A 56,206-nucleotide genomic window follows, 5' to 3' on the forward strand; every position below is an offset into this window, starting at 1 on the left:
GCCGAGGAAATTCTCTTCGGCGAGTTGTCCGAGCATGGCGGTGTGGTACACATCGACTTCAAGGACGGCGAGATCACGTTCGATTACGAAACCACGGCGGAAATGGCCTGACGTTTCATCGCGATACAGCAGAAAGGCGCCGATTGGCGCCTTTCTGCTTTGGGGTGAACGGCGTTGGTTGGGCAGTGGTTGACTTGAGAACGTTACTTTGAAGCCCTTCGGGCGTATTCGCGAGCAAGCTCGCTCCCACATCGTTTGCAACGTGCCGTAGTCAGAAGGACCGAGTGATCCCCTGTCGGCGCACTGAACGGATGGATCGGGCGAATCCCGCGCCAACAAAAACGCCCGGCATGTGCCGGGCGTTTTTGTTAAGACCTGTTAGCGGGCGCGGTAAGTGATGCGCCCTTTGCTCAAGTCGTAGGGCGTCAGCTCAACGCGGACCTTATCGCCGGTAAGAATACGAATGTAGTTCTTGCGCATCTTGCCGGAGATGTGCGCGGTTACGACGTGCCCATTTTCCAACTCCACACGGAACATGGTGTTGGGCAGGGTGTCGACGACAGTGCCTTCCATTTCGAAGCTGTCTTCTTTCGACATGCAGTAAAGCCCTCGGTATCCAATGAATGGCCCGGTGCAAACGGCAGCCAGGCAAAAGCGGGCTGCATTGTGCCCGAAAAGTGGGGGTCAAGCCAAGGGCTTCAGTAAAGAGTGACCCATCTTTGATTGGTCAGCAGCTCGATCGGTCGATATTGAGTCTTGTAATTCATCTTTTTGCAGTTCTTGATCCAGTAACCCAGATACACGGCGTGCAACTGCAGGCGCGCGGCTTCGGCGATCTGCCAGAGAATCGCGTAACGGCCAAGACTGCGCCGCTCTTCGGACGGCTCGTAAAAGGTGTAAACGGCCGACAGCCCGTTGGGCAGCAGGTCCGTGACCGCGACGGCGAGGAGCCGACCTTCCACGCGGAATTCGTAAAACCGTGAGAACGGCAGGTCGCGCACCAGAAACGTCGAGAACTGGTCACGACTGGGCGGGTACATGTCGCCATCGGCATGGCGTTGCTCGATGTAACGCTGATAGAGGTCGAAGTATTCCTCACTGAAATGAGGCTTGGTGCTGGTGACTTCGATGTCGACGTTGCGCTTGAAAATGCGCTTCTGCTGGCGATCGGGAACGAACAGTCCTACGGGAATGCGCGCAGGCACGCAGGCGCTGCAATTCTGGCAGTGCGGGCGGTAGAGATGATCGCCACTGCGGCGAAACCCCATGTCGGAGAGGTCGGCGTAGACCTGAACATCCATCGGCTGGCTGGGATCGAGAAACAGCGTGGTGGCTTGTTCCTCGGGCAGGTAGCTGCAGGAGTGGGGTTGAGTGGCATAGAACTTAAGCCGCGCCAGCTCGGTCATGATCAACCCTCGAGAAAAACTTTAGATAAGAGTGTATGCCAGGCGAATCAAAATCGCCTAGGTAGCCAGTCGGCGGAATTCTCCGCGTCCAGGTGTCCGTGCAGATATTCGGCGAAGCTCTGGCGCGGGATCGAGCGAGCGCCCAGGCTTTGCAGGTGCTGCGTCGGCATCTGACAATCGATCAGCACGAAGCCCCACTGCCGCAAGTGGTCGACCAGCGTGACGAAACCCACCTTCGAGGCGTTGTCGGCCCGGCTGAACATCGACTCACCGAAAAACAGCTGCCCCATGGCCAGCCCGTATAGCCCGCCGACCAGCCGCTGCTCATCCCAGACTTCAACGCTGTGAGCGAATCCCCGCGCATGCAGTTCGATATAGGCAGCCTGCATGGAGCCTGTGATCCACGTGCCGTCAGCGTAGTCGCGAGGTTCGGCGCAGGCCTGAATCACCCCAGCGAAATCCTGATCGAACGTCACGTGATAGCGCTGCTGGCGCAGAACCTTGTTCAAGCTGCGCGAGACGTGCAATTCCTCGGGAAACAAAACGGTGCGCGGGTCCGGCGACCACCAGAGGATTGGCTGGCCTTGCTGATACCAGGGAAAGCAGCCGTGCCGATAGGCCTGAACGAGCCGGTCGGCTGACAGGTCTCCACCCGCGGCGAGCAAGCCGTTGGGTTCGCGGGTGGCTTTCTCCAGCGCAGGGAAATCAAGATTGTCGCGTTGTAACCAGGTCAGCATGGCGTCGAGACTTTACGAGAGGGGAGGGGAGAGCGCGCGGGTGTGCAACTCCAGGCCATCAGCGCGGTCACAGGCGGTTGACCGTCGCAGCATTGGATGGATGTCGGGGAGATTTGAATGCTTCGCATCAGGCATGGCCGTTGGACAGTAGTGTGGTGTGGGAACAACACGCCATAACCCTTTGTCGGCAAAGAAAATGCGTGCTCAAATCATCTGTTGTCATCCAGGCTTGAAGATCTGCAAGGTCCACGCCAGACTAACGTGGCGTAGGGCGTGCAAATCCGTACAATGCCCGTTGTTGTTTAACCTCTTTTCAAGTCACCTGTCGAGCGCCCGTTCAACCTCACCGTTGTTCCCGACGCCGTTCAGGGATCGGTCAGCACTATTCGTATAGTCAACCATTAGATGTTCGCGCTTGCGCGCAGGAATTGAAGCGTTTTGAAGAAATCCACCGCAGCACCCAGCCCCGTTCCGCTCTGGCGGCAGCATTTGCACTACCGACTCAAGGAAGGTGCGCTGATCGCGTTCGGCGCCTTGTGCCTGTATCTGATGATGGCCTTGTTGACCTACGATCAGGCCGATCCGGGCTGGAGCCATACCAGCAGCTCCGTTCAGGTGCAGAACGCTGCCGGTCGCGCCGGCGCGTTCTCCGCCGACATACTCTTCATGGTGCTGGGCTACTTCGCCTACATCTTTCCGTTGTTGCTGGGTGTGAAAGCGTATCAGGTGTTCCGCCAGCGCCATGACCCGTGGCAGTGGAGCGGCTGGCTGTTTTCCTGGCGCCTCATCGGCCTGGTGTTCCTCGTCCTGGCCGGCGCGGCGCTGGCGCACATCCATTTCCATTCCGCCTCGGGTCTGCCGGGTTCTGCGGGTGGCGTGCTGGGCGAAGTGCTGGGCGATCTGGCCAAGCGCGCGCTGAATGTTCAGGGCAGCACGCTGCTGTTCATCGCACTTTTTCTGTTCGGCCTGACCGTGTTCACTGATCTGTCCTGGTTCAAGGTGATGGACACCACCGGCAAGATCACGCTGGACCTCGTCGAGTTGTTCCAGGGTGCGATCAATCGCTGGTGGACGGCGCGCAATGAACGCAAGCAGATGGTCGCCCAATTGCGCGAAGTCGACATGCGTGTCGACGAGGTGGTGGCGCCCGTCGCACCGGACCGACGCGAGCAGGCGAAGGCCAAAGAGCGTCTGATCGAACGCGAACAGGCACTGAGTGAACACATGACCGCCCGTGAAAAGCACGTGCCTGCGGTCATTGCTCCCGCGCCGGTCCGCCCGCCCGAGCCGAGCAAGCGCGTGCAGAAAGAGAAGCAGGTGCCGTTGTTCGTCGACAGCGCCGTAGAAGGCACCTTGCCCCCGATCTCGATCCTCGATCCGGCGGAAAAGAAACAGCTCAACTATTCGCCCGAGTCGCTGGCAGCCGTCGGCCATTTGCTGGAAATCAAGCTCAAGGAATTCGGCGTCGAGGTCTCGGTGGACTCGATTCACCCCGGCCCTGTGATCACCCGCTACGAGATTCAGCCCGCGGCCGGCGTCAAGGTCAGCCGCATTGCCAACCTGGCGAAGGATCTGGCGCGTTCGCTGGCAGTGACCAGCGTGCGGGTGGTCGAGGTGATTCCGGGCAAGACCACGGTCGGCATCGAAATACCTAACGAAGACCGCCAGATCGTGCGGTTTTCCGAGGTGCTGTCGACGCCGGAGTACGACAATTTCAAATCGCCGGTCACGTTGGCGCTGGGCCACGACATCGGCGGCAAGCCGATCATCACCGACCTGGCCAAGATGCCGCACTTGCTGGTGGCCGGTACGACCGGTTCCGGTAAGTCGGTGGGCGTGAACGCGATGATTCTGTCGATTCTGTTCAAGTCAGGCCCCGAAGACGCCAAGCTGATCATGATCGACCCGAAAATGCTCGAGCTGTCGATCTATGAAGGCATTCCGCATCTGCTGTGTCCGGTGGTCACCGACATGAAAGACGCCGCCAACGCCCTGCGCTGGTCGGTGGCGGAAATGGAACGTCGCTACAAACTGATGGCCAAGATGGGCGTGCGTAACCTGTCGGGCTTCAACCACAAGATCAAGGAAGCGGAAGAGGCGGGCACTCCGATTGCCGATCCGCTGTACCACCGCGAAAGCATTCACGACGAAGCGCCGCTGCTGACCAAGCTGCCGACCATCGTCGTGGTGGTCGACGAATTCGCCGACATGATGATGATCGTCGGCAAGAAGGTCGAAGAGCTGATCGCCCGGATCGCCCAGAAGGCCCGTGCCGCCGGTATTCACCTGATTCTGGCGACCCAGCGTCCTTCCGTTGACGTGATCACGGGTCTGATCAAGGCCAACATTCCAACGCGCATGGCGTTCCAGGTGTCGAGCAAGATCGACTCGCGCACGATCATTGACCAGGGCGGCGCCGAGCAGTTGCTGGGTCACGGTGACATGCTCTACATGCCTCCGGGCACCAGCCTGCCGATCCGGGTTCATGGCGCCTTCGTTTCCGACGATGAAGTGCATCGTGTGGTCGAGGCGTGGAAACTGCGCGGCACCCCGCAATACAACGACGACATCCTCAACGGTGTCGAAGAGGCGGGCAGTGGGTTTGAAGGTGGCGGCGGCGGTGGCGACGGTGATGACAGCGAAAGCGATGCGCTGTACGACGAGGCGGTCAAGTTCGTGCTGGAAAGTCGCCGCGCATCGATCTCCGCAGTTCAGCGCAAATTGAAAATCGGCTACAACCGCGCCGCGCGCATGATCGAAACCATGGAGATGGCCGGCGTCGTGACAGCGATGAACACCAACGGCTCGCGGGAAGTGATTGCACCAGCCCCCATGCGTGACTGACACTTTACGTCACGAGTGACTGGACGGCGCCACCATGGCGCCGTCCGGCTTTAACTGAACTCAAAGAGGAATCCCATGCGTCTTATCCGCATGCTGTTGGCATCTGCACTGGCTTTTTCCGCTATTCCGGCCCACGCCGACGCCAAGGACGTGGCGCGCCTGACCCAGTTGCTGGAAAACTCTAAAACCCTCTCCGGCAACTTTTCTCAGTTGACCCTCGACGGCGGCGGTACACAGTTGCAGGAAACCACCGGCGATATGGTCTTGCAGCGTCCGGGCCTGTTCTATTGGCACACCAATGCGCCGCAGGAACAGACCATGGTGTCCGACGGCAAGAAGGTCACGCTGTGGGACCCGGATCTTGAGCAGGCCACCATCAAGACCCTCGATCAGCGTCTGACCCAGACCCCGGCCCTGCTGCTGTCCGGCGACGTCTCGAAAATCAGCGATAGCTTCGATATCACGGCCAAGGAAGCGGGCGGCGTGATCGACTTCGTGCTCAAGCCCAAATCCAAAGACACGCTGTTCGACAACCTGCGCCTGTCATTTCGCAACGGCATGATCAATGACATGCAGCTGATCGACAGCGTGGGCCAGCGCACCAATATCCTGTTCACTGGCGTCAAGGCGAACGAGTCTGTCGCGGCGAGCAAATTCCAGTTCCAGATCCCGAAAGGCGCTGACGTCATTCAGGAATAAGAGGTTTCAACGGTCGTTCATGGATCTGTTCAGCAGTGAGCCGATAGCCCAGCCTCTGGCCGCGCGTTTGCGTGCGACCAATCTGGATGAGTATGTCGGTCAGCAACATTTGCTCGCCCACGGCAAGCCCTTGCGCGAAGCGCTGGAGCAGGGCGCGCTGCACTCCATGATTTTCTGGGGGCCGCCAGGCGTTGGGAAAACCACGCTGGCGCGCCTGCTGGCCAAGGTATCGGATGCGCATTTCGAAACGGTGTCGGCCGTGCTGGCGGGCGTCAAAGAAATCCGCCAGGCCGTCGAAGTCGCCAAGCAGCAGGCAGGCCAGTACGGTCGCCGCACCATTCTGTTCGTCGACGAAGTGCACCGGTTCAACAAGTCGCAGCAGGACGCTTTTCTGCCATACGTGGAAGACGGCACGTTGATCTTCATCGGTGCCACCACAGAGAACCCTTCGTTCGAGCTTAACAACGCGTTGCTGTCCCGCGCCCGCGTGTATGTGCTCAAAAGCCTCGACGAAGCGGCGCTGCGTCAATTGGTCAATCGCGCATTGACCGAGGAGCGCGGGCTGGGCAATCGTCATCTGACCCTGGGCGATGAAGCTTTCAGCACGTTGCTGGCGGCTGCCGACGGTGATGGCCGACGCATGCTCAACCTGTTGGAGAACGCCTCCGACCTGGCCGAAGACGGCAGCGAAATCGAACCGGAGTTGCTGGCGAGCCTGCTGGGCGACAGCCGTCGTCGTTTCGACAAGGGCGGGGAAGCCTTTTACGATCAGATTTCAGCCCTGCACAAATCCATTCGCGGTTCCAACCCCGACGCGGCGTTGTACTGGTTCGCGCGGATGATCGACGGCGGTTGCGATCCGTTGTACCTGGCGCGCCGCGTGGTGCGCATGGCCAGTGAAGACATCGGCAATGCCGATCCTCGCGCGCTGCCGCTGTGCATGTCGGCCTGGGATGTCCAGGAGCGGCTTGGCAGTCCCGAAGGTGAACTGGCCGTCGCGCAGGCCATCGTCTACCTGGCGTGCGCGCCGAAAAGCAATGCGGTGTACATGGGCTTCAAAATGGCCATGCGCGAGGCCACCGAGCACGGTTCGCTGGAGGTGCCGCTGCACCTGCGTAACGCGCCGACCAAGCTGATGAAGCAGCTGGGTTACGGCGAAGAGTACCGCTACGCCCATGACGAGCCTGATGCCTACGCGGCGGGGGAAGACTACTTCCCGCAGGAACTCGAGCCACGTCAGTATTATCAGCCGGTGCCCCGTGGTCTGGAGCTCAAAATCGGCGAAAAGCTCAAGCATCTGGCTGCGCTCGATCGCGCCAGTCCCCGCCAGCGGAGAAAATAGTGATTCAGACGATTCTTGCGGTGTCGATTGCCGGCATCGCTGGTACATTACTGCGTTTCGCGGCAGGCACTTGGGTGTCTGCCAACTGGCCTCGGCACTTCTACACCGCGACGCTGGCCGTCAACCTGGTGGGATGCCTGATCATCGGCCTGTTGTATGGATGGTTTTTACTGCGCCCGGAAGTGCCGATCGAGGTCCGTGCCGGCCTGATCGTCGGTTTCGTCGGCGGCCTGACGACATTTTCGTCTTTTTCTCTGGATACGCTGCGCTTGCTGGAAAGCGGGCAGGCGCCACTGGCCATCGGCTATGCGGCAGTCAGCGTGTTCGGCGGGCTGCTTGCCACCTGGGCCGGCCTGTCCCTGACCCGAATTTAATAAACCCGATTCAATAACGAGGCAACGATATGCTCGACTCCAAACTGTTACGTACCCAGCTTCAGGACGTAGCGGATCGCCTGGCTTCCCGGGGCTTCACACTGGACGTGGCCCGCATCGAAGCGCTGGAAAACCAGCGCAAGACCGTGCAGACCCGCACTGAGCAGCTTCAGGCCGAGCGTAATGCCCGTTCCAAATCCATCGGCCAGGCCAAACAGCGTGGCGAAGACATCGCGCCGTTGATGGCCGATATCGACCGCATGGCCGAAGAGCTGAGTACCGGCAAGAAAGAGCTGGACGGCATTCAGTCCGAACTCGACGCCATTTTGCTGAACATGCCGAACCTGCCTCATGAATCCGTGCCGGTCGGTGCTGATGAAGAAGAAAACGTCGAAGTGCGCAAATGGGGCACGCCTGCTGCGTTCGATTTCGAGGTCAAGGATCACGTGGCGTTGGGCGAAAAGTTCGGCTGGCTGGATTTCGAAACCGCCGCCAAGCTTTCTGGCGCACGCTTTGCCCTGTTGCGCGGCCCGATCGCTCGACTGCACCGTGCGCTGGCGCAGTTCATGATCACTCTGCACATCAACGAGCACGGCTACGAAGAGGCTTACACCCCTTATCTGGTTCAGGCGCCTGCGCTGCAAGGCACCGGTCAATTGCCGAAGTTCGAAGAGGATCTGTTCAAGATCGCCCGCGAAGGCGAAGCCGATCTTTACCTGATCCCGACCGCCGAAGTCTCGCTGACCAATATCGTCTCCGGCGAAATCCTCGACGCCAGACAGCTGCCGTTGAAGTTCGTCGCTCACACGCCGTGCTTCCGCAGTGAGGCGGGCGCATCGGGCCGCGACACGCGCGGGATGATCCGTCAGCACCAGTTCGACAAGGTCGAGATGGTGCAGATCGTCGAGCCCGAGAAATCCATGGAAGCGCTGGAAAGCCTGACCGGCAACGCCGAACGCGTGCTGCAGTTGCTGGAATTGCCTTACCGCGTGCTGGCGCTGTGCACCGGCGACATGGGCTTCAGTGCAGTGAAAACCTACGACCTGGAAGTGTGGATTCCGAGCCAGGACAAGTACCGCGAAATCTCGTCGTGCTCCAATTGCGGCGATTTTCAGGCCCGTCGCATGCAGGCGCGCTGGCGCAACCCGGAAACCGGCAAGCCGGAGCTGGTTCACACCCTGAACGGTTCCGGGCTGGCGGTCGGTCGTACGCTGGTGGCGGTGCTGGAAAACTATCAGCAGGCCGACGGTTCGATCCGTGTGCCTGACGTGCTGAAACCCTGGATGGGTGGCATCGAGGTCATCGGCTAAATGGAATTTCTGCCACTGTTCCATAACCTGCGGGGCGCCCGGGTTCTGGTCGTGGGCGGCGGCGAGATTGCCTTGCGCAAATCTCGGCTGCTGGCTGACGCCGGAGCGGTGCTGCGCGTGGTTGCACCCCAGATTGGCGCAGAGTTGCACGAGCTGATCGACAGCAGCGGTGGCGAGGAATTGTTGCGCGGCTACAGCGAAGCCGACCTGGACGGTTGCGTGCTGATCATTGCCGCGACCGATGACGAGCCGCTCAACGCGCAGGTTTCCGCCGATGCGCGTCAGCGAGGCGTGCCGGTCAATGTGGTGGATGCGCCTGCGCTGTGCAGTGTCATCTTCCCGGCGATTGTCGACCGCTCGCCCTTGGTCATCGCCGTCTCCAGTGGCGGCGACGCACCCGTCCTGGCGCGGCTGATTCGCGCCAAGATGGAGAGCTGGCTTCCGCCCACCTACGGACACCTCGCTGGACTGGCCGCGCGTTTTCGGCATCAGGTGAAGAACCTGTTTCCCAACGTGCAGCAGCGCCGGGCGTTCTGGGAAGAGGTGTTCCAGGGACCCATCGCTGATCGGCAGCTCGCAGGGCAGGGTGCGGAAGCGGAGCGTCTGCTGCAGGCCAAAATCGATGGCCAGGCGCCTGCGGCCACCGGTGAGGTGTATCTGGTCGGCGCCGGGCCGGGTGATCCCGACCTGCTGACCTTCAAGGCGTTGCGCCTGATGCAGCAAGCTGATGTCGTCCTCTACGACCGTCTGGTTGCACCGGCGATTCTCGAACTGTGCCGTCGCGATGCGGACCGGATCTATGTCGGCAAGCAGCGCGCCGATCACGCGGTGCCTCAGGATCAGATCAACCAGCAACTGGTTGCGCTGGCCAGGCAGGGCAAGCGCGTGGTGCGGCTCAAGGGCGGCGATCCGTTCATCTTTGGCCGTGGCGGCGAGGAAATCGAAGAGTTGGCGGCCCACGGCATTCCGTTTCAGGTGGTGCCGGGCATTACTGCGGCCAGCGGATGCGCCGCCTACGCCGGTATTCCGCTGACCCACCGCGATTACGCCCAGTCCGTGCGTTTCGTCACCGGTCATCTGAAGAACAACACCACCGACCTGCCGTGGAAGGATCTTGTGTCACCCGCTCAGACGCTGGTGTTCTACATGGGGCTGATCGGCCTGCCGATCATCTGCAGCGAATTGATCCGACATGGTCGCGCCGCAGACACACCGGCTGCTCTCATTCAGCAAGGCACCACGTCCAACCAGCGTGTATTCACCGGCACGCTCGCCAACCTGCCGCAGCTGGTGGCAGAGCACGAAGTGCATGCACCGACGCTGGTGATCGTGGGGGAAGTCGTCACGCTGCGTGACAAGCTGAAGTGGTTCGAAGGGGCGCAAGCTAGCATCTGATCAGCGCCGCTGGCGGATGCCAGGCGCGCCGCTGACCTGTTTCGATCAGGCCAGCCGCGCCCCTGTGCTTTGCAGCAGAAGCAGGTGGATCAGGCGTGTTGCAGGATGCCTTTACCGCTCAAACGCGCACGGTCGTGTTCGCCACTGAAGTCCTGCGCCGGGCCTTTCGGCACCACGCCCGTCGGGTTGATGGTGACGTGGCTGGCGTAGTAGTGATGCTTGATGTGTTGGAAATCGACGGTGTCGGCGACGCCCGGCAATTGATATATCTCGCGAACCCAGTTGCTCAGGTTCGGATAATCCGCGATCCGCCGCAGGTTGCACTTGAAGTGGCCGTGATAGACGGCGTCGAAGCGAATCAACGTGGTGAACAGGCGAACATCGGCTTCGGTCAGGTACTCGCCCGCCAGATAACGCTTGCTGTCCAGCAACGTCTCCAGCTTGTCGAGTTCGCCGAACACGTCATCGAACGCCTCTTCGTACGCACCCTGAGACGTCGCGAAACCGGCGCGATAAACGCCGTTGTTCACCGCAGGGTAGATCTCGTCGTTCAAACGGTTGATTTCCGGGCGCAGCGCTTCGGGGTACAGATCCAGCGTGTTGCCGGTCAGACCGTCGAACGCTGAGTTGAACATGCGGATGATTTCCGACGACTCGTTACTGACGATGCGCTGAAGCTTTTTGTCCCACAGCACTGGAACCGTCACACGGCCCGTGTAATCGGGCGTGTCGGCGAGGTAGCGCTGGTACATGAACGTGTGGCCATCGAGCGGATCGCCCGTCGAGCCTTTCTGCTGGTCGAAGGTCCAGCCGTTTTCGCGCATCAGCCAGCTTACAACCGACACGTCGATCAGCTCCTCAAGGCCTTTGAGTTTGCGCACGATCAGCGTCCGATGGGCCCAGGGGCAGGCGAGCGAAACGTACAGGTGGTAACGGCCGGCTTCAGCCTTGAAGCCGCCTTCGCCGGAAGGGCCAGGGCGGCCGTCTGCGGTCACCCAGTTACGGCGCTTGGCCTGTTCACGCTGAAACGCGCCGTCTTTGCTGCTTTCATACCACTGGTCTTGCCAGCGTCCTTCAACGAGAAGGCCCATGTCTGACTCCAAATAGATGTGTACAGATGTACGTTGGAGATCAGTCTAAAGAGAATCGTTCGAACAAATAGCGCAAAGAATGGGCGGTAATAATCGATTAAATCGATTTATTCCGGTTTGCCCAGAATTGCTCGGCGCGTTCGAACGCTTCGGGCCTTGGCATGCCCAGGCCCCGCAATGCCAGCGCGATCGTGGCGATCAGTGCCAGCTGCGGATAGCTGTCCTGCGCTTCGCCCTTCCAGATGGCAATCAGTTGCTGCGGGTCGAGGGTCGCGGGTTTGACATGACGACGATCGGACAGCGCCGGCCACTCTTCGTCCCAGGCCTGACCCGCTGTCGTGCCGTAAAGGTGGCTGATGGTGTCCGGGTTGATTTCGATTTCACCGCCGTCGCCCTTGATGACGATGGCGTGATTGCCCAGCAGGCTGCTCGCGTCGCGGTGCACAGCCTGATAGCCCGGATGGAAAATGCTTTGCAAGCCACAGCGGGCCCCGAGCGGATTGAGGATGCGCGCCAGAGAGTGGATCGGCGAGCGCAGCCCCAGCGTGTTGCGCAGGTCGATCATGCGCTGCAACTGCGGCGCCCAGTCGCGCAGCGGGATGAACGCGATGTTCTGTTGTTCGAGCGCCTGACCGACCGCTTGCCAGTTGCGGCACAGCGGAATGCCCAGCAGGTCGAGCAGTTGTTCGCTGTAAAGACGGCCCGCAGTATGAGCGCCACCACCATGCATCAGCACCCGCACGCCGTTCTGCGCGAGGCATTTGGCGGCCAGCAGGTACCAGGGCAGATGGCGCTTCTTGCCGGCGTAGGTCGGCCAGTCGATGTCGACCGCCAGCGGCGGCGCGTTCAGTCGTTCGCGCACCGCTGCGGTGAAACCCGCGAGTTCCTCCGCGCTTTCTTCCTTGTGGCGCAGCAGCATGAGGAAGGCGCCAAGCTGGGTGTCCTCGACCTTCTGGTCGAGCACCATGCCCATCGCTTCGCGGGCCTCCTCGCGCGTCATGTTGCGCGCGCCGCGTTTGCCTTTCCCCAGAATGCGCACGAACTGTGCGAACGGGTGCTCGGCGGGCGTTTCGGTAACGAGTGGGGCGAAATCAGTCATAAGCAATTGGTCGGTCTGGGCAGGCCCGCCAGCTTGGCGGCAAGTTTGGCAGGAGTGCCGTTGAACAGACGGTTGAGGTGCAGGCTGTTGCCTTTTTCGGCCCCGAGCTTGAGCGCGGTGTACTTGACCAGCGGCCGTGTGGCGGGTGACAGCTGGAACTCGGCGTAGAAGTCACGCAGCAGCCGCAGGATTTCCCAGTGCTCGGCGGTCAGGACGATGTCTTCCTCCAGCGCCAGGGCCTGGGCAACCTCGTCAGACCAGGCGTGCAGGTCTTCGAGGTAGCCGTCCTTGTCCAGTGCCAGGGTACGTCCTTCGACGATAAGTTGCTTCATAGCCAGGTGTTGACCTTGTCGTATTGCACTGACAATGCGACGAATCGGGGATAGTCGACAGCCGTTGCCCATTCCGGCAGTGGGAGATTTCGCGCTTTGGCGTCCTCGTCCAGCACAAACAACAACAGATTGTCGGCCCGCGCTTCCAGCGCCTGACGCGGTGCCGTCGAAGCACTGAGCGCGTACGTGGCGTCGCCGCAGAGCAGAATCGCATCGGCGCTGCCAAGCAGGCGCAGGCAGCTGTTCAGGCGCGTGTCTGTAAAAGGCGAGTGAGATAACACATGCAAAGTCGACATCAGAGCGTAATCACCTGGTCGTAACGGTCAATGAGCGCGGCGATCTCCTGATCGCGCAGGACCTGCAGCGTCTCGACGTTCAGTTCAGTTGGGCCCATCCCACGCTCGGCCAGGCTGGTGTGGCAGGCAAACAGATCATCGACGCCAAACATCGAAAGCGCCTGCAGGTTGGCGGTGATGTCCTTCTGCTGCAGTTCGCCGGCGGCCTGGGCGGGCAGCAGCTGCAACACGCCGTCGTCCAGAAACAGCATTGCCAGCGGGAGATCGAACGCGCCGCCTGCAAGGGCGATGTCCAGCGCTTCGCGAGCACTTGGCCCGGACCATGGCGCCTGCCGACTGATGATCAACAATGACTTCGCCATGTCATGGCCCTCCAAAGCAGATCAGGCGATCGGCCGATTGCACCGCATCGTGCAACTGGCCCAGACCGGACAATTCCCAAGGCGCCGCGAGATTGACGGCCGGGCGCGAATAACGCCGGGCTTCGTCCGCGTCGAGAACGCCACGGCGCAGGGCAGCGGCGATGCAGACGACGCCGTCCAGTTGATTGCCTGTCACAAAGTCCCGCCACTGCGCCGCAACGTCCTGTTCATCCTGCGGCGTCACAATGTTGGACGACGCGCTGTGCACGCCATCCTGGTAGAAAAACAGCCGCACGATTTCATGGCCGCCTGCCAGGACCGCCTGCGCGAACAGCAAGGCGCGGCGCGACGAGGGCGCGTGAGCAGGGGAGTAGAGGGCAATCGCGAACTTCATGGGCGGCTCGGCAGCAAAACGGTGTGGTCAATGCAGGCAATGATAAAGAATTCATGAACGCGAGACAGCAAAAAGCCCGCCGAAGCGGGCTTTTTGTTGAATGACGCGTCGAATCAGTCGTCGCGGCCCATGATGCCGAAGATCTGCAACAGGCTGATGAACAGGTTGTAGATCGAAACATACAGGCTGATCGTTGCCATGATGTAGTTGCGCTCGCCACCGTGGATGATGGCGCTGGTCTGGAACAGGATGCAGACCGACGAGAACAGGACGAAGCCTGCGCTGATAGCCAGTTGCAGCCCGCTGATCTGGAAGAACATGCTCGCCAGCACAGCGGCCAGCAAGACAAAGAAGCCAGCGGTGATGAAACCACCGAGGAAGCTCATGTCCTTGCGGGTGATCAGCACGTAGGCCGACAGACCACCGAACACCAGCGCGGTCATGGCGAACGCCGAGGAAACGATCTCAGCGCCGCCCTGCATGCCCAGGTAGCGGTTGAGGATCGGGCCGAGGATGAAACCCATGAAGCCGGTCAGCGCGAACGCCGATACCAGGCCCCACGCCGAGTCGCGCAGTTTGTTGGTCAGGAAGAACAGACCGTAGAAACCGATCAGCACGACGAAAACATTCGGGTAGCGGACGTTCATCTGCTGCGCGACGAACGCCATGATGCCGCTGAATGCGAGAGTGAGGGCCAGAAGGCCGTAAGTGTTGCGCAGGACGCGGCTAACCTCTAGCTGCTCGACCTGCACGCGGTTGTTGACTGCGTAATCCTGTTCGCGCATGGCGCTACTCCTGATGTGAAATGAGCGGTTTGAAATCTCAAGTTGCAAAGATCATAACAGAGCTGAAGCCCCGCGCCAGGCAGAGAGTTTGACAGCTTGTTTCATTCCGGTATTATGGCGCCCGCAACGCAATTGGAGGTGTGGCCGAGTGGTTTAAGGCAGCAGTCTTGAAAACTGCCGACTGTAACAGGTCCCTGAGTTCGAATCTCTGCGCCTCCGCCATATTCTGTACCGTCAAAGCCCCGTTTTTCGGGGCTTTGTCGTTTCTGGCGTTTGGTTCCATCACCCTTTCTGACCGAGCGGCGTTCCGAAATTTTTGTGGGCGTTCCGAAACTCGCACGCACCGCAGGCTTATTTGGTAGGGGGCACGATCTCGCCTACGCGGCGATAGACGATCTCGGCAATGCGCTTGTCGGAATGGCCGAGTAGCTTGCTCGCGACGGCCAGGTCTTCGATTTCGCTCGCCGCTTTGGGACGAATATTTCGGAACTGGAACGCTTTGATGTCGGCTCCCAGCTTCTGGTCGAACGCCTCCACGGCCACCGCTGCGGCTCGTCGGCTGGCTTCATCAAAACGCATTAAAGGCGGCTGAGTACGGGACGGTCTTTATCCCAATTGGCCCAACGATAGCAATGCGAATTGGCATGCTCAGTCATAAGACTATGTCGATTGAGCAGTATGCAGAATTATTGAAGGGGGGGCGCGAAATGGACAAAGTGCCCTAGATGGGGGATGAATAGATCGGCATGTTGGTCTATCAGGCATGACGGTGATGGATCTCATTGTGCCGCACTGCATGTTCGGCGTTCTTATGGGGTAAATCCACATCGTCGCTAACCCTGGGCCGGTTACCAGTGACGCCGGGCTCACCGTTGTCCCAAGCGCCACATTTGAGACCTGCCCGCGCGACCTGACAGTGGTTTTCGCTCCAGGTGGGACGGGACGGAACGCTGCAAGCTGTCTCCGATCAAGCGACTCTGGACTTGGTACCTGATCGGGGCGCGCGGGCCAAATACATAACCAGCGTCTGTTCCGGATCGTTGATCCTTGGGGCTGCTGGGCTCCTGAAAGGCCACAGCGTTTCCCTATACTGGTCGGGTCGGAAAGCACTCGCGGATTTCGGCGCCACCCCTGTCGACAGCAGGGTCGTGAATGTCCGAAACCGAATCAACGGGGCGGGTGTAACGGCAGGGCTGGATTTCGGTTTGGCGATAGTGGCGGAGCTCAGGAATAAGGTATATGCCGAGTGCACTCAACTGATGAGCGAATACGACCACAGCACCCTTCAATGCAGGCTCGATGAAAACTGTACCGATGGAGGCAGAGAAAGCGATGATTGTGCTGGCTGCCAATTTCGCGGAAAAGGCAAATGCGCTTTCGGGGTCAGTTAGGAGGTAATCCCATTGCCGTAAATCAGATCACCGCCTTGAGTGGATTATCTGATTTACTTGAAGTCGGTGAAAGGAATTTGTAGGCGCCTAATAGCAACGTTGTGTTCAAGCGTCCGCAAATACCTCGCAATAGCCGAGGCAAATCTTGGAAATGTGCGGTGAAATCTCTGTGTTTATTTGACGCCACAAATTTGTTGATTTCGCACCTAAATTCCAATGCTGGAAGTCGCCAAATCATGAGAGTTTTTGAGAGTGTTTCGAAATATTTCCGGATGGCGCGGGTGGAAGGCCCAATTTTAAAGGGCTGGCCATACATACAGCAGATGTTTGGATCCAACGCGGCAAATTATTCACTGGTCATCCACATGCCATCACCTTGCAATGACAGATTGACCCCATTATCTTGTAAAAAGATCAGCGAAAAGCACGACGTCTTGTGTTTTCGCGGTCTGCGAAGGATTCAGTCAAAACAGCGGATGCACGTGCCAAGTGTGGTCGCCGAGCACGTACACCCGCCCACCCTGAATCAACGTTTACGATGGCAGGACGCGCGCATTAGAGAGAAATCCGAGTTGGGGTGTCAATCATCCCTCTCGAATTTCCGCTCAGGGGTCGCTCCTGCCTGCTAACCCTAAAGCAGTATAGGAGCGCTTAATCGTGCTTAAAAATACCAAACAAACTTCGTCCTCTGTGGCGAGCCTAGCGTCCCAAATCCTGCGCAGCGACAGCTCCTCAGCGATCCAAAAAGAGCTCGCAGGCTCGGCAATGGCTCAATCCTCTACCGGTAAGCAAACCGGTGCGGATATGGAAACCAAGGCCAGCCATGTTCTTGAAAGCGGCAAATACAACGCTACCACTAAGAAGCTCGCTGCTTCAGTGCTCTCTCAGTCCAACAAAGAGCGGGGTAACTGATATGGCTCAGTATTTGGTTAATCGCAATGCGCAGACTAACGGTGATCATGAGGTGCACACCACCACGTGTCAGTACCTCCCAGCGCTCCACAATCGCTTGGATCTGGGATATCACCTTTCCTGCTACACCGCCGTTCAACAGGCGCGGCTCACCTTCCGGCAGTCTAATGGTTGCCGCTGGTGTTCTCAGCTGTGCCATACGCAGTAACTGCTGACCCCTCCCGAACTCAGCGTCTGAGAACGGGGGATTGAGGCAAAGTCATCCCTTTGGATGGGCCCCAAGGATGGGGCACCCTGAAGTATCGCGTTTCTCTAGACCAGGTTTGCAGTGCGCAAGAACATACTCATCGTTTATTTCTGCTCGCTAGAGCTGGCTGTATCTGAGTCGTCCTGCATATCCGGCGGGAATCGATCTTCAAGGCCGGGATAAGCAGCATTCACATCACTAAGAATTGAGTTCACCAGGTTGATTGCGTCGGCCATGGTAGGTTCCAGCATGCGATGCCTCGGCAGTGGAATTCGGTGAAAGCGGTGTAGAGGATTGAGGCAGTGCGTGAAATTGGTATCCCTCCTCGCACCCCACTGGCCGTGCACGAAACCAGACGCCCAACCGTAGTAACGGTCGTAGTCTTCTTTCGTGCCTAACTCGTCTGCTGATCGACGTAGATCCTTTCCGCACCAGTGGCCAAGATCGATCTCGATGTACTCTTGGAAAAAGTCCTCGTTTGAAAGAGCCTCCAAGGTTTCCTGGTTCACAAACTGAGGTTTCTGGCCGGACATCTCCTCGTGTTTGAGCAGAGCTAACTTGGCCTGACCGGCACCGTAGGAGCGGAATTTCTTCCACATATTATCGGTGCCGCAGCGCACTAGGTAGGCGAGAGAAATTCGACACTCGGTGAGCGAGCGGAGCAACAGCCTTCCTGTGATACCTGAGCTGAGAGGGCCTACGCTCATCTCCGCCAAGCAGGCCAGTGCAAACTCCGAACCCAAACACGCCGTCGTGCTTCGGGTTCAGCCCGGCAGTCTTTAAAGTGGAAACCCAGTGATCAAAAAGCGCTTCTCGAACTTCCTGATGCCCTCGTCCAAACGACTCCGGATCGTGGCTAGCTTTTCCTCTCGGCTTTAAAAGGGCCGGTACGCAGTCGTATTTCAAGCCCGAATGCCCAGAATGATTTTGGCAACGTGGGAATCTTGCAAATGAGTCGAGTATCGCCCACGAAGATGCTTGTCTCCCTTCCATTCTTGAATGTGGGCCTTGAGGCTCTTGATCATCGCTGGATCTGTATCTGAGACTCGCTCGCTCGCTCGCTCGCTCGCTGGCTGGAAACATCAGGTCGGCGGCTCCCTCGATGATGCTGGCTAGGGTCATGCACAGCGCCCAGTTTGAGCCGGATGTCGCCTGAGCAAGCTCTTGGTAATAGTGCGTGAGAGCATTGACCTGAAAGTTCGGCTCGCCGGCTTCATTCCGGGCGTAAACAACCATCGATAGGATGGCATCATAGAGCTCCCAAAAGTGCTGGTGATCTGGCAACGTCGTAGCGGAAAGGATCGAGGAAATCGCGTAATTTGCTACGTGCTCAGGCACTACTCTTAAGGATATTTAGGCGGTGCCGTCGCCCATATTTCTAGCAACCAATCGAGGGTAAACGACTTGACCGAGTAAGATATTGAACGGTTCGCTAATCCAGTTCTCTGCATAGGGTGCACGAAAATCTGCGGAAGCCCCCGCAATACCCAGAGTGTGTTCCCGTCTCTGCGACCAGCCACAGTGGCGGTATTCGGCGACCCTTCCGGAGCCGGATCTTGCCGCCTTCTTGGCGGTGGATGAGGAAGCTCGAGATCACGGTCGTAGATCACTTCCGCTCCGCGATGTTTGGCTACGCCATAACCCGACGCAATGGTCATGATGACCTGTATCACGCCTGATAGCCGCCAGCGCGATACTGTGATTCACCGACCTTCACATCAACCCAGCCACAATTCCAACGTATTCCATCGTAGTCGGTGGCAAAGACCCGTAGCTGTTCTATGGTGCGGTACGGGTTGTTTCTGGCTAATACCAAGGCCTCAAGCGCGCGACCCGGATCAGGGGCTTCAGCGTGCATCACAAAGTGCATGGATGTCCGAGAATCAATGGATATATGCCCAGGCCCTACCAGCAAGGTGGCTCATGGTCGCTTCCCATGACCTCCATCACTAGGCACTCAATCAGCTTAGGTAAACGGAGAAGCTTATAGTCCCAATGGTCAAGCGTTGGCAATGTACTTCCTGTAATCAAAGGCTCAGAGGCTCTTTTAGAGAAAGGCAGTTGTCACAGGGGACATCGGTGCCAGTCCTGTGAGAGCCGATATCGAAACTCCGAGCAGAAAGCTAGTCGTGGTAATACCTCGCGTACTCTGGCAGCGGACCGTCGCCGAATCGCAGCTTCTTCTGGCTGCGCCTCAAAAGCTCTGTAGCATGGCGACGCCTCCTACTTCCCTGGAGCACGGCCACAGGTACTAGCAGCCATGGAAAAGAAAGAACCCACGCCAGTGCCTTCTGTTCTTGGATAGTGTCCTTCACATATCCTTTTTTGTTATCCAGCATGACGTAGCAAATTACTTTTTTATCCCATTCGTCAGGCAATGGAGCTGCAGTTGTATCCAGCAGGCAGTTTCCTGAGTTCAAATTCCAAGCATCTGCTGCATGCAAGGGCTTAGGTAGATACGACGTGAAGGAGAAAGCTTCACTGTCAGTCACCCAAAACCACTGCCCGGTTTTGTTCACCTTTATCAACGCAGCATTGGGTGTGTGGATGGCGAAGAAAAAACCAGCCGCGACCAGCACTGCTAGCAGTATAAATGTCTTCAAAAACTTCGGGGTTGGGATGTTGAAGGTTTGCTCTGTGGGGTTCAGATACGGTCGCGCTTTCTTCAGCTCGTCCAGCCGGATCGCAGAACGCTCTGCCCATGCGATTAACTTGTCCATCGCATAGGGCGTTTTGACGTTTAGCTTGAATTTGAAATTAAAATAATTGAGGTCAAGTTCTTGCTGCTGATGTCTCTTTAATTTTTCGTGATTGAAAGTGTGTTTGCTACTGATTAGGTCAGACAATCGGCTCTTGATTAAAAACAGTGACTCCGTGATTGCGCATAAATACACAATGTACAGTGCAGCCATCGCAGCTACGAAAAATGGTGCGATTTTTTGGAGTTTATCTACGGTAACTGATACGGAATCAAAAAACTGTGGATCCATTGTTTATCCCTCAAATGCGTTGACCGATGGCTATATAATTTTGGAGATAGCCTCTGTTTCGTCCCACGAGGCAGATTCGTGAAGCTCCTGCTGGGTGTACAGCATCTGTAGCATCTCGAGATAAGCCACGATCGATATCGAAGGCTACGTCGACTCCACTGAAATCTTGGTAACGTAGCCGTATTTCTTCCTTGCCACCTTCACCTCTTCTTGCTCGGCCAACAGGGCGCTCAATGTATCCGCTTCATGGATCAGCTCGAACGTCTTACCCTCGAATTGGTTGCCAACCTGCAGTATCACTCTGAGGCGCGGGTGAACGCTTTTGACGATTTCTTCTTCGGTACTGGTTCTACCGGTGGCGAGGACGCGATCTCTGGTAGCGGAGCAGGTGCTGCGAGGTCAGGTGCCTGTGGTGATCGCGCGGTGCTCCCGAAGGGTGCGCGGCGCATCTCTTCTTCTGTCAAATCTGTGGCCATCGGGCGTCTCGCGGGGATGTGTTACTGGCCTAATATTACCATTTCGTCCTGCAGTCAGGATTCTGAGCCTGATGCTGGTTTACACCCGCCTAGTGGACGACCTAGGATCGTTTGAGTGCCCGACACGCGAGAAGTGAAGATTTTCTCGCGAGTTCCCTATTGGCGATCTGCCAATCCTTCAAAAATGGCGTTACCCGATGGCATCTGTCACGCGGGCTAAAATCCCCTTGTAAGGAAAGACTATGAGTATCAAACGCGACAATGACATCGTGCCAACCAGCTCAACGAAAACAACGATGCTTACTGGCAATCACGTGGTTACGACGAGCGCCCAGATCATTGGGGAGATCGTTCCGAAGAGGAAGACTGACATGGCCAATACACCGAAAGCACCTCAAGACGCCCGTTCTGACCAGAAGAATCCCAATCGAGGCACCCCTGGAACAAATGTCATCTGGGACAAGGCGCAAGGTAACCGGGGCAAGCAACTCAATCCGAATCAGGGTGGCCGCAAGGGCTCCTGACTGAAGCTGATTAGAGAGCTACACTGCCAAGTTGCGGTCTCGCTTTCAGGTGGGGCTCATCGGTTTTCCAAGAGCCTCACGAGCAAAGCGATATTCCTGTCGGTAAGCATCCATGATCCCCGTGATGCAGTGTGCGCTGTTGTGCCTGAGACGGGCACTCGGAAAGCTCGCTCCGTGAAGGTGTACAAGAACCCTCGCAACGGTGAAGCCGTTGAGACCAAGGGTGGGAATCACAAGACACTCAAGGCGTGGAAAGCTGAGCACGGGAGCGATGTTGTTGAGTCTTGGCTGGCCTAATAATTAGTCTCGGTCTCACGCGAAAGCCGCATGGCTAAGACAGACGGCTTTTCGTCATTCGGTGAGGGTAAGCCTGTGGTTTGATTGGAGACTGATTGAGCCACGCTGCACTATAGGTTGAGCCAGACGTCATCCTTCGGGGGCTTTCAATGGTTACGCTGAATCGGGTCTGGTGGCAGCATCTAGCGCCCAAGTCGATGCACCGTAGGCTCGGGGAAATTGAGAAGCTCCTGACTCAGTGGTGCACCAGTGAATATGGGCAGCAGTGGCTGAATGTTGCTCGCACACCCCATGGCACGTTTCGTCTATTCCCTGGGCAATTAATACCTGTAGTTCATTTGATCGCGCTCGGGAATCGCGAGATATTCATCGCGCCACAGCAAGTGGTTAGGCAGGGGCACCGATTTGTTGGAAGCAAGGATTTTACCTCCGCACGTCCACTCTCCGACAACGAGATAGCCATAGGCCCATTGATTCGGCTAGACGTGGTTACCGATCAGGCCTTGCTCACTGCTCTACGCACGTTTCCACCGCCTCGGCACGTATCGGGTGTCACATTGCCCAGCATCGTTTTCACCATCCCGGCTCACTATCTGCTCTTACCTCAGCAATGGCCAGATAAGGCTTACGCGCTGTATCAGCACATTTTCGGGGAGGGAGGCTCGTATCCGGACGACGGTTTCTTTTACGTCGGCATCACGAAGCGGCGCTGGCTGAGTCGGTGGGCTGAGCACATGCGGGCGGTGGATAAAGGCAGCCAATTGCGCTTCCATAAAAAGTTTCGAGAGGAGAGGGACGCGGGCAAGATCACCTACATCCATCACAAAGTAATGGCGATCACTGATGATCTCGAAGCGCTCTACAGTACCGAAAAATTTGTGATTGACGGACACTGGAACGATGAAAGACGTCTCAACATGATTCCGGGCGGAAAGGCCGGCCTGCGATACCTTAGAGAGCATTCAATCCTTGCCAAGGGCGAGATCGCATTGCCTGATGATCGCGAGCGGGCTCTCGGCGATTGGTTGGACAGGCACTCAGGCCAAGCGCTACCCAGTATGACTCTGGCCGAAAAGTGGCAGGACGACGTGTGGGCCGCTGCCCAGATCTGCAGCCGTTCCGACCGGCTTTCTCTTGAGCAGGTGGCAGCCATCCACGACCTGTCCTCAGCACATGAGCCCGAGGAAATTTCAGATCGCACCGGGGCAACCATCCTGCAAATCCGGGACATCCTTTCAGGCAAGACCTACACCCGAGTGAAGTGAAGGTAGCCTGGCCATTCCGTGGCCACGGCTACTCATTTTTTGGGGAAGAAGAAGCTCCGTTGTTGCTTGAACGCGATGACATCATCAGTGTGGATTTGGGTAGCCTTGCGCCTGGTTCCACCTGTCGAAGTCTTGATCACGATCTCATTGCTCCCGAGTAGCGCAGAGTTGATGTCGTCGCTGTGAGCTGGCGTGTTGTTGTAGATCCTCTCGTAAAAATCTTTCACCTGCAGCGTTGGTGCTGAGTCGTGAAGGAATTTTGGAATGTCTTCCAACAGCTCCTCATTCGCTTGTTCCCTGGCAGAAGCGTTGAATAGATAAAGCGTCTTTCCTTGGTTTGGGTCGTGGGCAAGCATGTTGAGGCCTGATCGACCGTAGTGGGCTTGGGTTTCGCTGTCTTGGTGGAGGATGTCGTTGTACACCTGGCGAGCCCTGTGGGAGTTGGCGAGATGAATGAGCCAGTAACGCCAGCCATCAGGATTGTTGATGGAGAATGGACTGACGTATCTTGCGCACTTTTTGAAGCTGTTGAACACGATCCGCTCTGCGGCTCCCAGCCATTCACGCTTGGAGGTGTGCTGAACCAGTATTTCAAAGTCGTGGCTGGTCAGTTGAAGGTATGACAGTTGCGCCTTTAGAGCCTCGGGATCGTTCTTCTTTAAAAACGCCAGCAGCGCCTCAATCATGAACGTGTAGAAGATCTCAACAGATTCATTGAGGCCCATCATGTCAACCAGAGACTCCGTCTCCACATGGCTGTGACCGCATTGATCAAGGTTGAAGATAATGCTCTTGTGACGCTCTGTACGAATCAAGCCTTTGATAGCCGGGTAGACGTTTTCGAAAAGCTCACTAAAGTAGTGCGGATTAACTTTAAGGTGAGGATTTGAGCCTGTATGTTCCAGCAGCGCTGGGGCAAGATTGGTCTTGAGAATGTCAATGACATCTGGCTCAGCGTCATTAAGGATAAGACTGCACTCGATTTCAACCAGTGGCATCTTATCCACAGCTCTCTTCACGTTGATGGCCGTGATGGCTCGGCTCAACTCTTCAACGAAGATGATTGGAGACCCTGCCGCTCCGCAGTTGTATCGGCCAGCACCACTGAAGCCATCAACAACGGCCAGGCGGAATTTTCTAACCTGAGGCGATCTACACCGTGTTATCACGTAGTTGTAGAAGTACTCGCGAAGAATCTGGTGCTTTTTCCTTGAGTGCTCGGAGAGTACTGCGCCTTCTCCCCAAGCATAATTCTTTCCTACCATGGATATTCCTTGTCAGGCTACCGTGTTTCTTCTACGCCATGCCCACCAGCTTTACAGGCATTTCGTCCCAGGTCTTGCCACGGTATTCTCTGCCGTTGGCTTTTTTCGAACGTCGGACGTTGTCTTTACCCCACGTCCCCCATTGCTTGAAGAAAAATGCTGTACCACTGTCCAGGCACTGGTTGTAGATCTCATCGATCCACTCCTCCTTAACCGGACGCGCCTTGTTGCCGCTCTCGCCACCTACAATGGCCCAGTCGATCTGCGTGAGATCAATGCTGCCCACTGGCCCTATGAGCGGTTCGAAAGAGATGAACCTGATTTGCGCAGGGGTGTCTTTCAGGAACTGGACTCGTCCAGCGGCATCTTTATCTTCAATGGACGTGCCCAGCCAGACGTTGGGTAGAACCTCAGTGATGACTTCGTTGAGGATCTGTTTCATCCGCTCCGGGCGCTTGGTCAGAATTTGATAGTTGTGATGCGGGGTTTCTCGCATCACCTTCCACACGGCAACGATGAACTCGTCACTGACCTTTTCATGGAAGAGGTCACTCATTGAGTTCACAAAAACCTTGCGGGGTTTCTTCCAGCGATACGGAATCGCCAAAGAGTCATGGTCTTCTACGATAGAGCCGTTCCAGACGATGCGTTTGTTCTTTTTGCGGGTCAAACCCATGTACTTCGGGGTGCCCATGGCTTCAAGCCGACGTGCCATTTCCATGGCATAGCAGTTTTTGCACCCGGCACTAATGATGGAGCAACCTGCTACCGGATTCCAAGTAGAGTCTGTCCATTCAATCTGTGTCTCTGCCATATCCTTTCCTAGCCCCCTCGTTTGCGTTCCTAATCGGCGCATTTCTGACCGAGAGAGCCGAATTCGATGGTCATCATAATGAATTACTTGCCATTAGGGCAGGTATGAGGCGCTGATTGGGGCTCTGTCAGTCAAGTGCTGTATAAATGTACAGTGTACTGTGATTTGCTCGATTTGGCTCCTCAAGGAGATGCTTCCCGCCCAATGGCGCGTAGAGTAGGAATGGTCTTCGCATTAAGATCCGAAGCCAGGGGGGGAGGGCTGTCGACCCTCGTCGACAGCATCAATGTCGTCAGCCTGCTCGCCGAGGAAGACCCCGAGGGCTACGAGCTGCTGTGCTCGATTCCGGTCAGATACCGGTTCGTCGACAAAGGCACCGAACTGGTGACGCATCGGCCGATCATCAACACCGACCGTCAAGGCCGAACCCTGGGCGTGCATTACAGCCCACGGCTCGATGCACTGCCGTTGCTCGACGTCCAGACGCTGCGGCGCTTCCATCGGGCGCGCAAGCGTCTGGGCGAACTGTTTACCGATCCGGGGAACGAAATCCGCTTCAAGCTGGCACCGGGCGAACTGATGCTGTTCGACAACAGCCGCGTGCTGCACGGTCGCACGGCTTATGACCCCAGCGAAGGGCATCGTCATCTTCAGGGCTGTTACATCGATCTGGACGGCCCGCGCGAACGCTACGCCAGCGCCCTCAAAATCCTCGGCCATGTACAGGAGAAGTGAAAGTGGAGCAGGTTGCGTTCATTGAAATGAAGGCAGGCACAGCCGAGGAGTATCACTTCCTCGAGCGCCTGGAGCAGGACTACAACAGCCTCCTGCCGGAGCGGATTCTCGAAGCCCTCGAGGCGTCCGCCCATACGCTCAGCGGCTACAAGGTCAATCGCCTTGAACACGCGTTGCAGGCGGCGGCCCGGGCAGAGGCGGACGGCGCGGACGAAGAGATGATCGTCGGCGCGCTGATTCATGATCTGGGCGACAGTCTGGCGCCCTATAACCACTCGCAGTACGCGGCCTCGATCATCCGGCCCTACGTGCGCAACGAAGTCACCTGGATACTGCACCATCACGGGCTGTTTCAGAATTTCTACTACGCGCATCACTACGGCGGCGACCGTAACGAGCGCGATCGCTACAAAGGGCATCCGTATTATCAAAGCTGCGTGGATTTCTGTGAGCGTTGGGACCAGTCGTCGTTCGACCCGGAGTATCCGACACCTGCACTGAGTCATTTCGCGCCGATGGTACACCGCATCTTCAGTCGCACGGCGTTCGACCCTCAAGTGATCGGGCGCGAATACCCCCTCGACTGACGCAGCGCCCTGAACGCTTCATCAAGCCTGCCCGGACCGGGGCGCGATTGCACAGGAAGGTCCTGCTCAATCGTCCTCGGTTTTTACTCGCCGATCATGCATCGGGGCTCAGCGTCAGGCAGTGGCGCCTACTTCGTCGCCGGGTGCGCGGGGCGGGGCATAGACAGGAGTGGCAAGCCCTTCGAAACGCGCTTTGAGCTGCAACGCCAGGTACAGCGAATAATGCCGTGACTGATGCAGGTTGCCGCCGTGGAACCACAGGTTCGGCTGCCGCGTCGGCTTCCACATGTTGCGCAGTTCGCCCTCGTACGGACCAGGATCTTTCGTGGTGCCCGAGCCCAGACCCCAGCAGGGCCCGACGTTATCGGCGACTTCCTGGGAAATCAGCTTCGCTGCCCAGCCGTTCATCGATCCGTAGCCGGTGGCGTAGACGATCAGGTCTGCGGGCAGGCGACTGCCGTCGTTGAGCACCACCGTGTCCGCTTCAATGCGCTCGACACCCAGGCCCGGCGCGCTTTTCAGTTTGATGGTGCCATCGGCAATCAGCGCCGAGGCGCCCACGTCGATGTAATAACCGGAGCCGCGCCGCACGTATTTCATGAACAGGCCCGACTCGTCGTCGCCAAAATCGAGCATGAAACCTGCCTGGCTCAAACTCTCGTAGAAGTCTCTGTCACGCGCCTTGATGACGTCGAACACCGGCCGATGGAAAGCGGGCATGACTTTGTAGGGAATGGAGGCGAAGAGCATGTCGGCCTTGTCGGTGGTCAGGCCGCTTTCCACGGCATCCTCCGAGTACAGGCCGCCAAACACCAGGTCCATCAGGCTGTCCGAGCGCACGATGTGCGTGCTGGAGCGCTGCACCATCGTGACGTCGGCGCCGTTCTCGACCAGGTCGGCGCAGATGTCGTGGGCCGAATTGTTCGCGCCGATCACCACCGCGCGCTTGCCGCGCCAGGCATCGCCGCCCGGATGCCGGCTGGAATGATGCTGCTGACCCTGGAAGTGTTCGGCGCCGGGGTAGGCAGGTACGTTCGGCACGCCGGACATACCGGTGGCCAGAATCAGCTGGGTCGGCGTCAGTGTCAGCGGCTCGCCGTCACGCTGCACCTGAACCGTCCAGGTGCCCGCTTGCTCGTCGAAGCGCGCACTTACGCATTCGGTGCGCGGCCAGTAATTGAGCTCCATGACCTTGGCATACATCTCCAGCCAGTCGCCGATCTGGTCCTTTGGCGTGAACACCGGCCAGTGATCGGGGAAGGGCAGGTACGGCATGTGGTCGTACCAGACCGGGTCATGCAGGCGCAGCGATTTGTAGCGTCCGCGCCATTGATCACCGGGGCGCTCGGCTTTGTCGACAATCAGGGTCGGCACGCCCATGCGTTTGAGCCGCGCCGCCAGGCCCAGGCCGCCCTGACCTCCGCCAACGATCAGGCAGTAAGGCTGAACGGTGCGGCCCAGCGACGCTTCTTCATCGCGGCGACGCTCCAGCCAGTTGCGCCCGTCGGCGTGGCCGTGACCATGACTGGCGCCCATCGGTCGCCGGCGGCCGGTGGGCTCTTCGAACCCCTTGAGCTCGCGCAGGGTCGTCAACAGGGTCCAGCACAGGCCGTCCTTGAGACGCACGTAGCCTTTGCCGCGACCGGCGTCTGTCTCAAGGCTGATCCAGCCTTCGAGCACACCGTCGTTCAGCGTCGCTTCTCCGTCCAGCTGCCACTGCTCGGGCCGGGTCAGGTCCAGGCGCGCTTCGAGCATGTCCCGGATCGCGGGCTGGCCTTCCAGTGTCACCAGATTCCAGCTGAACAGCAGCAGGTCTCGCCAGTAGCATTCGTCGGCAAAGAGTTCCAGGGCGCCGTCCAGGTCCCGTTGGGCGAGCCGCTGACCCAGATTGTCGACCCAGGCGGCCAGTTCGGTGGTCGGCGTTTGATGAGGTGTTTCTACGGCGATGTTCATGGGGGCTTCTCCCGATCTTGTTGTTTTTGTACCGGACCGGATCAGAGCAAGCGTCGGGCCACCTCGGCCAAACCTGCGTGGCAGACCGGTTTTTGGAAGATTGGCCAGTGTTTTGAGATCGGCGGAGTGTCACGCTGGCGATATGACTCGGTGACACAGTGTCACGCGGCGCGCGGGCGGCCGGGGGCGGTCTCTTGGTCTAAGCTGCGGACTGAGCCGTCGCTTCCCGTCACGGAGAACAACAATAATGACGCCCACCCTGATCAACGCCCACGCGCAGCAGGTGCTGCAAGCGGTGCAGGGCACTCACGCCAGTGCAAGCCCAGGCCCTGACCTTGCCATCACCCGATCGTGGCGCCGCTGTCTGGATCAACATCGACTCGATCCCGCCAGCCGCCGCGCGCCCGATGTCCTCGAGCAGCCGCGCCTGCAGGATCACCGCGCGCCGCTGGAACACATGATCGCCGCCGCGCGCTGGCAGATGAACAGCCTGCACCAGCAGGTCGGGCGTGACGGTCGTGTGGTGCTGCTGACCGACGCTCGCGGGGTTGCGATCGACAGCGTATTCAACGGGGCCGAGCGTTCGGAGTTCCAGCGCTCCGGGCTGTGGCTGGGGTCGGTGTGGAGCGAAGAAAACGAGGGCACCAATGGCGTCGGCACCTGCCTGGTGGAGCGCCGCCACGTGACGATTCGGCGTGATGAGCATTTTCGCGGCAAACACGTCGGGCTTACCTGTTCGGCCAGCCCGGTATTCGATTCCAGCGGCGAATTGCTGGCGGTGCTCAATCTTTCCTCGGTGCGCAAAGAGCAGAGCCTCGCACAGCATTTTCAGGCCATGGCGCTGACCCAGCTGTCCGCCAGACTGATCGAAAGCTGCTTTTTCCTGGGCAATGAACCGCACCGTTATCTGTTGCGCTTTCACCCGGAAGCCGGGTTCGTGGGGCTGCTGGGAGAAGGCCTGCTCGGTTTCGACGATGACGCCCGCGTCTGCTCGGTCAATCAGGCCGCGCTGGATCTGTGGGACATGACCCGGGCGCAACTGGTGGGCCAGCCGCTTGCAGCGTTAGTGCAGACGCCCATCGAACACCTGCTGAGTCAGGCCAGCGCTCAGCCTGGCGTGTGCTGGCCACTGCGCTTGCTCGACGGTCGGCTGTTTTACGCTCAGCTTCGCGCACCGCTGCGTACGCCACCACGGGCGACGCCCTCGCAACCCGGCATCAAGGATGCACGCGTGTGCCTGGAGGATCCGCGCCTGCAACGCGGCTTCGACCGCGCGCTACGGGTACTGGAGCGGGATGTGCCGGTATTTCTGCAAGGCGAAACCGGCACGGGCAAAGAAGCCTTCGCCGCGGCACTGCACCGGGCCAGCAGCAGGGCAGGCCAACCTTTTGTCGCGATCAACTGCGCGGCCATTCCCGAGTCGCTGATCGAAAGCGAGCTGTTTGGTTACCGTGGCGGCAGCTTTACCGGCGCGCGCAAGGACGGCATGGTCGGCAAGCTGGAGCAGGCCCACGGCGGAATCCTCTTTCTCGATGAAATTGCCGACATGCCGTTGGCACTGCAGACGCGTCTGTTGCGGGTGCTGGAGGAACGTCAGGTCGTGCCGCTGGGCGGTGCGTCGGCGCGTCCTCTGGATGTTCGCCTGATCAGTGCCAGCCATCAGGACTTGCAGGCCTGCGTGGCCGACGGCCGTTTTCGCGAGGACCTGTTCTATCGCGTAGGCGGGTTTGCCGTGCAGCTGCCGCCGCTGCGCGAGCGCTCCGACCGAGACGCGCTGCTCGACCTGTTGCTGCGCAACGAGGCCAAGGGCTTGCGGATTCAGCTGGAGCCGGGCGTCAGGGAACGTTTGCTGGCGCACCCCTGGCCGGGCAACGTCCGACAACTGCGCACCTGCCTGCGCACATTGATCGCGCTGGCCCGGGAAGGGCGCGTGACGCTCGACGATGTGGCCGAGCTGTTGCCGGACGCCTCGGCGGTGGCGCTAAACCCCTTGCATCAGTCCGAGCGTCAGACGCTGCTCAGCCTGATCGAAGCCGAGCACTGGCATGTCGCTCGGGTCGCCGCGCGGCTGGGCATCAGTCGCAATACGCTGTATCGCAAGCTGCGGCATCACGGCATCGTTCGTCCCGGCCGGCCCGACCCGCTGCCCTCGTGACTGCCTGTGCGCAGAAGGGGGCGACGCTGCCAGCGCGCGCTTTCCAGAGTCTTGCCCGTGTTGGTCTGAACCTTGCTACTTCCCCTGTACAGGACGCCTCGCCAACCGAAAATTGACGCAAGGTCGCCTGCACCTTCTCGCAGACACGAATCGGCACGCTCCCAGATGAGCTGCCTTGGAGCCAACCTTGAGCACCCTCTCGGAAATTGCAGCAAACCTTTTGAAGCGTGAACACATGACCGAGGCGCCTGGTGCGCAAGGCGCCGCGCCGGCGGGGATGGGCTGGGAGCAGTTGATGGCGCTCTCCCAGGAGAAGGACGTGCTCAAGTGGCAGGCGCAGCTCAGCGACCTGATCAACCGGACACAAGGTCAGCGTCGGGTGACGGTCATGCGCGTGATTCAGGGCGGGCTGTCGTAAAACCTGGATGATTCGCCCGGGTAGCAGACGCAGCGCGGCTTGAAGCAACACCGCGCTGTGGCTCGCTCAGGCCGCTGCATCGACTTCGTCCCACGCTTGAAGTATGTCCGTTACGCGGCATTGGTCGACATATTGGCGTTAGCCTGCACGTTCAGGGCGCGTTAAAGTCGCCACCATGTTCCTGCACATCCGGATGAAAGAGATGACGCGCCCTCGGTTCTTACCTGACAACTTCACCCTGACGCTGGTCGCCGTGGTGATCATCGCAAGCTTTTTGCCCGCCAGTGGGCAGGTCGCCGTCGGCTTTGGCTGGTTGACCAACATCGCCATTGCCCTGCTGTTTTTCCTTCATGGGGCAAAACTCTCGCGTGAGTCGATCATCGCCGGTGCGGGCCACTGGCGCCTGCATTTGCTGGTGTTCGGCCTGACCTTCGTGCTGTTCCCGCTGCTGGGCCTGGCGCTCAAGCCGGTGCTGTCACCGCTGATCGGCAACGATCTTTACATGGGCATCCTTTACCTTTGCGCACTGCCGGCCACGGTGCAGTCGGCAATTGCCTTCACGTCGCTGGCGCGCGGCAATATTCCGGCGGCGATCTGCAGCGCAGCGGCGTCGAGTCTGTTCGGGATTTTCCTGACGCCGCTGTTGGTGACGCTGCTGCTGAATGTTCACGGCGAGGGCGGCTCGACGCTCGATGCGATCATCAAGATCAGCGTGCAGTTGCTGCTGCCGTTCATTGTCGGCCAGATCGCCCGTCGCTGGATCGGTGCCTGGGTAGGGCGCAATAAAAGCTGGCTGAAGTTCGTCGATCAGGGCTCGATTCTGCTGGTGGTCTATGGCGCATTCAGCGAGGCGGTCAACGAAGGCATCTGGCACAAGATTCCGCTCTGGCAACTGGGCGGTCTGGTGGTCGTCTGCTGTGTGGTGCTGGCGCTGGTGCTGACGGCCTCGACCCTGCTGTCCAAGGCCTTCGGCTTCAATCAGGAAGACCGCATCACGATTCTGTTCTGTGGCTCGAAGAAAAGCCTGGCGACCGGCGTCCCGATGGCGCAAGTGCTGTTCGCCGGCAGTACCATCGGTGTGTTGATCCTGCCGCTGATGCTGTTTCATCAGATTCAGTTGATGGTTTGCGCGGTGCTCGCCCAGCGTTACGCCAAGCGCACTGAACCGGTTGCGGAACTGATGGCGCAGGTCGATCCGTAATCGTCTTGGTGTCACGCCGCTGGTATGAAAAAGCCCCGATGATTCGGGGCTTTTTGTGTCTGCAAGCGTTGATCGCGATCAGGCTTCGGCCAGTTGTTCCTCGTATTCCTTGACGTACTCGCCCGCCAGTTTCTCTTTCTGCTTGTCGTCGAGCAGTTTTCCGGCCATCTGGAAGAACTTCTGCTCTTCTTCCTTCAAATGATGGTGGACCTTCTCCGAGAGCTTCTTGGCGGTCGCCAGCCAGGCCGGGCTGGACATCTCGGTCTCATCCAGTTCTTCCATCATCTCGTCCATCTCATGGTGCTCGGAAATGGCATGGCGGCTCAGATCGACGCCATTGTCGAACTGCATCAGCGGGATATAGAAGAAGCGCTCTTCGGCGGTTTCATGAGCCTGGAGTTCGGCCTTGAGCTGCTTGTACGCCTCAACGCGTTCCTTGCTGTCGCCGTGGGTCTGGATCAGTGCATCGGCGTAACCGCGCTGCCGGTCATGGCTTTCTCTCAGGGCTTCGAAAATGTTCACGGTGTGGTTCCTTGGTCAACGGCAGGTGTGCCTATTGCTAGACCGTCGGCGATGATCGGACGTTCCCTGAGGGCAGGGGCATAAGCTTAGATCCATACGTTTCTTTCATATTCATGGGCTATTTTTATAATAAAAAAGAATTTCAACCCGAACGCTCATGCATTTCCATGCTGAGCGTCCGCTTCAGTCGCCTTCAACCCAAGGATCGCCATGTCCCTTCGCACGCTCATCGTCGCCGCCACTCTGCTGCTGGCGACGGTCACTGCCCACGCCGAGCAGGTCATCAATATCGGCTATCAGCGGTCTTCCACGCTGTGGATTCTGCTCAAGAACGACGGTCAGCTCGAGCAGCGCCTCAAACCGCTGGGCTTCACGGTCAACTGGCATGAGTTCAGCAGTGGTCTGTTGAGCGCCATGAATGCCGGCAGCGTCGATCTGCACGCTGACGTGGCGGATGCCTTTGCGCTGTTTACACAGGCCGCCAACACGCCGCTGACCTATTACGCCCGTGAAAACCCGTCGCCGACTGCGCAGGCGATCATCGTCCAGGACAACTCGCCGATCCACAGCCTGGCCGATCTGAAGGGCAAGCGCGTTGCAGTGTCCAAGGGCTCGGGCAGCAACTTTCTGTTGATCTCGGCGCTGAAAAAAGCCGGGCTGACCCTCGCTGATATCCAGCCCGTTTACCTGGAAGCGCCGGACGGCGTGGCGGCGTTCTCCAGCGGCAATGTCGACGCGTGGGCGATCTGGGACCCGTTCCTGGCGACGCAACAGCGAGAGCACCATGTGCGTGTATTGGCCGATGGCAGTGATGGCGTTGCCAACTACAACCGTTTCTATGTCGCCAATACAAGCTTCGCCAAGGCCCACCCGGACGTGCTGCAAGTGGTGTTCGATACCCTTCATGACGCCGGGCAGTGGGTCAAAGGCCATCCGCAGGAAGCGGCGAAAAACCTGGCGCCGCTGTGGGGCAACCTGCCGACGGCAACCGTCGAGCTGGCCAACAGCCGTCGCAGCTACGACATCGTGCCGGTCAAGATCGACCAACTGGCCGAGCAGCAGCGCATCGCCGATTACTACTTCGAAGCCAGGCTGATTCCCAAGCCACTGAAAATTTCCGACATCGCCGTCTGGGTGCCCAAGGCCAACTAAGCAGGAGACTGTCCATGAGTCGTCAAATTCACCTGTCTGCCTTTCTGCTGACCGGCCCGGTCATCCACAGTCACGCGGCCTGGCGCCACCCTGAAACGATCGGCAATTATCTGGACCCTGAGTATTACGCGCGTACGGCGCGGGTGGTGGAAGAAGGGTTGTTCGATTTTCTGTTTTTCGCCGATCGTCTGGCCGTCGGTGACCAGATGGGCGGCTCCCGCGATGTGGCGTTGCGTTACGGCGCCCAGGATGCGACGCGTCTGGATCCGCTGCCGATTCTGTCCTATCTGGTGGGGCAGACCCGCAAGCTGGGGCTGGGCGCCACGCGTTCGACCACTTACTACGAGCCCGCGCACATCGCCCGAGAATTCGCCACGCTGGATCATCTGTCCAAAGGCCGGGCGGCGTGGAACATCGTCACGTCCATGAACGACAGCGAAGGGCGGCTGTTCGGCAAGGACAAGCACCTTGAGCACGATCTGCGGTATGACCGCGCCGATGAGTTCGTCGAAGTGGCGCTCAAGCTATGGCGCAGTTGGGCGCCGGATGCCTTGAAGCTGGATCGCGAAAGCGGTGTGCTGGCCGACCCTTCGAAGATTACCTCCGTGCAGCATCAGGGCGAGTGGTTCAAGGTCGAAGGGCCGCTGAACATACCGCGCACACCGCAGGGTCGTCCGGTGCTGATCCAGGCCGGTTCGTCGGGGCGAGGGCGGCGGTTCGGTGCGCGCTGGGCCGAGGCGATCTTCACCATTCACCCTCACCTGAAAGCGATGCAGGCGTTTCGCGAAGACGTGCGTGGGCAGGTCGTGCAACAAGGGCGCAGCGCCGACAGTTGCAAGGTGTTGACCGCCGTGATGCCGTTCATTGGAGGCAGTGAGGCCGAAGCGCGGGCCAAGCGCGACCGGCACAACGCGCTGGCGCGCCCGGAGTTGGGGCTGGTGACGCTGGCCTCGCAATTGAACGTGGACCTGTCGCCGTTTCCGCTGTCGGCCACGCTGGCCGAAATTGCCCGTGATCCGTCGATCCATCCGGCTGCCGCCGAGAAGCTGCTGATGCAGGGCGCGCAGACCACGCTGGAGGAGCTGGGGCGGATCTTCGCCAGCAGCGTTCGGGTCCCGCAACTGGTGGGAACAGGCGCGCAGATCGCCGATCAATTGGCGGAATTGTTCACCCAGGGTGGCTGTGATGGCTTCGTGATTTCTCCGGCGTATCTGCCCGGCTCGTTCAGCGAGTTCGTTGAAAGCGTGATCCCGCACTTGCAGCGCAAAGGCTTGTTTCGCACGGCTTACGAAGGTTCGACATTGCGCGAGCATCTGGGGCTTGCCGCGCTGGAGGATTGAGGCCGCGAACGCTGACCTTGTCTGAATCGATCCCTGTAAGAGGGCGTCTGCTCGCGAAGAAGCCGGTCCGGCCGACGCTGCTTCAGTGGCTGACCTTGAATCATCGCGAGCCCGCCCGCTCCCGCAGTGAGTGGCATTCGTCCCGGCTTCAGGGGGTGTCCGGACAATCTGCATCCTGTACAGCCTTCTGACAGCCTCCCTTGCTCAATTACGGGCTGACATCCGGAGCATGCTGCGTATGATGGGCCCGACGTTTTTTTGCAAAGGGCCCATGTCGATGATGAAGTTTTTCGCCGCGCTGCTGTGCGTATTCACGGGTTTTGCCCATGCCGAACCCGCTCTGCTGGGCGACCTTGCCTTGCCCTATCTGGCCGCTGCCCCGGCGGACACCCGGAACAAACCCCTGATCATCTTCCTGCACGGCTACGGCAGCGACGAGCGCGATCTGTTCGGCATCAAGGACGAGTTGCCCCAGGATTACACCTACCTGTCAGTGCGCGCGCCGCTGGAGGTCGACGGTGGCGGTTACAAGTGGTTCAGCCAGGACACCGATCAGGCCGAGTACGAAGGCGTTACCCGAGACGTTGACCAAAGCACCGATCAGCTCAGGACGTTCATTCAGCAAGCCACGGAAAAATACGCCACCCAGCCCGACAAGGTGGTGCTGATCGGCTTCAGCCAGGGCGCGATGATGAGCTACCAGATCGGCCTGCAATACCCGGAACTTGTCCACGCCATTGCGCCACTGAGCGGCAAGATCCTGGCCGACCTGAATGCCCGCCTGAAACCTGACGATCGCCTCAAACCGTTGAAAGTCTTCATCGGCCACGGCACGGCCGACACCCGCGTGGCATACGCGGGCGCGACCGATGCGCAGACCGTTCTGGAAAACCTGCTGATCAGCCCGCAGTTTCACGCGTATGCCGGAGCAGGGCACACCATCACGGGAACCGAGGTGACCGATCTGAAGCGCTGGATCGAGACCGTGCTGAAGCCTTGATCCCGCGAACGAGTTCGCTCCCGCACGGCGAACGGCTCCTCCGGTCACAGCCCCTGACTGCCGCGAATCAGTTCGTACGCCCTGCGGGCCAGTGGGTTGACGGTGTTGGGCCGTATCCACAGGTGATAGGTGACATCCGGCAATCGCGGCAGTCCGTCGGCTTCACCGAGTACGCGCATGTCCGGGCCGAGCATTTCCATGCTGCGCGCCGTCACGCCCAGCCCTGCGCGGGTGGCGGCTTTGATGCCGATCAGGTTTGACGCCAGGTAGGCCTGGCGCCAGGCGATATTGGCGCTTTCCAGCGCCTGCATCGCGTAGCGACGGTAGATGCTCGGTTCGTCCACCAGAATCAATGGAATCGGCTCGCCCGGTACGTGGATGTATTGCGCCGAGCAGATCCACCAGACCGGCGAGGTGCGCAGGGCGAACCCTTCGAGCGCCGGATCCTCGCGGGTCGAAATCACCATGTCGACCTTGCCGCGGTGCAGGTCCTCCATCAGAAACGGGCTGCGGCCCACGTCGATTTCCAGGCGCAGCCTGGGCGCCGACCGGGCGATGTGGCTGAGGATGGGCGGCAGGATGGTATCGGCGATGTCATGGGGCGAGCCGATGCGCAGCACGCCGCTGAGGCTGCTTTCGCGCAGGGAATTGAGTGCATCGTCGTTGAGCGACAGCATCTGCCGGGCGTGGCGCAGCAGCTGTCGCCCGGACTCGGTGAGCTGCTTCTGACGACCCTGTTTCTGAAACAGACTGACACCGATCTGCTGTTCGAGGCGCTGCATGTGCTGTGTCACCGATGATTGCGTGCGCGACAGCTGCGCGCCGGCGCCGGCGAAACTGTGATGATCGACAACGGCGACGAAGGTGCGCAGCAGTTCGAGATCGAGTGTCGAGGACATGTTTTCTATCCTGTAACGTCAGTATGTGTAGGCACGAGGCTTGTGCCGCCGATCTGCCGGTTATCGGCAACGAATCGGTCGACAGCGCAGCCTGGCGTGCTGCGCGCTGTGTCGACAACGGATGGCGGGACAAGCCACGCGCCGCGAATTACATCAGCTGCGAAGGCCAATACATTACGGATTTTTATGAATATGAAACACCTTTTCCTTCAGGATATTCACGAAGCCCAATAAACACGGACTTATTCCGTTTTGCGCTAAGCCGTGAAACTAGAAAGTTATAACCATATTTGATATTTGCATTTCCGTTGCTGTTGATTGCTCCCCTAGGATGCGTTCATTACAAGGCGCCGACCCACGAGTCTCAGGCGCCGAGCCGATGATCTTTCGAGGGGAAATCCATGCCGTACACGCGCTCGCCCATTACCCGTCTGTTGCCCTTGTTCGCGGGCGCTCTTGTTGCGCTGGGCGCCAGCTTCGCCGCGCAGGCCGACGCCACGCTGGACAAGATCGAGCAGCGTCATCGTGTGGTGGTCGGCGTGCTGTTGTCCGGTGGGCCGTTCGGCTCCATCGATCCGCTTACCCAGCAACCCAAAGGCCTGAATGTCGATCTGGCGCAGAACATCGCCAGTCAGTTGGGCGCTGAGGCTGAACTGGTGCCGGTGCTTCCGGCCAACCGGGTGCAGTTCCTCCAGCAGGGCAAGGTCGATCTGTTGATCGCCAACATGGAGTGGACCGCCGAGCGCGGTCAGCAACTGGGCTTCGTGCCGACGCCGTTCTATCGCGTCGGCGGCACCGCGGCGGTGCTCAAAGACAGCAAGATCACCCGCTGGGAAGACCTCAAAGGCCAGCCCGTCTGCACCTCGCAAGGCAGCAGTTACGTCAAGCCGCTGACCGAGTTCGGGGCGCAGCTGAAAGCGTTCAAGAGCTCCTCGGAATCGCTGCTCGCCCTGCGCGGCAACAACTGCGTCGCAGCCGTACATGACGCCACGCTGATCAACCCACTGATCGCCGACAGTCCGGAATGGCAGAACTATCGCGCGATCAGCCCCGAGCTCAACCCTGCGCCTTCGGTGATCTGGACACGCCCCGGCGAGACCGACACCCAAGCCAGGCTCGACTCCATCGTCAAGGAACTGCATCGCAGCGGCTGGCTGATCGAGGCCGAAAAGCGCCATCACATCACGCCTGCGTCGCCTGCGCTGGTCGAGCTGCATGACAAGTTTCAGGCCGCCGGCGCCTGAGGCGTTGCATTCATTCGGGCTTCCACCACAAGGCAATCGTTCATGAGCAGTTTTTCCTTTGGCAAGACGCTGTCCACTTGCGGCCTGGCGCTGAGTCTGGCGCTGAGCGCGGCGTCCGCACACGCCGACGCAACGCTGGACAAGATCCAGCAGCGGCACAAGATCAGCATCGGTGTGATCCTCAGCGGCCCGCCGTTCGGCACCATCGATCCCAAGACCGGCGAGCACCTGGGCTACAACGTCGAGCTGGCCAAGGGCATCGCGCAAAAGCTGGGTGTGGAGATCGAGACCGTGTCGGTACTGGCACCCAATCGCGTGCAGTTTCTGCAGCAGGGCAAGGTCGACATCCTGATCGCCAACATGCAGTACACCGATGAGCGGGCGGAGATCCTCGACTATGTGCCCACGCCTTACGAAGAAGTGGGCGGCGCGGCGCTGATCCGCAAAGGCGCAGGCATCAGCACTTGGGAAGACCTCAAGGGCAAGCCGGTGTGCGTGTCGCAGGGCAGCAACTTCATCAAGCCGTTGCAGGAAACCTACGGCGCGCAGATCAAGGCGTTCCGCAGCCAGTCCGAATCGCTGTTGTCGTTGCGCGGTAACGGCTGCGTGGCGGCGGTGCACGTCAGCCCGACCATGCACGCGCTGCTCGATGACCCGGAATGGGCCGACTACGACATTCCGCTGGCCACCGACCTGATCCCGTCCAAATCGGTGATCTGGGTGCGCAAGGGCGAACACGACACGCAAGCGAAACTGGACGCGATCATTCGTGACTGGCATCGCAGTGGCTGGCTGATCGAGGTCGGCCAGCGCACTGGCATGGCGCCTTCCCAGGCTCTTCGCGATCTGCACGAGCAGTTCCGCAATGCCGCGCCGCTGGCGGCGCAGTGATTCCCGGGAGACCAGCCATGAGCGGTGAACTGTTCCAGACCTTGCAGCAATTGCTCGGCACGCCTTACGTCCTGCCGGGTGAGGCGTCACCCGCGCAACTCACCGACAAGCAGGGTACCTATGTCGGCAAAGCGCTGGCGGTGGTGCGCCCGGCCAATACGGAGGAGGTCGCCGCAGTGGTGCGTGCCTGCGTCGCGCACCGGGCGCCGATCGTCGTGCAGGGCGGAAACACCGGCCTGATGGGCGCGGCAACCCCGGACAGCAGCGGGCGGGCGGTGCTGTTGCTGCTCGACCGGCTGAACCGGGTGCGCGAGATTGATACCGATAACGACACCCTGACCGTCGAGGCCGGTTGCATCCTGCAGAACGTTCAGGAGGTTGCCCGTCGCGCGGGGCGGTTGTTTCCACTGAGCCTGGGCGCGGAGGGCAGCTGCACCATTGGCGGTAATCTGGGCACCAACGCAGGAGGCACCGCGGTGCTGCGCTACGGCAACACCCGCGAGCTGACGCTGGGGCTGGAAGTGGTTACCGCCGAAGGTGAAATCTGGAATGGGCTGCGCGGCCTGCGCAAGGACAACACCGGCTACGACCTGCGCGACCTGTACATCGGCAGCGAAGGCACGCTCGGCATCATCACCGCCGCGACGCTGAAGCTGTTCCCGTTGCCCAAGGCGCAGAGTACGGCCTTTCTGGCGTTTGATTCGCTGGCGCACGCGGTCAGTTTCCTGTCTCACGCCCGGGCCGGTTTCGGCGCCAGCCTGACCGCGTTCGAGCTGCTGACGGCCGATTGCCTGGCGCTGCTGCGCGAGCAGTTTCCCGAGGGGCCGCAGCCTTTTCTGCGGGCGCCGCAACCCTGGTTCGCCTTGCTCGAACTGTCCGACAACCACAGCGAAGCGCATGCCCGTCAGGCGTTTGAAGACGTGCTGGGCAACGCCTTCGAAGAAGGTCTGCTGGCCGATGCGCTGATTGCCGAGAGCCTGGCGCAGAGCGAAGCGCTGTGGCTGCTGCGGGAGAACATGAGCGAGGCGCAGAAACGCGCCGGTCGCAACATGAAGCACGATATTTCGATACCGGTCTCGCGCATCGTCGAGTTCGTCGAGCACACCGATGCCTTGCTGCAGGCGCATTTTCCCGGCGTGCGCAATTTCACTTTCGGTCATCTGGGCGACGGCAATCTGCATTACAACGTCGCGCATCCGCTGGACTCCACGGTCGAGGCGCACATGGCTCATTACGCTGAGCTGAGTGAACGGGTGCATGACAGCGCCCACGCGTTCGGCGGCTCGATCAGCGCCGAGCACGGCATCGGTCAGCGCAAGCGGGCGATGCTGACGCGCTACAAGAGCACCGTGGAACTGGACCTCATGCGCCGGGTGAAACAGGCGCTGGACCCTCTCAATCTGCTCAACCCAGGCAAAGTCCTGGCAAGCCCCGAAAGCCGGAGTGACGCCCCATGAGCGTTCGTCTGTCCACGCGCATCCAGCGCGTTTCGCTGTCGGCCAATGCCGCCGCCAAATCCCGGGCCACCGAGTTGCGTGAGGCCGGTCGCGACATCCTCGACCTGACCACCGGCGAGCCGGATTTCGACACACCGGAGCACATCAAGCAGGCCGCCTACCGCGCCATCGACGGTGGCGCCACCAAGTACACGCCGACGCCGGGCGTGAAAAAACTGCGTGAAGCGATCCAGCGCAAGCTGCAGCGGGAAAACCGCCTGGATTACACGCTGTCGTCGATCGTCGTCGCCAACGGCGCCAAGCAAGTGATTTTCAATGCCTTCGCCGCGACGCTGGATGAGGGCGATGAAGTGCTGGTGCCGGTGCCTTACTGGCCGTCGTTTCCGGACATCGTGCGGGTCAACGGCGGTGAGCCGGTGTTCATCGAATGCGGTCTGGAGCAGGGCTGCAAGCTGACCCCGGCGCAGCTCGAACAGCACATCAATGGGCGCACCCGCTGGCTGATTCTCAACGGCCCGGGCAACCCGAGCGGCGCGGTGTACAGCGAGGCGGAACTGCTGGCGCTGGCCGAGGTGTTGCGTCGGCATCCCCACGTGCTGGTGTTGCTGGACGAACTGTACGAGCACATTCGTTTCGACGGACAGCCGGCCGTGAGCCTGCTCAACGTCGCGCCCGACCTTCAGGCCCGGGCTTTGCTGGTCGGCGGGGTGTCGAAAACCTACGCCATGACGGGCTGGCGCATCGGCTTTGGCGCCGGCCCTCAGGTGCTGACCAGCGCCATGGCGGTCATGCAGTCGCAGTCGACGTCCGGCGCGTCCTCGGTGGGACAGGCTGCGGCACTGGCGGCGTTCGAGGGCGGCCTGGCGTTTCTTCCCGATCAGGTGCAAGCCTATCGGCAACGTCGGGATCTGCTGGTGTCGACACTCGGCAACGTGCAAGGCCTGGACGTGCTTACGCCAGAAGGCGGGTTTTTCGTCTTCGTGCGTTGCGCCGGTCTGCTGGGACGCATCCGTCCCGACGGTCAGCGCCTGAACGACGACGGCGATGTCGTCGATTATCTGCTGGAGCAGGGCGTGGCGGGTGTTGCGGGCAGCGCCTACGGCTTGTCGCCCTGGTTTCGTCTGTCCATCGCCACCGCCACCCACAGCGTGATCGAGGCCGGACGGCGCATTGCCGACGCCTGCGCACAACTGCGCAGCGAGGCACTTGCATGAGTCATTGGCTTGCCCTTGATCAATGGCTGGGGGCGTTCGTGCAGTGGACCGCGAAGTTCGGCCTGAACTACGGCTTTCTGCTGGATGCTTACCAGCGGGGTTCGATGGTCAGCGGTGCGCTGACGACGGTGCTGCTGTGCCTGTGCACCATCGTCGGCAGCCTCCTGGCAGGGGTCGCGCTGGCGGCCATGCTTACCAGCGGCAAACCTTATCTGGCCAGGCCTGCGCGGGTGTTCATCGAAGTCACCCGCAACACGCCGACGCTGGTGCAGCTGTACTGCGCGTTCCTTGTCCTGAACATGCTGCTGACCCAGGCGGTGGGCGCCGCCAACCCGCTGACCCCGTTCGCCTGGGTGGTGATCGTGATATCCCTGCACAAGGGCGCCTTTCATGCCGAGGCGTTGCGCGCCGGCATCGAAGCGGTGCCGGCGGTCACCCTGGAAGCGGCAAGTTCGCTGGCGTTCAGCACGCGCCAACTGCTGTGGAACGTGCAGCTGCCGCTGGCCTTGCGCTTCGCGTTGCCCTCACTGATCAACAACCTGATCGACCTGGTGAAGATGACCGCGGTGGCCTCGGCCATTGCCGTGGGCGACATCACTTATGCCTCGATCATGATCTGGACCCAGAGCGACAACGTGCTGGAGCTGATGATTCTGCTGCTGGCGTTCTTCGGTCTGCTCAGCTTCGTCGTCAACTGCGTCGGCCGTGCCCTGGAAGCAAAATTGAGGATGCCCGGCTATGGCCATTGATTCGTCTGTGAACCTGCCGTTTTCGTGGCCGCGTCGGCATCCGGGCAAGCTGCTGCTGGCAGCGGTGTTTGCCGTGCTGGTTATTTATGCGGCGCCGGGCAGTCCGGTGCTGGCGGCGCTGTGGGAATGGTCACCTGCGCTGGCCACAGGCTTCGGCCAGAACATCCTCATCAGCCTGCTGGCGATTGCGATCGGTTCGCTGCTGGGGCTGTTGATCGGCGCACTCGGCGTGTCGCCGCTGTGGATCACCCGCTTGCCTGCGCGCATCTGGGTACAGGTGTTTCGCAACGCGCCGTGGCTGGTACTGATCTACTTCACCACCTATGTGTTCCCGTTCGAGTTGCGCATCGGCAGCGCCTGGATTGCCTTTCCTGATTGGGTGAAAGTCACGATCGGTCTGGCCTTGCCGGCCAGCGCCAATGTCGCGGAGATCTTTCGTGGCGCGATCGGCTCGATCCCCAGCACTCAGTGGGAGGCCTCGCGCTCGCTGGCGTTCACACGGGGGCAGATTTTCCGCTCGATCATCCTGCCGCAGTGCTTCAAACGCATGCTGCCGCCGTGGATGAACCTTTACGCGGTCATCACCATGGGCACCGCGCTGGCCTCGCTGGTGGGGGTGCATGACCTGATCGACACCGCGCAGATCGCCAGCAATACCGTCAACCGGACCGGCTTTACGGTGCTGATCTATTTCAGCGTGCTGGCGCTGTTCTTCGCCTATTGCTACCCGATTTCCCGACTCACTCAGTACCTGGAGCGACGTTATGCCTTCTCCTGAAACGCGCGCCGAGCAACCCCTGATCAGCCTGCGCGACATCCATCTGTCGTTTGGCAGCAACCGCGTGCTCAAGGGCATCGATCTCGACGTGCAGCGCGGCCAGGCAGTGTCGATCATCGGCCCGTCGGGCTCGGGCAAATCGACGATCCTGCGTTGCATCACCGGCTTGTTGCAGCCTGAGCGCGGGTCGATCCGCGTCGGCACCACCGAGGTCCACACGCTCAATAACGAAGCGCAGCGTATCGAGCTGCGCAAGCGCGTCGGATTCGTTTTCCAGCAGTACAACCTGTTTCCGCATCTGTCGGTGCTGGAGAACCTGGTGATCGCACCGCGCAAGGTGCTGGGGCGCAATTCGGTCGATGCGGAAAAAGAGGCTCGGGTGCTGCTCGCCAAGGTGCGCATGGAGCACAAGGCCGATGCGTACCCGGGGCAGTTGTCCGGTGGTCAGCAGCAGCGCGTGGCGATTGCGCGGGCCCTGGCGATGCGGCCCGAGCTGATCCTGTTCGATGAAGTGACTTCGGCGCTGGACCCGGAAACCGTGGGCGAGGTGCTGACGGTGATCCGCGAACTCACGGAGGAGGGCATGACGTGCGTGCTGGTCACCCACGAAATGCGCTTCGCCGAGGACATCAGCGACGTGGTGTATTTCACCGAGCATGGCCTGATCGTCGAACACGGCAGCGCCGAACAGATTTTTCAGCGCCCGCAGAGCGAACGCACCCAGGCCTTTTTGCGGCACGCGCTCGGCGACGCGGGTCGGCGTCCCGCAGCCAGCGGCGACCCTTATTTGTTGAGCAATATCAGTCGGTACAGCCTGTCGGTGTAGCGACGGGCTGGAATGGCCACCCTCGGTCACCGCAGACCTTGTAGAAGCGCGCTTGCCCGCGATGGCGACAAACCATCCAACATCGTCGGCGACAGGTATCCCCCATCGCGGGCAAGCGCGGTCCTCCAGAAAGCGGTACGCATTTCACTTAGTGAGACTCATAAAAAGGAGCACCTGATGAGCATCGAAACCCGTAGCCCCGTGATCGAAGACTTCCTTCAGAAAATCCGCGTCATTCACCAACGCGGCGTGGACCGCGATGCGCTGAAAGAAATCGTCGGCCTGCTGGAAGGCCTGGCCGAGCGGCGCGACCTGTTCAACTTCGACACGTTTCCGGCGCCGGTTCCCGGTGAAGGCGACACTGCGTTCCGCTATCGCCTGAACGACGACGGCGAGACCCCGACGCTGTACATGAACTCGCTGCTGCCGGGCAAAAGCACGCTGCCGCACAACCATGAAACCTGGGCAGTGATCGTGGCGGTGCAGGGGCAGGAGATCAACTACGTCTGGGCCCGGACCGACGACGGCAGTGACCCGACTTTCGCCAGGCTGGAGCTGGAAAAAGAAGTGGTGGTGCAACCGGGCACCTCAATCAGTTTCCTGGGCGAGGATCTGCATGGCATCAAGGTCGATGGTGAAACGCCGACCCTGCATTTCCACCTCTACGGCCGTCCGCTGGAATCCCTGAACGGCCGCTATGGCGTCAACACCGAAGGCAAGGTCCTCAACTACAACGCCTCGCAGATGGCCCCATCGATCAAGGCTTACGCATGATCGACCTGTATTTCTGGCCAACCGGCAACGGCCTGAAGGTCGCCATCCTGCTCGAAGAGCTGGGGCAGGACTATCGGGTTTTGCCGATCAACATTCGCACCGGCGAACAGAAGCAGAGCTGGTTCCAGGCGATCAGCGCCAACGGACGCATTCCGGCCATCGTCGACCATGCGCCCGGCGCAGGTCTGAAGCCGCTGAGCCTGTTCGAATCCGGGGCTATTCTCAATTATCTGGCGAGCAAGGCGGGGCGTTTTCTGCCGCCTGAAGGCCGCGTCGAGCGCCAGCGCGTGCAGGAATGGCTGTTCTGGCAGGTCGGGCATGTCACGCCATATCTGAGCCAGTTGCAGGTGTTCAAAGAGAAGGCGCCGGAACCGATTCCCTTCGCCCTTGACCTGCTGGGTGCCGAGGCTTCGCGGCTGTACGGCGTGCTGGAAAAGCGGCTGCAAGCGGCGGATTACGTCGCGGGTGAGTACTCCATCGCCGACATGGCGATATTCCCGTGGATCCAGCCCTTGCGTCAGGGTCAGGACCTGGAAGATTACCCCGCTATTCACGCCTGGCGCGAGCGCATCAAGGCCCGTCCCGCGGTGCAGCGTGCGTACCAGAAGGGCAGGGAAGTGGCGGCGGGCGAGAGGTCTTTGGTGTTGCAGTGAAGGCCGCAATCATCCGCCCATCCTTGATGAGCGCCTACGAAACGCCGTTCGATTGTTTACGTTGATTCACGAGAATTCCATGAGCCAAAAAGTCACCCCGCAAGACCTGCAAGCCTGGCTGTTCGATGGGCAGGAGATCGCGCTGTTCGACGTGCGCGAACACGGTCAGTACGGCGAAGCCCATCTGTTCCACGGGGTGAACCTGCCCTACAGCCGTCTGGAACTGGAAGTGCGTCGCCTCGCGCCCAACCCCGCGGTGCGTCTGGTTATCTATGACCAGACCGGCGGCGACGTTTCCGTTGCCGCTGCCCGGCGCCTGCACGCCCTGGGCTACTCCCGCGTGCACGTCCTCGAGGGCGGCGCCGAAGGCTGGCAGGCAGCGGGGCTGCAGCTGTTCGCCGGGGTTCACGTACCGTCCAAGGCATTCGGCGAACGGGTTGAAGAGGTCAGCCACACGCCGCACATCAGCGCCACCGAGCTGGCTGCGCGGCAGGCCCGAGGCGAAGCGCTGGTGCTGCTCGATGGTCGGCCCTTCGAGGAATACCGCAAGATGACCATTCCGGGCTCCGTGTGCTGCCCCAATGGCGAGCTGGGGTATCGCCTGGCCGATCTGGTGCCGGACGACACCACGCCCATCGTGGTCAATTGCGCCGGTCGTACCCGCAGCATCATCGGCGCGCAGACGCTGATCGATCTGGGGGTGAAGAACCCGGTCTATGCGCTGGAAAACGGTACGCAGGGCTGGTACCTCGCTGACCTGCCGCTCGAACATGGCAGCAGCCGGCGTTATCCCGAAATATCTGCGGCCGCATCCCTGAGCCATGAGCGTGAGGCCGCACAGCGTCTGGCCCGGAAGGCGGGAGTGGCGAGTGTGAACGCCGCGCAGGTCACGGCCTGGTCGCAAGACGCCAGTCGCAGCCTGTTTTTGTGCGACGTCCGTACGCCGGAGGAATTTGCGCTGGGCAGCCTGCCCGGCGCGCAGCACACCCCGGGCGGGCAACTGATTCAATCCACCGACCTGTACGTCGGCGTGCGCCAGGCGCGTCTGGTGTTGATCGACAACGATGGCGTCCGCGCGCCGATCGTCGCCAGCTGGCTGCGCCAGTTGGGCCACGAAGCGTACGTGCTGGAGGACGGCGTGCGCAGCGAACTGTCCCTGCCGCAGGCGCATCAGACGCTCGCCGATCCCTTGTCATCCTTGAGCCCCGCGCAGCTGGCGGATGCGCTGCGGGACGACGCCGTTGCGCTGATCGACCTGCGTGCGAGCATGGCGTTTCGCAAAGCCCGCATCGAGGGTGCGCGCTGGTCCATTCGCCCGCGCCTGGCCGATGATCTGGCCGACGAAACCCGCCCGGTCGTGCTGGTCGCCGATCATCCCGATGTGGCAGCAATCGCTGCGCTGGAGCTGCCCGAGGCACAACGCCGTCAGCTGCGCTGGCTGGATTTCGCAACCTGGCAGGCCGCCGGGCTGCCCCTCAGCGAGGACGCGAGCACGCCACCCGACGAGCGCTGCATCGATTTCCTGTTTTTCACCCACGACCGGCATTCGGGCAACAAGGACGCCGCGCGTCAGTACCTGGCGTGGGAAATCGGCCTGCTCGGACAAATGACCGCGCAGGAAATCGCCAGCCTCAAGCCGCTGGCCAGTCCAGGGGACGACCGCGTCCGCACGCGCCTGGTGCATGCCGCTCGCGGCCAGAAGGGCAGCGGCGTGCGCGGGGTCAATCCGCCTGTCTCGCGCATGAGCACCGTGCTGTTCGACAGCCTGGGCGACATGCGCGACGCGCGCAAACGTCGCGACACCGAACGCGTGTTGAGCTATGGCGCACGCGGCAATCCCACGGCATTCGCCCTGGAAGATCTGGTCACCGAACTGGAAGGCGGCTATCGCACGCGGCTGTTCGGCACAGGGCTGGCGGCCGTTGCGCAGACGTTTCTGGCGTACCTGCGTCCCGGCGATCACGTGTTGATCACCGATGCGGTGTATTCGCCGGTGCGTCAGGTCGCCGAAGAATTTCTCAAGCCTTTCGGCATTCAGTACAGTTATTTTCCGGCTGACGGCAGTGGCTTGCAGGAACGGCTGCAGGCCAATACGCGCATGGTCTACGCCGAAGTGCCGGGGTCGCTGCTCTACGAGCTGGCCGACCTGCCGGCGATGGCGGCGCTGTGCAAATCCCGAGGCATCTTGCTGGCGGTCGACAACACTTACGGCTCCGGCTATCAGTACCGGCCACTGGCGCTGGGCGCCGATATCTCGATCATGGCCCTGACCAAATACCTGGCCGGGCATAGCGATGTGGTCATGGGCAGCGTCTGTACGACTCAGGCCGTTTGGCAGCCTCTCGCCGTCATGACGGACACGTTCGGCAGCACCGTCAGCCCGGACGATGCCTGGCTGGTGCTGCGCGGCGCCCGCACCCTGGCAACGCGGCTGGACGTCCATCAGCGCCAGGCCTTGCAGGTCGCACGCTGGTTGCAACAGCATCCGCAGGTCCGGCGCGTGTTTCATCCCGCGTTGCCCGAGCATCCCGGCCACGCGTTATGGCAGCGTGATTTCACTGGCAGCAACGGCCTGTTGACCTTCGAGCTGGCCGACAAAGACCCCAGGCATCTGGAACGCTTCATCGACGCCCTGCACCTGTTCGGCCTCGGCGCATCGTGGGGTGGCTTCGAAAGCCTGATCATCGCCGCCAACGTACGCGATCGCGAAAACGCTGCAGACCAGTCGCTCAATCCGTCGCTGCGCCTGCACATCGGTCTTGAGGACGTCAGCGCACTGATCGAGGACCTGCAGAGAGGGTTTGCGGCGATTCGTTGATTCGCAGGCTGCCCGCCGTTGGGCGCGGATGCATGCCTGAATGCATCCGCTCCCATCCGGGCTTGAATCAATCGCAGGGTGCGGGTTTCAGAACCCTGCCTTGCCCACCGAAGCCCCGCCATCGACGAACAACGTCTGCCCGGTGATGAAGCCACTCTGTTCGGACAGCAGAAACGCGATCGCCGAAGCGATTTCTTCCGGTTGGCCGAAGCGGCCCATGGGCACGCCTGCCAGGTAACGTTTTTCGCCTTCGCTGCCGACCGGATTGTTCTGCCGGAACAGCTCGGTCTCGGTCGGGCCGGGGGCAATCGCGTTGACGGTGATGCCGGTCTGCGCCAGCTCCAGCGCCCAGGAACGCGTGAAACTGATCAGCGCGGCCTTGGCGGCGGCATACGCCGTGCGTTGCGTGATGCCGAGAACGGTCAGGCTGGAAATGTTGACGATCCGGCCCCAGCCTTGCTCGCGCATGTTGGGCAGCAGCGCCTGGGTGGCCAGCAACGCCGAATGCAGGTTGACGCTCATTACCGCGTCGAAATCGTCCAGCTCGATCTGTCCAAGCGCCTGCGGGCGGACCAGCCCCACGTTGTTCACCAGGCCGTCGAAGCGGTAATGCTGAGCCAGTTCAGTCAGCCCGCATCGAGTCTGGTCCTTGTCGCTCAGATCCAGCTCTTTGAGGACACCGGGAAACGTCGGGTCGTCGGCGTTGCGCGCGATGCCCACCACGGTGTGCCCCGCGGCCGCCAGATGTTCCGACAGCGCACGGCCTATGCCTTTGCTGGCGCCGGTGATGAGAAAGGTGCGGGAAGACATGAGAATTGCTCCGTGAAGACTGAAATGGATGAAGGCCCGGGCCTGCGCCAGTGAATCATCGGGGCGCTCGGAAGGATCGCGACTCGGACGTGGAATGCTTCAGAAAAGCCAGCAGGGCAAGCAGCGGGAACACACTGCCGGCGATCACGATCCAGCGCCAGCCGCCATGGTCATACAGGGCGCTGGCGATCACCGAACCGATGGCGCCGCCGATGAAGATGCTGGTCATGTACAGCGCGTTGAGGCGGCTGCGGCTTTTGGCGTCCAGGGCGTAGATCGAGCGCTGGCCGAGGACCATGTTCATCTGCACGCAGAAGTCCAGAACGACGCCTGTCAGCGCCATGGCTATCACAGCGTAGGACGATTCCACGAGGCTGGGCAGAAAACTCAGCGCGGCAAACAGCATGGCGCACAGGCTGGCGATGCGCGTATGACCTGCGTCGGCCAGGCGTCCGGCGAACGGGGCGGCAATGGCGCCGATGGCACCCACCAGCGCGAAGAGGGCGATCTGGCTCTGCGACAGGCCGTGATTCCGCGCCAGCTCCAGCGGCGCTGCCGTCCAGAACAGGCTGAAGGTCGCGAACATGCACGCCTGATAAAACGCCCGCCGACGCAGCACCGGCTGCTCGCTGAGCAGCGTCCACAGGGATTTGAGCAACTGGCCATAACTGGCGCTGTGGGCCGGTTGATGGCGGGGAATGGTGGTCGCCAGCACACCGCTGATCAGCAGCATCACCAGCGCGGCAGTGCCGAACACGGCGCGCCAGCCGAAATGGTCGGCGATCACACTGGCCGCAGGTCTGGCCAGCAGAATGCCGAGCAGAAGGCCGCCCATGATGCTGCCGACCACCCGCCCGCGGGTTTCTTCCGGGGCCAGATGCGCGGCCAGCGGAATCAGAATCTGCACCGCCACCGAGCTGAAACCCACCAGCAGCGACGCCAGCAGGAACAGATTGGGCGTCTGGGCCAACGCCGCACCCAGCAGGCTGAGAATGGCCACCCCGGTGGTGGTGATCATCAGTCGCCGGTTTTCCAGCAGATCGCCCAGCGGCACCAGAAAAAACAGGCCGATGGCGTAGCCGATCTGGGTCAGCGACACGATGAAGCTCGCCAGCGTGCTGGATAGACCGATGTCAGGCGCGATCAGACCGATGATCGGTTGGGCGTAATACAGGTTGGCAACGATCGCGCCACAGCAGAACGCAAACAGCGTTGCCAGGCCCTTGGTCATCGTCGTGCCTTGGTCGGCGGCGGGCAGGGAAGTCATGCACGTACTCGGTTGAGGTTGCACACCGGCGGCTGGCTTGCCGTTCGGGTGGCAGAAAAGGAGCCTGAAGGCGTGCGCGAAAGGCTAACGCTTTTTCGTTGCGTTAAGAAGGGTCGTCGACTCGATAACGTTCATGCATGAAAACGACTGGCCTTTGCCCAGGCCCCGGCACATCGGTCGTGTCGCCGAAACTTTTCGCTGCGCGCCCCGGTCACTCCTACACACACTCCTTGGGAATGAAGGCAATGGCTCGGGCAATCTGGAAGGGCGCGATCAGTTTTGGGCTAGTGCATATTCCTGTGGCGCTGGTTTCGGCAACGTCGCAGCAGGGCGTCGATTTCGACTGGCTGGACAAGCGCAGCATGGACCCTGTCGGTTACAAGCGGATCAACAAGGTCACCGGCAAGGAAATCAACAAGGAAAACATCGTCAAGGGCGTGCAGTACGAGAAAGGTCGCTACGTGGTGATCAGCGAGGAGGAAATCCGCGCCGCGCACCCGAAGTCGACGCAGACCATCGACATCTTCGGTTTCGTCGACAGCAAGCAGATCCCCCTTCAGCACATCGACACGCCGTACTTTCTGGCGCCCGACAAGCGCGGCGAGAAGGTCTACGCTCTTCTACGGCAGACACTGGTGGACACCGGCAAGGTGGCGCTGGCCCACGTGGTCATTCGCACGAGTCAGCATCTGGCGGCGGTAATGCCGCTGGAGTCGGCCATCGTACTGGTGTTGTTGCGCTGGCCGTCCGAAGTGCGCGGCCTGGACAGCCTCGAACTGCCCAAGGAAGCCACCGACGTCAAACTCAGTAAAAGTGAGCTGGACATGGCCAAGCGTCTGGTCAAGGACATGAGCACTGAATGGACACCTGACGCCGAGGAGTACCGCGACACGTTTCAGGACCAGATCATGGCGCTGGTCGAGACCAAGGCCCGCGAAGGCAAGATCGAGGATGTGGAAACCGATGCTGGGGAGACCGAGCGTAAATCCGCGGATGTCATCGATCTCACCGAATTGCTCAAACGCAGTCTGGGCGGCCGTGGCGGTTCAGCCAAGGCTCCAGAGAAAGAAAAGCCTGCCAGCAAGAGCAAAACCGCTGCCGCTGATGACGCACCACCGGCCAAACGGCGCGCCCCTGCAAGGAAAAAAACCACCAAGGCGTCGTGACTCACGGCGTCGGGTGCATAGGTATAAGCGCAGAGGTCTGATCGATCATGGCAAAACCTGTGAGTGAATACACCCGCAAGCGCAACTTCGACATCACATCCGAACCTGCCGAAACGGGGGGCAAGGCTCGCAGCAGCAAAGGCAAGGCGCTGACGTTCGTCATTCACAAGCACGATGCGCGCAATCTGCATTACGACTTTCGGCTCGAGCTGGACGGTACCCTGAAAAGCTGGGCGGTGCCCAAGGGGCCAAGCCTGGACCCGAAGAACAAGCGCCTGGCGGTGCATGTCGAAGATCATCCGCTCGGTTATGGCAGTTTCGAGGGCAGCATTCCCGAGGGGCAGTACGGCGCCGGGGACGTCATAGTCTGGGATCGCGGCATCTGGCAGCCCCATGGCGATCCGCGCGAAACGTACAAGGACGGCAAGCTCAAGTTCACGCTGATCGGTGAGAAACTCACGGGCGACTGGGCGTTGGTACGCACCCACCTGCGCGGCAGCGGTGACAAGGAGCAATGGCTGCTCATCAAGGAAAAAGACGAGGCGGTTCGGTCCGGCGACGAATACGACATCGTTGTCGACAAGCCCGAAAGCGTCGTCAGCGGCACGACGGTAGGCGAAGGCCGTGCGCCCGCGAAAAAGAGCCGCACGCGCAAGACCACCTCTTCCGCGCCGGAGCCGCAAGCTGCAGCTGCAAAAAAGCCCGCCCGAAAACCTGCGGCGGGAAAAAATCGCCTGCCCGACAAACTCGCGCCGCAGCTGGCCACCCTGGTGGACACCCCGCCGGAGGGCGACTGGCTTTACGAAATCAAGTTTGACGGCTATCGCATCATGACCCGGATCATCGATGGCGAGGTGCGGATGATCACGCGCAACGGCCATGACTGGACCGAGCGTCTGCCCCTGCAGGCCAAGGCTGTGAGCGAGATGAATCTGGGCGACAGCTGGCTGGACGGCGAGGCGGTGGTACTCAACGACGCCGGCTTGCCGGATTTCCAGGCACTGCAGAACGCCTTCGAGATCGGCCGCAGCAAAGACATCGTTTATTACCTGTTCGACGTGCCTTTTCTCAATGGCGAAGACCTGCGTGAAAAGCCGGTGGAAGAACGCCGCGCTGCGCTGAAAAAGCTGCTGGGCAAGCAAAAGAACCGCCTGCTGCGCTTTTCCGACGCCTTTTCTGCGAGCCACCGCGACATCGTCGAAAGCGCCTGCTCTTTATCGCTGGAAGGGGTGATCGGCAAGCGCGCCGGGAGCGTTTACCAATCCCGACGCAGCCCGGACTGGATCAAGCTCAAGTGCAAACTGCGTCAGGAATTCGTCATCGTCGGGTATACCAAGCCCCAAGGCACGCGCAGCGGATTCGGCGCATTGTTGCTGGCGGTGAACGAGGAGGGCGCGGGCCTGGTGTACGCCGGGCGCGTCGGCACCGGGTTCAACCAGAAAATGCTGGGCGACCTGTTCGAGCAGATGAAGCCGCTCGAGCAGGACGCTTCGCCGTTGTCGAAAAAGCTCACCAGCGCCCAGGCCCGTGGCGTGCACTGGATCGAGCCGACATTGGTGGGCGAGGTCGAATTCGGCGAGTGGACACGTGAAGGCATCATCCGCCATTCGGCTTTCATTGCGCTGCGCAGCGACAAACCGGCCAGTGAAGTCGTTCACGAGTACCCCAGGACGCCCAAAGACATCAAGGCGCCCTTCAAGCCCAAGGCGTCCAAAGCCAAGGCAGAACCTGCGCAAGACAGCCCTGCCCGCGAGAAAAAGCCTGCGTCCAGCAAGCGCGGCGCCCAGGACAAGATTGACGTCGCCGGTGTGCTGATCAGCCACCCCGAACGGGTGATCGACACGCAGAGCGGTCTGCACAAGATCGATCTGGCGCATTATTACGAATCCATCGGCGACTGGATTTTGCCCCATCTGGACCATCGGCCCGTGGCGCTGCTGCGCTGCCCGGAAGGGGTGGAAGGCGAGCAGTTTTTCCAGAAGCATTCGGAGCGTCTGGCGATCCCCAATATCAAGCAGTTGGACCCCAAGCTCGATCCCGGGCATGCGCGGCTGATGGAAATCGACAGTGTTCAGGCGCTTGTCGGCGCAGCGCAAATGGGCACGATTGAACTGCACACGTGGGGCTCGACGTACGATCAGATCGAGCTGCCCGACCATTTCGTGCTCGACCTGGACCCCGACGAGGCGCTGCCGTGGCGCAGCATGATCGAAGCCACGCAGATGACCCTGGCGGTGCTCGATGAACTGGGGCTCGATGCCTATATCAAGACCAGCGGCGGCAAAGGCATGCACATCATCGTGCCGCTGGCGCGCAAGGCGGACTGGGACACCGTGAAGGCGTTCGCCAAGGCGCTGGCGCAGTTTATCTCGGCGCAGTTGCCGGAGCGGTTCACCGCCACCTCCGGGCCCAAGAATCGGGTGGGCAAGATCTTCATCGATTACCTGCGTAATACGCGCGGCGCCAGCACCGTCGCCGCCTACTCGGTCAGGGCAAGACCGGGATTGCCGGTCTCTGTGCCCATCGCCCGCGACGAACTGGCCAGCCTGAAATCCTCGGCGCAGTGGAACATCAGCAACGTGCTCAAACGCTTGCGCAAGCTCAAGGCCGATCCGTGGGCCGGCTACAAAAACACCCAGCGCATCACCAAACCGATGTGGAAACGCCTGGGCGTCAAAGCACCCTGAACGAGGGCCAGGCCGACAGCCCTCTGGGAGCTTGCTGACGAATGCTGAGTGTCAGTCGACCTCTTCATGGCTGGCCCACCGCGTTCGTCAGCAAGCTGACTCCCACAGGTTTTTTATCTGCCCTGACAGCGCCATGCAAGCTTGCTGACTCTCATGGTTTTTTGATCCGGCCTGACAGCTCCCATGGATTTCGTGGGGCCGCAGAGTTGATCGGCACCGCACATCCCCTGTGGGAGTCAGCTTGCTAACGAAAGCTGAGTGTAAGACGACATCTTCATGGCTGACCCACCGCATTCGTCAGCAAGCTGACTCCCACAGGTTTTTTATCTGCCCTGACAGCGCCATGCAAGCTTGCTGACTCTCATGGTTTTTTGATCCGCCCTGACAGCTCCTATGGATTTCGTGGGGCCGCAGAGCTGATCGGCACCGCACATCCCCTGTGGGAGTCAGCTTGCTGACGAAAGCTGAGCGTCAGTCGACCTCTTCATGGCTGACCCACCGCATTCGTCAGCAAGCTGACTCCCACAGGTTTTTTATCTGCCCTGACAGCGCCATGCAAGCTTGCTGACTCTCATGGTTTTTTGATCCGGCCTGACAGCTCCTATGGATTCGGTGGAGCCGTAGAGTTGATCGGCACCGCACATCCCTTGTGGGAGTCAGCTTGCTGACGAAAGCTGAGTGTCAGACGACATCTTCATGGCTGACGCACCGCGTTCATCAGTACGCAACCTCCCACTGACGCCTGATGCTTCAGACGGTCGATGCCTGAGCAGAGCCCGGGAGTTCGGGTGCATTGCCGTTCAGGCTTCGGCGCAGTTGCCCGGGTGCCATGCCGTAGGTGTCTTTGAACACTTTGCTGAACGCCGCCTGGGATTGGTAGCCGACTTGTGCGGCGATGTCGCTCAGGCCGCTTCGCGAGCGGCTCAACAAACCGTAGGCCATCTGCATGCGGACGTGTGTCAGCAACGTCCAGGGTGAGCTTCCGCTGAGTTTGCCGAATGCACGCATGAACGTTGCCCGCGACATGCTTGCCAACTCGGCCAGCGCTTCGACGGTCCAATCGTGGGAGGGGTCTTCGAGCATGGCTTGCCAGGCGCGGCCGAGGCGTTTGTCGCCCAGCAGCGCCAGGCTGCCTTCGCGTTGTGGTGATTGTTGCAGGTGTGCGCGCAGGACCAGGGTAAACAAGGCCGAGGTCAAGGCGTTGACCATGAAACGCGCACCCGCCTGATTGGCATCGGCCTCGCTGCGCAGCAAGGCGACCAGCGCAGGCAGAGGATCGGACGGGGTGAGCGCCTGACTTGAAATCACCAGGTGATCGGGCAGCGACGAAAAAAGCAGGGACTGGCGCTGGTGGACGAAGCGCCCGCAGAGCAGGTCCAGGTCCGCGCCGCTGCCGAAGCGCTGCACCGGCAGCAACCCGCCATTGACCCGTTGCGGTGTGGACGGCGTCACGCGCTCGCCAGTACTGAGCAGAAGGTGCCGGGTGCCCGCCGGCAGCACCAGAATGTCGCCTGCAACCAGCGTGATCCGGCGCCCGTCGGGCAATTCGACCCGGCATTGCCCGGCGAGCACGATGTGATACGGCGCGGTGCCGTCGGCTTCCTGATCGTGATCAAGCGCCCAGTCGCCCTGAAACTGGCAGCGCAGGTCAAGGCTGCCGCGCACGTCGGCTAGAGTGATGAGCGTGTCAATGGCGTTCATATGCGACTTTCAGACAAAGAAATGAGCCAAACGAGCAAGTTACGCATACGCCCTTGGCGGACACTGTTTGTGTTCCCGGCGCAGTCTAGTCGCCGCCCACTGGAGATACCATCATGTTCAGCAATTGGCCCGATCTGGTTGCCACCATCAAGAAGTCGTTTGGATCGTTGTCCAAATCCAATCCCAAAATGGTCAAGGCCTACATGGCCCTTGGCGACGCCGCCGCCGAGAACAATGTGCTCGACGCCAAGACCCGCGAATTGATTTCCATCGCGGTCGCCATCACCACCCGCTGCGACGGCTGTATCGGTGCTCATTCGGAAGCGGCCATTGCCGCCGGCGCGACCCGTGAAGAAGTCGCTGCTGCATTGGCCACGGCCATTTCACTGAACGCCGGCGCTGCGTACATTTACTCGATGCATGCGCTGGAGGCGTACGATGCGCTGAAGAAATAAACGCACACGTCGTGACGATGATGGCTCCCGCGAGGGCGGGAGCCGGTGTGTCAGGTTTTCTGATTGAACACCGCAGCTGGAAAGAGCATCGCCTGCCGTACTCTTTG

51 protein-coding genes, 1 tRNA gene and 4 pseudogenes (1 of these 56 running past the window's edge) are annotated in these 56,206 nt (G+C 60.4%); 34 read left to right on the forward strand and 22 right to left on the reverse strand.

Translation table 11 applies throughout. The features are described 5' to 3' along the window. Positions 1-111, forward strand: partial view of an ATP-dependent Clp protease ATP-binding subunit ClpA gene (gene clpA, locus AAGQ88_RS08345; RefSeq protein WP_285425797.1) — the 3' portion only. The gene continues 2,160 nt to the left of window position 1, outside the view; 111 of the gene's 2,271 nt are visible here — the last part of the coding sequence; its start codon lies off the left edge, out of view; it ends in the stop codon at positions 109-111. 267 nt (positions 112-378) lie between these two features. Here clpA and infA read toward each other — a convergent pair whose 3' ends face one another. The 3 genes and pseudogenes from infA to aat form a co-directional block, all read right to left on the reverse strand. Beyond that, positions 379-597 (reverse strand): translation initiation factor IF-1, encoded by a 219-nt coding sequence (gene infA, locus AAGQ88_RS08350; protein ID WP_002553999.1) that lies wholly within the window; start codon positions 595-597, stop codon positions 379-381. A 101-nt stretch (positions 598-698) separates the two neighbouring features. Further along, positions 699-1,406 carry an arginyltransferase gene (locus tag AAGQ88_RS08355; protein ID WP_342654958.1) on the reverse strand — a complete coding sequence of 236 codons (708 nt, stop codon included), beginning with the start codon at positions 1,404-1,406 and terminating at the stop codon, positions 699-701. A gap of 49 nt (positions 1,407-1,455) precedes the next feature. Beyond that, positions 1,456-2,143 (reverse strand): annotated as a pseudogene (aat, locus tag AAGQ88_RS08360) (leucyl/phenylalanyl-tRNA--protein transferase); the annotation flags it as partial. 438 nt (positions 2,144-2,581) lie between these two features. On the opposite strand from aat, the gene ftsK reads away from it, so the two are divergent. From ftsK to cysG, 6 genes are all read left to right on the forward strand, one after another. Beyond that, positions 2,582-4,987: a DNA translocase FtsK gene (gene ftsK / locus AAGQ88_RS08365; RefSeq protein ID WP_342654959.1), complete on the forward strand. Its 2,406-nt coding sequence runs from the start codon at positions 2,582-2,584 to the stop codon at positions 4,985-4,987. 75 nt (positions 4,988-5,062) lie between these two features. Beyond that, complete coding sequence (gene lolA, locus AAGQ88_RS08370; protein ID WP_342654960.1) at positions 5,063-5,686, forward strand: outer membrane lipoprotein chaperone LolA; 624 nt, start codon at positions 5,063-5,065, stop codon at positions 5,684-5,686. 19 nt (positions 5,687-5,705) lie between these two features. Next, positions 5,706-7,028, forward strand: a complete 1,323-nt coding sequence (locus AAGQ88_RS08375) for a replication-associated recombination protein A (protein ID WP_285425793.1) — start codon at positions 5,706-5,708, stop codon at positions 7,026-7,028. Continuing rightward, on the forward strand, positions 7,028-7,402 hold the full coding sequence (gene crcB / locus AAGQ88_RS08380) for a fluoride efflux transporter CrcB (protein ID WP_093466843.1): 375 nt from the start codon (positions 7,028-7,030) through the stop codon (positions 7,400-7,402). Before AAGQ88_RS08375 ends, crcB begins: the two co-directional genes overlap by 1 nt. Before the next feature lie 29 nt (positions 7,403-7,431). Continuing rightward, positions 7,432-8,712, forward strand: coding sequence for a serine--tRNA ligase (gene serS / locus AAGQ88_RS08385; RefSeq protein WP_342654961.1), 1,281 nt, complete (start codon positions 7,432-7,434; stop codon positions 8,710-8,712). Beyond that, the gene (gene cysG, locus AAGQ88_RS08390) at positions 8,713-10,107 is read left to right on the forward strand and encodes a siroheme synthase CysG (protein WP_342654962.1); all 1,395 of its coding nucleotides are present in this window, start codon (positions 8,713-8,715) and stop codon (positions 10,105-10,107) included. Positions 10,108-10,196: 89 nt separating this feature from the next. Here cysG and AAGQ88_RS08395 read toward each other — a convergent pair whose 3' ends face one another. The 7 genes from AAGQ88_RS08395 to AAGQ88_RS08425 all read right to left on the reverse strand — a co-directional run bounded on the left by AAGQ88_RS08395 (position 10,197) and on the right by AAGQ88_RS08425 (position 14,466). Next, positions 10,197-11,198, reverse strand: coding sequence for a glutathione S-transferase family protein (locus AAGQ88_RS08395; RefSeq protein WP_342654963.1), 1,002 nt, complete (start codon positions 11,196-11,198; stop codon positions 10,197-10,199). Between the two features lie 97 nt (positions 11,199-11,295). After that, complete coding sequence (locus AAGQ88_RS08400; protein ID WP_342654964.1) at positions 11,296-12,297, reverse strand: glycosyl transferase family protein; 1,002 nt, start codon at positions 12,295-12,297, stop codon at positions 11,296-11,298. After that, the gene (locus AAGQ88_RS08405) at positions 12,294-12,629 is read right to left on the reverse strand and encodes a TusE/DsrC/DsvC family sulfur relay protein (RefSeq protein ID WP_093466854.1); all 336 of its coding nucleotides are present in this window, start codon (positions 12,627-12,629) and stop codon (positions 12,294-12,296) included. The genes AAGQ88_RS08400 and AAGQ88_RS08405 overlap by 4 nt, the downstream gene beginning before the upstream one ends. Further along, positions 12,626-12,925, reverse strand: coding sequence for a sulfurtransferase complex subunit TusB (gene tusB, locus AAGQ88_RS08410; protein WP_285425788.1), 300 nt, complete (start codon positions 12,923-12,925; stop codon positions 12,626-12,628). Before tusB ends, AAGQ88_RS08405 begins: the two co-directional genes overlap by 4 nt. Continuing rightward, complete coding sequence (gene tusC / locus AAGQ88_RS08415; RefSeq protein WP_342654965.1) at positions 12,925-13,287, reverse strand: sulfurtransferase complex subunit TusC; 363 nt, start codon at positions 13,285-13,287, stop codon at positions 12,925-12,927. Before tusC ends, tusB begins: the two co-directional genes overlap by 1 nt. A 1-nt stretch (position 13,288) precedes the next feature. Further along, positions 13,289-13,681, reverse strand: coding sequence for a sulfurtransferase complex subunit TusD (gene tusD / locus AAGQ88_RS08420; RefSeq protein ID WP_342654966.1), 393 nt, complete (start codon positions 13,679-13,681; stop codon positions 13,289-13,291). 113 nt (positions 13,682-13,794) lie between these two features. Then, positions 13,795-14,466: a Bax inhibitor-1/YccA family protein gene (locus tag AAGQ88_RS08425; RefSeq protein WP_093466862.1), complete on the reverse strand. Its 672-nt coding sequence runs from the start codon at positions 14,464-14,466 to the stop codon at positions 13,795-13,797. A 134-nt stretch (positions 14,467-14,600) separates the two neighbouring features. Here AAGQ88_RS08425 and AAGQ88_RS08430 point away from each other — a divergent pair. Further along, a tRNA-Ser gene (locus tag AAGQ88_RS08430) sits at positions 14,601-14,688 on the forward strand. A gap of 129 nt (positions 14,689-14,817) precedes the next feature. Here the strand turns inward: AAGQ88_RS08430 and AAGQ88_RS08435 are convergent. Further along, positions 14,818-15,045, reverse strand: a pseudogene (locus AAGQ88_RS08435) (integrase); the annotation flags it as partial. 353 nt (positions 15,046-15,398) lie between these two features. Here AAGQ88_RS08435 and AAGQ88_RS08440 point away from each other — a divergent pair. Next, the gene (locus AAGQ88_RS08440) at positions 15,399-15,857 is read left to right on the forward strand and encodes a DJ-1/PfpI family protein (protein WP_342654967.1); all 459 of its coding nucleotides are present in this window, start codon (positions 15,399-15,401) and stop codon (positions 15,855-15,857) included. A gap of 657 nt (positions 15,858-16,514) precedes the next feature. After that, positions 16,515-16,769, forward strand: a complete 255-nt coding sequence (locus tag AAGQ88_RS08445; RefSeq protein WP_342654968.1) for a hypothetical protein — start codon at positions 16,515-16,517, stop codon at positions 16,767-16,769. Between the two features lie 351 nt (positions 16,770-17,120). Here AAGQ88_RS08445 and AAGQ88_RS08450 read toward each other — a convergent pair whose 3' ends face one another. The 3 genes and pseudogenes from AAGQ88_RS08450 to AAGQ88_RS08460 form a co-directional block, all read right to left on the reverse strand. After that, complete coding sequence (locus AAGQ88_RS08450) at positions 17,121-17,681, reverse strand: DUF5677 domain-containing protein (RefSeq protein ID WP_342654969.1); 561 nt, start codon at positions 17,679-17,681, stop codon at positions 17,121-17,123. 1,458 nt (positions 17,682-19,139) lie between these two features. Beyond that, on the reverse strand, positions 19,140-20,006 hold the full coding sequence (locus tag AAGQ88_RS08455; RefSeq protein WP_342654970.1) for a DUF6216 family protein: 867 nt from the start codon (positions 20,004-20,006) through the stop codon (positions 19,140-19,142). A 144-nt stretch (positions 20,007-20,150) separates the two neighbouring features. Continuing rightward, a pseudogene (locus AAGQ88_RS08460) lies at positions 20,151-20,482 on the reverse strand (hypothetical protein). Between the two features lie 242 nt (positions 20,483-20,724). On the opposite strand from AAGQ88_RS08460, the gene AAGQ88_RS08465 reads away from it, so the two are divergent. From AAGQ88_RS08465 to AAGQ88_RS08475, 3 genes and pseudogenes are all read left to right on the forward strand, one after another. Next, positions 20,725-21,006: a hypothetical protein gene (locus AAGQ88_RS08465; RefSeq protein WP_342654971.1), complete on the forward strand. Its 282-nt coding sequence runs from the start codon at positions 20,725-20,727 to the stop codon at positions 21,004-21,006. 150 nt (positions 21,007-21,156) lie between these two features. Next, positions 21,157-21,303, forward strand: a pseudogene (locus tag AAGQ88_RS08470) (histone-like nucleoid-structuring protein, MvaT/MvaU family); the annotation flags it as partial. Between the two features lie 557 nt (positions 21,304-21,860). Then, positions 21,861-22,568, forward strand: coding sequence for a hypothetical protein (locus tag AAGQ88_RS08475; protein ID WP_342654972.1), 708 nt, complete (start codon positions 21,861-21,863; stop codon positions 22,566-22,568). Between the two features lie 32 nt (positions 22,569-22,600). Here AAGQ88_RS08475 and AAGQ88_RS08480 read toward each other — a convergent pair whose 3' ends face one another. After that, complete coding sequence (locus tag AAGQ88_RS08480; protein ID WP_342654973.1) at positions 22,601-23,833, reverse strand: three-Cys-motif partner protein TcmP; 1,233 nt, start codon at positions 23,831-23,833, stop codon at positions 22,601-22,603. Positions 23,834-23,864: 31 nt separating this feature from the next. Further along, entirely contained in the window at positions 23,865-24,647 is a 783-nt protein-coding gene (locus AAGQ88_RS08485) for a phage Gp37/Gp68 family protein (protein WP_342654974.1), read from the reverse strand. A 204-nt stretch (positions 24,648-24,851) separates the two neighbouring features. On the opposite strand from AAGQ88_RS08485, the gene AAGQ88_RS08490 reads away from it, so the two are divergent. Together AAGQ88_RS08490 and AAGQ88_RS08495 are read left to right on the forward strand one after the other, a co-directional pair. Next, positions 24,852-25,382, forward strand: coding sequence for a TauD/TfdA family dioxygenase (locus tag AAGQ88_RS08490; RefSeq protein WP_342654975.1), 531 nt, complete (start codon positions 24,852-24,854; stop codon positions 25,380-25,382). A gap of 2 nt (positions 25,383-25,384) precedes the next feature. Then, the gene (locus AAGQ88_RS08495; protein WP_342654976.1) at positions 25,385-25,969 is read left to right on the forward strand and encodes a peptidase; all 585 of its coding nucleotides are present in this window, start codon (positions 25,385-25,387) and stop codon (positions 25,967-25,969) included. A 114-nt stretch (positions 25,970-26,083) separates the two neighbouring features. Here the strand turns inward: AAGQ88_RS08495 and AAGQ88_RS08500 are convergent, their stop codons facing one another. Beyond that, positions 26,084-27,922, reverse strand: coding sequence for an NAD(P)/FAD-dependent oxidoreductase (locus tag AAGQ88_RS08500; RefSeq protein ID WP_342654977.1), 1,839 nt, complete (start codon positions 27,920-27,922; stop codon positions 26,084-26,086). A 247-nt stretch (positions 27,923-28,169) separates the two neighbouring features. Here AAGQ88_RS08500 and AAGQ88_RS08505 point away from each other — a divergent pair, with 247 nt between their 5' ends. The 3 genes from AAGQ88_RS08505 (at position 28,170) to AAGQ88_RS08515 (ending at position 31,696) form a co-directional block, all read left to right on the forward strand. After that, the gene (locus AAGQ88_RS08505) at positions 28,170-30,077 is read left to right on the forward strand and encodes a sigma-54-dependent Fis family transcriptional regulator (RefSeq protein WP_342654978.1); all 1,908 of its coding nucleotides are present in this window, start codon (positions 28,170-28,172) and stop codon (positions 30,075-30,077) included. A gap of 187 nt (positions 30,078-30,264) precedes the next feature. Beyond that, a complete protein-coding gene (locus AAGQ88_RS08510; protein WP_342654979.1) occupies positions 30,265-30,495 on the forward strand; it encodes a hypothetical protein in 231 nt (76 codons plus the stop codon). Between the two features lie 202 nt (positions 30,496-30,697). Beyond that, positions 30,698-31,696 (forward strand): bile acid:sodium symporter family protein, encoded by a 999-nt coding sequence (locus AAGQ88_RS08515; protein ID WP_285425817.1) that lies wholly within the window; start codon positions 30,698-30,700, stop codon positions 31,694-31,696. A gap of 78 nt (positions 31,697-31,774) precedes the next feature. Here AAGQ88_RS08515 and AAGQ88_RS08520 read toward each other — a convergent pair whose 3' ends face one another. After that, on the reverse strand, positions 31,775-32,218 hold the full coding sequence (locus AAGQ88_RS08520; RefSeq protein ID WP_285425780.1) for a hemerythrin domain-containing protein: 444 nt from the start codon (positions 32,216-32,218) through the stop codon (positions 31,775-31,777). Between the two features lie 210 nt (positions 32,219-32,428). Between AAGQ88_RS08520 and AAGQ88_RS08525 the strand changes: the two genes are divergently transcribed. The 3 genes from AAGQ88_RS08525 (at position 32,429) to AAGQ88_RS08535 (ending at position 35,710) form a co-directional block, all read left to right on the forward strand. Further along, positions 32,429-33,370, forward strand: a complete 942-nt coding sequence (locus AAGQ88_RS08525) for an aliphatic sulfonate ABC transporter substrate-binding protein (protein ID WP_285425779.1) — start codon at positions 32,429-32,431, stop codon at positions 33,368-33,370. Between the two features lie 14 nt (positions 33,371-33,384). Continuing rightward, positions 33,385-34,710, forward strand: coding sequence for an LLM class flavin-dependent oxidoreductase (locus AAGQ88_RS08530; RefSeq protein WP_342654980.1), 1,326 nt, complete (start codon positions 33,385-33,387; stop codon positions 34,708-34,710). Between the two features lie 277 nt (positions 34,711-34,987). Then, positions 34,988-35,710 carry a dienelactone hydrolase family protein gene (locus AAGQ88_RS08535; RefSeq protein ID WP_342654981.1) on the forward strand — a complete coding sequence of 241 codons (723 nt, stop codon included), beginning with the start codon at positions 34,988-34,990 and terminating at the stop codon, positions 35,708-35,710. A 44-nt stretch (positions 35,711-35,754) separates the two neighbouring features. On the opposite strand, the gene AAGQ88_RS08540 is transcribed toward AAGQ88_RS08535, so the two are convergent. Then, positions 35,755-36,609 carry a LysR substrate-binding domain-containing protein gene (locus AAGQ88_RS08540; protein ID WP_342654982.1) on the reverse strand — a complete coding sequence of 285 codons (855 nt, stop codon included), beginning with the start codon at positions 36,607-36,609 and terminating at the stop codon, positions 35,755-35,757. A gap of 401 nt (positions 36,610-37,010) precedes the next feature. Here AAGQ88_RS08540 and AAGQ88_RS08545 point away from each other — a divergent pair, with 401 nt between their 5' ends. The 10 genes from AAGQ88_RS08545 (at position 37,011) to metC (ending at position 48,013) form a co-directional block, all read left to right on the forward strand. Beyond that, complete coding sequence (locus tag AAGQ88_RS08545; protein WP_093466986.1) at positions 37,011-37,853, forward strand: transporter substrate-binding domain-containing protein; 843 nt, start codon at positions 37,011-37,013, stop codon at positions 37,851-37,853. Between the two features lie 42 nt (positions 37,854-37,895). Continuing rightward, positions 37,896-38,744, forward strand: coding sequence for a transporter substrate-binding domain-containing protein (locus AAGQ88_RS08550; protein WP_342654983.1), 849 nt, complete (start codon positions 37,896-37,898; stop codon positions 38,742-38,744). Positions 38,745-38,761: 17 nt separating this feature from the next. Further along, on the forward strand, positions 38,762-40,201 hold the full coding sequence (locus tag AAGQ88_RS08555) for an FAD-binding oxidoreductase (protein WP_342654984.1): 1,440 nt from the start codon (positions 38,762-38,764) through the stop codon (positions 40,199-40,201). Beyond that, positions 40,198-41,415 carry an aminotransferase class I/II-fold pyridoxal phosphate-dependent enzyme gene (locus tag AAGQ88_RS08560; RefSeq protein ID WP_342654985.1) on the forward strand — a complete coding sequence of 406 codons (1,218 nt, stop codon included), beginning with the start codon at positions 40,198-40,200 and terminating at the stop codon, positions 41,413-41,415. Before AAGQ88_RS08555 ends, AAGQ88_RS08560 begins: the two co-directional genes overlap by 4 nt. After that, positions 41,412-42,164 carry an amino acid ABC transporter permease gene (locus AAGQ88_RS08565; protein WP_342654986.1) on the forward strand — a complete coding sequence of 251 codons (753 nt, stop codon included), beginning with the start codon at positions 41,412-41,414 and terminating at the stop codon, positions 42,162-42,164. The genes AAGQ88_RS08560 and AAGQ88_RS08565 overlap by 4 nt, the downstream gene beginning before the upstream one ends. Next, on the forward strand, positions 42,154-42,942 hold the full coding sequence (locus AAGQ88_RS08570) for an amino acid ABC transporter permease (protein ID WP_342654987.1): 789 nt from the start codon (positions 42,154-42,156) through the stop codon (positions 42,940-42,942). Before AAGQ88_RS08565 ends, AAGQ88_RS08570 begins: the two co-directional genes overlap by 11 nt. Next, a complete protein-coding gene (locus AAGQ88_RS08575; RefSeq protein ID WP_342654988.1) occupies positions 42,929-43,768 on the forward strand; it encodes an amino acid ABC transporter ATP-binding protein in 840 nt (279 codons plus the stop codon). Before AAGQ88_RS08570 ends, AAGQ88_RS08575 begins: the two co-directional genes overlap by 14 nt. Before the next feature lie 177 nt (positions 43,769-43,945). Next, complete coding sequence (locus tag AAGQ88_RS08580) at positions 43,946-44,542, forward strand: cysteine dioxygenase (protein ID WP_342654989.1); 597 nt, start codon at positions 43,946-43,948, stop codon at positions 44,540-44,542. After that, positions 44,539-45,195, forward strand: coding sequence for a glutathione S-transferase N-terminal domain-containing protein (locus AAGQ88_RS08585; RefSeq protein ID WP_342654990.1), 657 nt, complete (start codon positions 44,539-44,541; stop codon positions 45,193-45,195). Before AAGQ88_RS08580 ends, AAGQ88_RS08585 begins: the two co-directional genes overlap by 4 nt. A gap of 79 nt (positions 45,196-45,274) precedes the next feature. Further along, positions 45,275-48,013 (forward strand): cystathionine beta-lyase, encoded by a 2,739-nt coding sequence (gene metC / locus AAGQ88_RS08590; protein WP_342654991.1) that lies wholly within the window; start codon positions 45,275-45,277, stop codon positions 48,011-48,013. A gap of 87 nt (positions 48,014-48,100) precedes the next feature. Here the strand turns inward: metC and AAGQ88_RS08595 are convergent, their stop codons facing one another. After that, entirely contained in the window at positions 48,101-48,823 is a 723-nt protein-coding gene (locus AAGQ88_RS08595; protein ID WP_285425765.1) for an SDR family oxidoreductase, read from the reverse strand. A gap of 55 nt (positions 48,824-48,878) precedes the next feature. Beyond that, the gene (locus AAGQ88_RS08600; protein WP_342654992.1) at positions 48,879-50,090 is read right to left on the reverse strand and encodes an MFS transporter; all 1,212 of its coding nucleotides are present in this window, start codon (positions 50,088-50,090) and stop codon (positions 48,879-48,881) included. A gap of 245 nt (positions 50,091-50,335) precedes the next feature. Between AAGQ88_RS08600 and AAGQ88_RS08605 the strand changes: the two genes are divergently transcribed. Further along, positions 50,336-51,256 (forward strand): Ku protein, encoded by a 921-nt coding sequence (locus AAGQ88_RS08605; RefSeq protein ID WP_285425763.1) that lies wholly within the window; start codon positions 50,336-50,338, stop codon positions 51,254-51,256. Between the two features lie 47 nt (positions 51,257-51,303). Then, complete coding sequence (ligD, locus tag AAGQ88_RS08610) at positions 51,304-53,943, forward strand: DNA ligase D (RefSeq protein ID WP_342654993.1); 2,640 nt, start codon at positions 51,304-51,306, stop codon at positions 53,941-53,943. A gap of 750 nt (positions 53,944-54,693) precedes the next feature. On the opposite strand, the gene AAGQ88_RS08615 is transcribed toward ligD, so the two are convergent. After that, complete coding sequence (locus AAGQ88_RS08615) at positions 54,694-55,644, reverse strand: AraC family transcriptional regulator (RefSeq protein ID WP_342654994.1); 951 nt, start codon at positions 55,642-55,644, stop codon at positions 54,694-54,696. A 113-nt stretch (positions 55,645-55,757) separates the two neighbouring features. Between AAGQ88_RS08615 and AAGQ88_RS08620 the strand changes: the two genes are divergently transcribed. Beyond that, positions 55,758-56,099, forward strand: coding sequence for a carboxymuconolactone decarboxylase family protein (locus AAGQ88_RS08620; protein ID WP_093467028.1), 342 nt, complete (start codon positions 55,758-55,760; stop codon positions 56,097-56,099). The last annotated feature ends 107 nt before the right edge of the window (positions 56,100-56,206 follow it).

This window comes from Pseudomonas sp. F3-2, assembly GCF_038804275.1.
In the GTDB taxonomy this organism is placed as follows: domain Bacteria; phylum Pseudomonadota; class Gammaproteobacteria; order Pseudomonadales; family Pseudomonadaceae; genus Aquipseudomonas.

Bases quoted from the DNA above. Each gene is read 5' to 3' on its own strand.
- AAGQ88_RS08515 (WP_285425817.1), top strand. From the start codon at position 30,698: ATGACGCGCCCTCGGTTCTTACCTGACAACTTCACCCTGACGCTGGTC.
- AAGQ88_RS08605 (WP_285425763.1), top strand. From the start codon at position 50,336: ATGGCTCGGGCAATCTGGAAGGGCGCGATCAGTTTTGGGCTAGTGCAT.
- AAGQ88_RS08595 (WP_285425765.1), bottom strand. From the start codon at position 48,823: ATGTCTTCCCGCACCTTTCTCATCACCGGCGCCAGCAAAGGCATAGGC.
- AAGQ88_RS08465 (WP_342654971.1), top strand. From the start codon at position 20,725: ATGAGTATCAAACGCGACAATGACATCGTGCCAACCAGCTCAACGAAA.
- serS (WP_342654961.1), top strand. From the start codon at position 7,432: ATGCTCGACTCCAAACTGTTACGTACCCAGCTTCAGGACGTAGCGGAT.
- lolA (WP_342654960.1), top strand. From the start codon at position 5,063: ATGCGTCTTATCCGCATGCTGTTGGCATCTGCACTGGCTTTTTCCGCT.
- AAGQ88_RS08615 (WP_342654994.1), bottom strand. From the start codon at position 55,644: ATGAACGCCATTGACACGCTCATCACTCTAGCCGACGTGCGCGGCAGC.
- AAGQ88_RS08550 (WP_342654983.1), top strand. From the start codon at position 37,896: ATGAGCAGTTTTTCCTTTGGCAAGACGCTGTCCACTTGCGGCCTGGCG.
- tusB (WP_285425788.1), bottom strand. From the start codon at position 12,925: ATGTCGACTTTGCATGTGTTATCTCACTCGCCTTTTACAGACACGCGC.
- AAGQ88_RS08575 (WP_342654988.1), top strand. From the start codon at position 42,929: ATGCCTTCTCCTGAAACGCGCGCCGAGCAACCCCTGATCAGCCTGCGC.
- AAGQ88_RS08455 (WP_342654970.1), bottom strand. From the start codon at position 20,006: ATGGATCCACAGTTTTTTGATTCCGTATCAGTTACCGTAGATAAACTC.
- AAGQ88_RS08525 (WP_285425779.1), top strand. From the start codon at position 32,429: ATGTCCCTTCGCACGCTCATCGTCGCCGCCACTCTGCTGCTGGCGACG.
- AAGQ88_RS08560 (WP_342654985.1), top strand. From the start codon at position 40,198: ATGAGCGTTCGTCTGTCCACGCGCATCCAGCGCGTTTCGCTGTCGGCC.
- ligD (WP_342654993.1), top strand. From the start codon at position 51,304: ATGGCAAAACCTGTGAGTGAATACACCCGCAAGCGCAACTTCGACATC.
- AAGQ88_RS08620 (WP_093467028.1), top strand. From the start codon at position 55,758: ATGTTCAGCAATTGGCCCGATCTGGTTGCCACCATCAAGAAGTCGTTT.
- AAGQ88_RS08540 (WP_342654982.1), bottom strand. From the start codon at position 36,609: ATGTCCTCGACACTCGATCTCGAACTGCTGCGCACCTTCGTCGCCGTT.
- AAGQ88_RS08535 (WP_342654981.1), top strand. From the start codon at position 34,988: ATGATGAAGTTTTTCGCCGCGCTGCTGTGCGTATTCACGGGTTTTGCC.
- metC (WP_342654991.1), top strand. From the start codon at position 45,275: ATGAGCCAAAAAGTCACCCCGCAAGACCTGCAAGCCTGGCTGTTCGAT.
- AAGQ88_RS08565 (WP_342654986.1), top strand. From the start codon at position 41,412: ATGAGTCATTGGCTTGCCCTTGATCAATGGCTGGGGGCGTTCGTGCAG.
- AAGQ88_RS08500 (WP_342654977.1), bottom strand. From the start codon at position 27,922: ATGAACATCGCCGTAGAAACACCTCATCAAACGCCGACCACCGAACTG.
- AAGQ88_RS08545 (WP_093466986.1), top strand. From the start codon at position 37,011: ATGCCGTACACGCGCTCGCCCATTACCCGTCTGTTGCCCTTGTTCGCG.
- AAGQ88_RS08580 (WP_342654989.1), top strand. From the start codon at position 43,946: ATGAGCATCGAAACCCGTAGCCCCGTGATCGAAGACTTCCTTCAGAAA.
- infA (WP_002553999.1), bottom strand. From the start codon at position 597: ATGTCGAAAGAAGACAGCTTCGAAATGGAAGGCACTGTCGTCGACACC.
- AAGQ88_RS08570 (WP_342654987.1), top strand. From the start codon at position 42,154: ATGGCCATTGATTCGTCTGTGAACCTGCCGTTTTCGTGGCCGCGTCGG.
- AAGQ88_RS08555 (WP_342654984.1), top strand. From the start codon at position 38,762: ATGAGCGGTGAACTGTTCCAGACCTTGCAGCAATTGCTCGGCACGCCT.
- AAGQ88_RS08355 (WP_342654958.1), bottom strand. From the start codon at position 1,406: ATGACCGAGCTGGCGCGGCTTAAGTTCTATGCCACTCAACCCCACTCC.
- AAGQ88_RS08485 (WP_342654974.1), bottom strand. From the start codon at position 24,647: ATGGCAGAGACACAGATTGAATGGACAGACTCTACTTGGAATCCGGTA.
- AAGQ88_RS08400 (WP_342654964.1), bottom strand. From the start codon at position 12,297: ATGACTGATTTCGCCCCACTCGTTACCGAAACGCCCGCCGAGCACCCG.
- cysG (WP_342654962.1), top strand. From the start codon at position 8,713: ATGGAATTTCTGCCACTGTTCCATAACCTGCGGGGCGCCCGGGTTCTG.
- tusC (WP_342654965.1), bottom strand. From the start codon at position 13,287: ATGGCGAAGTCATTGTTGATCATCAGTCGGCAGGCGCCATGGTCCGGG.
- AAGQ88_RS08425 (WP_093466862.1), bottom strand. From the start codon at position 14,466: ATGCGCGAACAGGATTACGCAGTCAACAACCGCGTGCAGGTCGAGCAG.
- AAGQ88_RS08505 (WP_342654978.1), top strand. From the start codon at position 28,170: ATGACGCCCACCCTGATCAACGCCCACGCGCAGCAGGTGCTGCAAGCG.
- AAGQ88_RS08375 (WP_285425793.1), top strand. From the start codon at position 5,706: ATGGATCTGTTCAGCAGTGAGCCGATAGCCCAGCCTCTGGCCGCGCGT.
- AAGQ88_RS08490 (WP_342654975.1), top strand. From the start codon at position 24,852: ATGGCGCGTAGAGTAGGAATGGTCTTCGCATTAAGATCCGAAGCCAGG.
- AAGQ88_RS08585 (WP_342654990.1), top strand. From the start codon at position 44,539: ATGATCGACCTGTATTTCTGGCCAACCGGCAACGGCCTGAAGGTCGCC.
- tusD (WP_342654966.1), bottom strand. From the start codon at position 13,681: ATGAAGTTCGCGATTGCCCTCTACTCCCCTGCTCACGCGCCCTCGTCG.
- AAGQ88_RS08480 (WP_342654973.1), bottom strand. From the start codon at position 23,833: ATGGTAGGAAAGAATTATGCTTGGGGAGAAGGCGCAGTACTCTCCGAG.
- AAGQ88_RS08395 (WP_342654963.1), bottom strand. From the start codon at position 11,198: ATGGGCCTTCTCGTTGAAGGACGCTGGCAAGACCAGTGGTATGAAAGC.
- AAGQ88_RS08405 (WP_093466854.1), bottom strand. From the start codon at position 12,629: ATGAAGCAACTTATCGTCGAAGGACGTACCCTGGCACTGGACAAGGAC.
- AAGQ88_RS08600 (WP_342654992.1), bottom strand. From the start codon at position 50,090: ATGACTTCCCTGCCCGCCGCCGACCAAGGCACGACGATGACCAAGGGC.
- AAGQ88_RS08530 (WP_342654980.1), top strand. From the start codon at position 33,385: ATGAGTCGTCAAATTCACCTGTCTGCCTTTCTGCTGACCGGCCCGGTC.